The organism is Nioella ostreopsis (assembly GCF_004000255.1).
GTDB classification, from domain to species: Bacteria; Pseudomonadota; Alphaproteobacteria; order Rhodobacterales; family Rhodobacteraceae; genus Nioella; species Nioella ostreopsis.
Map to the genome: position 1 here is coordinate 1 of NZ_RCIQ01000020.1, position 55,235 is coordinate 55,235.

Annotated in this window: 56 protein-coding genes; 19 read left to right on the forward strand and 37 right to left on the reverse strand. The window is 63.4% G+C overall.

The window, feature by feature from the left end; translation table 11 throughout:
* The 4 genes from EP237_RS17640 to EP237_RS17655 form a co-directional block, all read right to left on the reverse strand.
* Positions 1 to 757: Hint domain-containing protein (locus tag EP237_RS17640; protein WP_164744754.1), on the reverse strand; the 757-nt coding region annotated here is incomplete at its 3' end.
* Between the two features lie 135 nt (positions 758 to 892).
* Positions 893 to 2,548 carry a Hint domain-containing protein gene (locus EP237_RS17645; RefSeq protein WP_164744755.1) on the reverse strand — a complete coding sequence of 552 codons (1,656 nt, stop codon included), beginning with the start codon at positions 2,546 to 2,548 and terminating at the stop codon, positions 893 to 895.
* 174 nt (positions 2,549 to 2,722) lie between these two features.
* On the reverse strand, positions 2,723 to 3,607 hold the full coding sequence (locus EP237_RS17650; RefSeq protein ID WP_127562218.1) for a Hint domain-containing protein: 885 nt from the start codon (positions 3,605 to 3,607) through the stop codon (positions 2,723 to 2,725).
* Positions 3,608 to 3,850: 243 nt separating this feature from the next.
* On the reverse strand, positions 3,851 to 4,552 hold the full coding sequence (locus EP237_RS17655; RefSeq protein ID WP_127562219.1) for a corrinoid protein: 702 nt from the start codon (positions 4,550 to 4,552) through the stop codon (positions 3,851 to 3,853).
* Between the two features lie 160 nt (positions 4,553 to 4,712).
* On the opposite strand from EP237_RS17655, the gene EP237_RS17660 reads away from it, so the two are divergent.
* Entirely contained in the window at positions 4,713 to 5,795 is a 1,083-nt protein-coding gene (locus EP237_RS17660) for a PA0069 family radical SAM protein (protein WP_127562220.1), read from the forward strand.
* Between the two features lie 2 nt (positions 5,796 to 5,797).
* Here the strand turns inward: EP237_RS17660 and EP237_RS17665 are convergent, their stop codons facing one another.
* The 3 genes from EP237_RS17665 to EP237_RS17675 form a co-directional block, all read right to left on the reverse strand.
* Complete coding sequence (locus EP237_RS17665; protein ID WP_127562221.1) at positions 5,798 to 6,061, reverse strand: methionine synthase; 264 nt, start codon at positions 6,059 to 6,061, stop codon at positions 5,798 to 5,800.
* Between the two features lie 8 nt (positions 6,062 to 6,069).
* Positions 6,070 to 7,083 carry a betaine--homocysteine S-methyltransferase gene (gene bmt, locus EP237_RS17670; RefSeq protein ID WP_127562222.1) on the reverse strand — a complete coding sequence of 338 codons (1,014 nt, stop codon included), beginning with the start codon at positions 7,081 to 7,083 and terminating at the stop codon, positions 6,070 to 6,072.
* Positions 7,084 to 7,245: 162 nt separating this feature from the next.
* Entirely contained in the window at positions 7,246 to 7,560 is a 315-nt protein-coding gene (locus EP237_RS17675; protein ID WP_071691625.1) for a DUF1476 domain-containing protein, read from the reverse strand.
* A 199-nt stretch (positions 7,561 to 7,759) separates the two neighbouring features.
* Between EP237_RS17675 and EP237_RS17680 the strand changes: the two genes are divergently transcribed.
* The 8 genes from EP237_RS17680 (at position 7,760) to EP237_RS17715 (ending at position 17,960) form a co-directional block, all read left to right on the forward strand.
* Positions 7,760 to 8,374, forward strand: a complete 615-nt coding sequence (locus tag EP237_RS17680; protein WP_127562223.1) for a hypothetical protein — start codon at positions 7,760 to 7,762, stop codon at positions 8,372 to 8,374.
* A gap of 88 nt (positions 8,375 to 8,462) precedes the next feature.
* Complete coding sequence (gene purC, locus EP237_RS17685; RefSeq protein WP_127562224.1) at positions 8,463 to 9,224, forward strand: phosphoribosylaminoimidazolesuccinocarboxamide synthase; 762 nt, start codon at positions 8,463 to 8,465, stop codon at positions 9,222 to 9,224.
* 69 nt (positions 9,225 to 9,293) lie between these two features.
* On the forward strand, positions 9,294 to 9,524 hold the full coding sequence (purS, locus tag EP237_RS17690) for a phosphoribosylformylglycinamidine synthase subunit PurS (RefSeq protein WP_127562225.1): 231 nt from the start codon (positions 9,294 to 9,296) through the stop codon (positions 9,522 to 9,524).
* Positions 9,525 to 9,528: 4 nt separating this feature from the next.
* The gene (locus tag EP237_RS17695; RefSeq protein WP_127562226.1) at positions 9,529 to 10,572 is read left to right on the forward strand and encodes an alcohol dehydrogenase catalytic domain-containing protein; all 1,044 of its coding nucleotides are present in this window, start codon (positions 9,529 to 9,531) and stop codon (positions 10,570 to 10,572) included.
* A gap of 70 nt (positions 10,573 to 10,642) precedes the next feature.
* A complete protein-coding gene (purQ, locus tag EP237_RS17700; protein ID WP_127562227.1) occupies positions 10,643 to 11,311 on the forward strand; it encodes a phosphoribosylformylglycinamidine synthase subunit PurQ in 669 nt (222 codons plus the stop codon).
* Between the two features lie 40 nt (positions 11,312 to 11,351).
* Positions 11,352 to 13,118: a sensor histidine kinase gene (locus tag EP237_RS17705; protein WP_127562228.1), complete on the forward strand. Its 1,767-nt coding sequence runs from the start codon at positions 11,352 to 11,354 to the stop codon at positions 13,116 to 13,118.
* A 19-nt stretch (positions 13,119 to 13,137) separates the two neighbouring features.
* On the forward strand, positions 13,138 to 14,457 hold the full coding sequence (locus EP237_RS17710; protein WP_127562229.1) for a sigma-54-dependent transcriptional regulator: 1,320 nt from the start codon (positions 13,138 to 13,140) through the stop codon (positions 14,455 to 14,457).
* 614 nt (positions 14,458 to 15,071) lie between these two features.
* Positions 15,072 to 17,960 carry an Rne/Rng family ribonuclease gene (locus EP237_RS17715; RefSeq protein WP_127562230.1) on the forward strand — a complete coding sequence of 963 codons (2,889 nt, stop codon included), beginning with the start codon at positions 15,072 to 15,074 and terminating at the stop codon, positions 17,958 to 17,960.
* 72 nt (positions 17,961 to 18,032) lie between these two features.
* Here the strand turns inward: EP237_RS17715 and EP237_RS17720 are convergent, their stop codons facing one another.
* Positions 18,033 to 18,791: a DsbA family protein gene (locus tag EP237_RS17720; protein WP_127562231.1), complete on the reverse strand. Its 759-nt coding sequence runs from the start codon at positions 18,789 to 18,791 to the stop codon at positions 18,033 to 18,035.
* A gap of 2 nt (positions 18,792 to 18,793) precedes the next feature.
* The gene (locus EP237_RS17725; RefSeq protein WP_127562232.1) at positions 18,794 to 20,116 is read right to left on the reverse strand and encodes a M48 family metalloprotease; all 1,323 of its coding nucleotides are present in this window, start codon (positions 20,114 to 20,116) and stop codon (positions 18,794 to 18,796) included.
* A 52-nt stretch (positions 20,117 to 20,168) separates the two neighbouring features.
* Between EP237_RS17725 and EP237_RS17730 the strand changes: the two genes are divergently transcribed.
* Complete coding sequence (locus tag EP237_RS17730) at positions 20,169 to 21,320, forward strand: pyridoxal phosphate-dependent aminotransferase (RefSeq protein WP_127562233.1); 1,152 nt, start codon at positions 20,169 to 20,171, stop codon at positions 21,318 to 21,320.
* On the opposite strand, the gene EP237_RS17735 is transcribed toward EP237_RS17730, so the two are convergent.
* Positions 21,298 to 22,236, reverse strand: coding sequence for a hypothetical protein (locus tag EP237_RS17735; protein ID WP_127562234.1), 939 nt, complete (start codon positions 22,234 to 22,236; stop codon positions 21,298 to 21,300). The genes EP237_RS17730 and EP237_RS17735 overlap by 23 nt on opposite strands.
* Before the next feature lie 204 nt (positions 22,237 to 22,440).
* Between EP237_RS17735 and EP237_RS17740 the strand changes: the two genes are divergently transcribed.
* On the forward strand, positions 22,441 to 23,619 hold the full coding sequence (locus tag EP237_RS17740; protein WP_240661681.1) for an N-acetylmuramoyl-L-alanine amidase: 1,179 nt from the start codon (positions 22,441 to 22,443) through the stop codon (positions 23,617 to 23,619).
* Between the two features lie 46 nt (positions 23,620 to 23,665).
* Here EP237_RS17740 and tyrS read toward each other — a convergent pair whose 3' ends face one another.
* Entirely contained in the window at positions 23,666 to 24,919 is a 1,254-nt protein-coding gene (tyrS, locus tag EP237_RS17745; RefSeq protein ID WP_127562236.1) for a tyrosine--tRNA ligase, read from the reverse strand.
* A gap of 51 nt (positions 24,920 to 24,970) precedes the next feature.
* Here tyrS and EP237_RS17750 point away from each other — a divergent pair, with 51 nt between their 5' ends.
* Entirely contained in the window at positions 24,971 to 26,068 is a 1,098-nt protein-coding gene (locus EP237_RS17750; protein ID WP_127562237.1) for an anhydro-N-acetylmuramic acid kinase, read from the forward strand.
* Positions 26,069 to 26,227: 159 nt separating this feature from the next.
* Complete coding sequence (locus EP237_RS17755; RefSeq protein ID WP_127562238.1) at positions 26,228 to 26,653, forward strand: ester cyclase; 426 nt, start codon at positions 26,228 to 26,230, stop codon at positions 26,651 to 26,653.
* A gap of 68 nt (positions 26,654 to 26,721) precedes the next feature.
* Here EP237_RS17755 and EP237_RS17760 read toward each other — a convergent pair whose 3' ends face one another.
* The 9 genes from EP237_RS17760 to EP237_RS17800 all read right to left on the reverse strand — a co-directional run bounded on the left by EP237_RS17760 (position 26,722) and on the right by EP237_RS17800 (position 34,969).
* Entirely contained in the window at positions 26,722 to 27,618 is an 897-nt protein-coding gene (locus tag EP237_RS17760; RefSeq protein WP_127562239.1) for a fatty acid desaturase, read from the reverse strand.
* A 1-nt stretch (position 27,619) separates the two neighbouring features.
* Positions 27,620 to 28,039 carry a cupin domain-containing protein gene (locus EP237_RS17765; RefSeq protein ID WP_127562240.1) on the reverse strand — a complete coding sequence of 140 codons (420 nt, stop codon included), beginning with the start codon at positions 28,037 to 28,039 and terminating at the stop codon, positions 27,620 to 27,622.
* A gap of 100 nt (positions 28,040 to 28,139) precedes the next feature.
* Positions 28,140 to 29,069: a sterol desaturase family protein gene (locus EP237_RS17770; protein ID WP_127562241.1), complete on the reverse strand. Its 930-nt coding sequence runs from the start codon at positions 29,067 to 29,069 to the stop codon at positions 28,140 to 28,142.
* Positions 29,066 to 29,458 (reverse strand): hypothetical protein, encoded by a 393-nt coding sequence (locus EP237_RS17775; RefSeq protein ID WP_127562242.1) that lies wholly within the window; start codon positions 29,456 to 29,458, stop codon positions 29,066 to 29,068. The genes EP237_RS17770 and EP237_RS17775 overlap by 4 nt, the downstream gene beginning before the upstream one ends.
* A 65-nt stretch (positions 29,459 to 29,523) precedes the next feature.
* Entirely contained in the window at positions 29,524 to 30,522 is a 999-nt protein-coding gene (locus EP237_RS17780; RefSeq protein WP_127562243.1) for an alpha/beta fold hydrolase, read from the reverse strand.
* Between the two features lie 3 nt (positions 30,523 to 30,525).
* Positions 30,526 to 31,800: a phosphopyruvate hydratase gene (gene eno, locus EP237_RS17785; protein WP_127562244.1), complete on the reverse strand. Its 1,275-nt coding sequence runs from the start codon at positions 31,798 to 31,800 to the stop codon at positions 30,526 to 30,528.
* Positions 31,801 to 31,981: 181 nt separating this feature from the next.
* Positions 31,982 to 32,380: a hypothetical protein gene (locus EP237_RS17790; protein WP_127562245.1), complete on the reverse strand. Its 399-nt coding sequence runs from the start codon at positions 32,378 to 32,380 to the stop codon at positions 31,982 to 31,984.
* A 199-nt stretch (positions 32,381 to 32,579) separates the two neighbouring features.
* On the reverse strand, positions 32,580 to 34,010 hold the full coding sequence (locus EP237_RS17795) for a glycosyltransferase family 4 protein (RefSeq protein ID WP_127562246.1): 1,431 nt from the start codon (positions 34,008 to 34,010) through the stop codon (positions 32,580 to 32,582).
* Positions 34,011 to 34,090: 80 nt separating this feature from the next.
* Positions 34,091 to 34,969, reverse strand: a complete 879-nt coding sequence (locus EP237_RS17800) for a DMT family transporter (RefSeq protein ID WP_127562247.1) — start codon at positions 34,967 to 34,969, stop codon at positions 34,091 to 34,093.
* Positions 34,970 to 35,130: 161 nt separating this feature from the next.
* Between EP237_RS17800 and EP237_RS17805 the strand changes: the two genes are divergently transcribed.
* Entirely contained in the window at positions 35,131 to 36,309 is a 1,179-nt protein-coding gene (locus tag EP237_RS17805; protein WP_127562248.1) for a hypothetical protein, read from the forward strand.
* Here the strand turns inward: EP237_RS17805 and EP237_RS17810 are convergent.
* From EP237_RS17810 to EP237_RS17825, 4 genes are all read right to left on the reverse strand, one after another.
* Positions 36,306 to 37,181, reverse strand: coding sequence for a DMT family transporter (locus EP237_RS17810; RefSeq protein ID WP_127562249.1), 876 nt, complete (start codon positions 37,179 to 37,181; stop codon positions 36,306 to 36,308). The two genes, EP237_RS17805 and EP237_RS17810, sit on opposite strands and share 4 nt — an antisense overlap.
* Before the next feature lie 71 nt (positions 37,182 to 37,252).
* Complete coding sequence (locus EP237_RS17815; RefSeq protein WP_127562250.1) at positions 37,253 to 37,603, reverse strand: hypothetical protein; 351 nt, start codon at positions 37,601 to 37,603, stop codon at positions 37,253 to 37,255.
* Positions 37,604 to 37,623: 20 nt separating this feature from the next.
* On the reverse strand, positions 37,624 to 38,037 hold the full coding sequence (locus EP237_RS17820) for a Fur family transcriptional regulator (protein ID WP_127562251.1): 414 nt from the start codon (positions 38,035 to 38,037) through the stop codon (positions 37,624 to 37,626).
* Positions 38,038 to 38,118: 81 nt separating this feature from the next.
* Complete coding sequence (locus tag EP237_RS17825) at positions 38,119 to 39,177, reverse strand: ankyrin repeat domain-containing protein (RefSeq protein WP_127562252.1); 1,059 nt, start codon at positions 39,175 to 39,177, stop codon at positions 38,119 to 38,121.
* A 226-nt stretch (positions 39,178 to 39,403) separates the two neighbouring features.
* Here EP237_RS17825 and EP237_RS17830 point away from each other — a divergent pair, with 226 nt between their 5' ends.
* Positions 39,404 to 40,300, forward strand: a complete 897-nt coding sequence (locus EP237_RS17830) for a DMT family transporter (RefSeq protein WP_127562253.1) — start codon at positions 39,404 to 39,406, stop codon at positions 40,298 to 40,300.
* On the opposite strand, the gene EP237_RS17835 is transcribed toward EP237_RS17830, so the two are convergent.
* Complete coding sequence (locus tag EP237_RS17835) at positions 40,269 to 40,991, reverse strand: endonuclease/exonuclease/phosphatase family protein (protein WP_127562254.1); 723 nt, start codon at positions 40,989 to 40,991, stop codon at positions 40,269 to 40,271. The two genes, EP237_RS17830 and EP237_RS17835, sit on opposite strands and share 32 nt — an antisense overlap.
* Before the next feature lie 96 nt (positions 40,992 to 41,087).
* Between EP237_RS17835 and EP237_RS17840 the strand changes: the two genes are divergently transcribed.
* Positions 41,088 to 41,735 (forward strand): DUF2238 domain-containing protein, encoded by a 648-nt coding sequence (locus EP237_RS17840; RefSeq protein ID WP_127562255.1) that lies wholly within the window; start codon positions 41,088 to 41,090, stop codon positions 41,733 to 41,735.
* On the opposite strand, the gene EP237_RS17845 is transcribed toward EP237_RS17840, so the two are convergent.
* The 11 genes from EP237_RS17845 to pyrC form a co-directional block, all read right to left on the reverse strand.
* Complete coding sequence (locus EP237_RS17845; RefSeq protein WP_127562256.1) at positions 41,732 to 43,159, reverse strand: protein adenylyltransferase SelO; 1,428 nt, start codon at positions 43,157 to 43,159, stop codon at positions 41,732 to 41,734. The two genes, EP237_RS17840 and EP237_RS17845, sit on opposite strands and share 4 nt — an antisense overlap.
* A gap of 26 nt (positions 43,160 to 43,185) precedes the next feature.
* On the reverse strand, positions 43,186 to 43,659 hold the full coding sequence (locus tag EP237_RS17850) for a GNAT family N-acetyltransferase (RefSeq protein ID WP_127562257.1): 474 nt from the start codon (positions 43,657 to 43,659) through the stop codon (positions 43,186 to 43,188).
* Positions 43,656 to 44,594 carry a nucleoside hydrolase gene (locus EP237_RS17855; RefSeq protein WP_127562258.1) on the reverse strand — a complete coding sequence of 313 codons (939 nt, stop codon included), beginning with the start codon at positions 44,592 to 44,594 and terminating at the stop codon, positions 43,656 to 43,658. Before EP237_RS17855 ends, EP237_RS17850 begins: the two co-directional genes overlap by 4 nt.
* A 140-nt stretch (positions 44,595 to 44,734) precedes the next feature.
* Positions 44,735 to 45,106, reverse strand: coding sequence for a hypothetical protein (locus EP237_RS17860; RefSeq protein ID WP_127562259.1), 372 nt, complete (start codon positions 45,104 to 45,106; stop codon positions 44,735 to 44,737).
* 63 nt (positions 45,107 to 45,169) lie between these two features.
* Positions 45,170 to 45,916 carry an ABC transporter ATP-binding protein gene (locus EP237_RS17865; RefSeq protein WP_127562260.1) on the reverse strand — a complete coding sequence of 249 codons (747 nt, stop codon included), beginning with the start codon at positions 45,914 to 45,916 and terminating at the stop codon, positions 45,170 to 45,172.
* Entirely contained in the window at positions 45,913 to 46,695 is a 783-nt protein-coding gene (locus EP237_RS17870; RefSeq protein ID WP_127562261.1) for an MlaE family ABC transporter permease, read from the reverse strand. The genes EP237_RS17865 and EP237_RS17870 overlap by 4 nt, the downstream gene beginning before the upstream one ends.
* Positions 46,692 to 47,735 (reverse strand): alanine racemase, encoded by a 1,044-nt coding sequence (gene alr / locus EP237_RS17875; RefSeq protein ID WP_127562262.1) that lies wholly within the window; start codon positions 47,733 to 47,735, stop codon positions 46,692 to 46,694. The genes EP237_RS17870 and alr overlap by 4 nt, the downstream gene beginning before the upstream one ends.
* Positions 47,736 to 47,765: 30 nt before the next feature.
* Positions 47,766 to 48,719, reverse strand: coding sequence for an isopenicillin N synthase family dioxygenase (locus tag EP237_RS17880; protein WP_127562263.1), 954 nt, complete (start codon positions 48,717 to 48,719; stop codon positions 47,766 to 47,768).
* Between the two features lie 10 nt (positions 48,720 to 48,729).
* Entirely contained in the window at positions 48,730 to 50,226 is a 1,497-nt protein-coding gene (locus EP237_RS17885; RefSeq protein WP_127562264.1) for a replicative DNA helicase, read from the reverse strand.
* A 211-nt stretch (positions 50,227 to 50,437) separates the two neighbouring features.
* Entirely contained in the window at positions 50,438 to 51,112 is a 675-nt protein-coding gene (locus tag EP237_RS17890; protein WP_127562265.1) for an orotate phosphoribosyltransferase, read from the reverse strand.
* A gap of 64 nt (positions 51,113 to 51,176) precedes the next feature.
* The gene (pyrC, locus tag EP237_RS17895) at positions 51,177 to 52,217 is read right to left on the reverse strand and encodes a dihydroorotase (protein ID WP_127562266.1); all 1,041 of its coding nucleotides are present in this window, start codon (positions 52,215 to 52,217) and stop codon (positions 51,177 to 51,179) included.
* 51 nt (positions 52,218 to 52,268) lie between these two features.
* On the opposite strand from pyrC, the gene EP237_RS17900 reads away from it, so the two are divergent.
* The 3 genes from EP237_RS17900 to EP237_RS17910 all read left to right on the forward strand — a co-directional run bounded on the left by EP237_RS17900 (position 52,269) and on the right by EP237_RS17910 (position 54,135).
* The gene (locus EP237_RS17900) at positions 52,269 to 52,811 is read left to right on the forward strand and encodes a hypothetical protein (protein ID WP_127562267.1); all 543 of its coding nucleotides are present in this window, start codon (positions 52,269 to 52,271) and stop codon (positions 52,809 to 52,811) included.
* Positions 52,812 to 52,896: 85 nt separating this feature from the next.
* Positions 52,897 to 53,193 carry a hypothetical protein gene (locus EP237_RS17905; RefSeq protein ID WP_127562268.1) on the forward strand — a complete coding sequence of 99 codons (297 nt, stop codon included), beginning with the start codon at positions 52,897 to 52,899 and terminating at the stop codon, positions 53,191 to 53,193.
* Positions 53,194 to 53,433: 240 nt separating this feature from the next.
* The gene (locus EP237_RS17910) at positions 53,434 to 54,135 is read left to right on the forward strand and encodes a fimbrial protein (protein WP_127562269.1); all 702 of its coding nucleotides are present in this window, start codon (positions 53,434 to 53,436) and stop codon (positions 54,133 to 54,135) included.
* Positions 54,136 to 54,192: 57 nt separating this feature from the next.
* Here the strand turns inward: EP237_RS17910 and EP237_RS17915 are convergent, their stop codons facing one another.
* The gene (locus tag EP237_RS17915; RefSeq protein WP_127562270.1) at positions 54,193 to 55,128 is read right to left on the reverse strand and encodes a phosphoadenosine phosphosulfate reductase; all 936 of its coding nucleotides are present in this window, start codon (positions 55,126 to 55,128) and stop codon (positions 54,193 to 54,195) included.
* Between the last annotated feature and the right edge of the window lie 107 nt (positions 55,129 to 55,235).

Here is a 55,235-nt window from a genome sequence, read left to right on the forward strand (position 1 = left end):
CAGGCGCGCCGTTGGCGAGGATGATTTCGTGCTCTTCCGTCTCGACGTGGTAGACCATGTATGTCGCGCCCATTTCGGCCAAAGGCACGCGCGTGATTGTCGTCCCATTCACAAGTGCACCCGCGTGGCAGATCACACCCGAAACCAGCATCCCGTGATCGGCGGTCACCGTCAGGTCATCCGTCGGCAGACCGTCGCCCAGAGACCCGGCCGCGAAGCGCACCGGCATCAGCCGTTCAGCCGGGCCAAAGCCGGTGGACACGGTCTGACGACCGATCCATTTGACGGGGACATGTGTGCCTTCTTTGGTGCAGAGCAAATCGCCGATTTGCAGGGCCTCGACACAGGTGTCGCCGGTGGGAGTGGTGATTTGAGTGCCAGCGGTGAAGCAAAGATAAGCGTTGCCTTCAGGGGAGTTGTAAGCGTTGGACGCCCCGGAACTGGCGATCAGGGTTTGCGCGGTGCCATCTACGGGTAGTGGGACGTAGAAGAAAGTACCATTTTGGAATATACCGTAAAAGTTGCCGTCACTGCCTTCAATCGTATAGCCGGTAAATAAATAGGAACTGCTAATGAAGTAATCTGTTCCATCTGCCAGATTTCCGTCGGCATTCACGTCGGTCACATTAAAATTAGAGTCTGCGGGGTTCGTGCCCGTCCAGGTTATGGTTGATCCTGCTGTGCCGTCGCCGCTCCCAGTATGGTTGACCCCTGTTAGTAGAACATAGCCTTGTGTCGCATAAACTTGATCTGGCATTCCTGCATCCTCTGTTCTTACTGTTTTCTAAACGCCCGCCGTAGGGCTAACCGGCCTGTTAAAGTGGTTTTTGAATGCTGAAGACCGAGAACACCACCATAAAAGCGCGGCGGTTTGCGCGTGGCAACTCTTTCTTCATCTCGTAAGGTGGATGCGAAGAGGGCTGCTTTCGCGATGCTTTTCGGTTTGAGATGTGGGCGGGAATGTTAAGGCAACCAACCGCGATTTCAGTCGTTCTGCAATATTCTGCGGCACCTGCCGGGCACTCATGGCGCGGGGGAAGGGCAGTTCTTCCATCTCGGGCACATCACCGTAGAGCGCTTCGAACTCGGCGAAGTTGTCGAAGGCGCGGCGGGAGACATTGTCGATGAAGGTCTCGGCGGGGGCACCATTCGCGAGGATGATCTCGTGGTCCTCGGTTTCGACGTGATAGACCGTGTAGGTCTCGCCCATCTCTGAGAGCGGCACGCGGGTGATCGTCGTCCCGTTCACCAAAGCGCCCGCATGGCAGATCACGCCATCCACCAGCATCCCATGATCGGCGGTGACTGTCAGGTCAGTGTGGGGAAGGCCATCGCCAAGCGACCCGGCAGCAAAGCGCACCAGCCCCAGCCGGTCTGCGGGGCGGAAGCGGGTCGAGACGGTCTGGCGACCGATCCATTTGACCGGCACCGCGCGCCCCTCTGCCGTCAGGACGGTATCGCCGATTTCCAGCGTCTCGACGGCCCGCGCGCCATCGGGGGTGGCGATCCGGGTGCCTGCGGCGAAGCAGAGCTCATAGGCACCGGCATCGGTGAAATCGCTGCCGTCATTGCCGGTGCTGGCGATGTCCGTATAGGGCTGACCGTTCGCCCCCGCCGTCAGCCCGGATTGCGCGACGCCTACATCCAGCGCGGGGTTGGTGAGGCTGTTGATCAGCGCAATCGTCTGCACCGGGCCGCCATTATCGGCCAGCACGTTGGACCCGAAGATCAGCGCCGGGTCCGCGTCGATGACATTGCCGCCGCCATCGGTGATCGCATCGGGCCCGCCCAGATTGGCGCCATCCGTGCTGGTGTTTCCGCTGACGATCGTATTGATCAGCGTGACGGGGCCAAAGGAGGTACCGTAATAGATGCCGCCGCCATCTCCATCAGTAAAGGCGCCATCACCGGTCGTGTTGCCCGTGATCGTGCTGTTTATGACGGTCAAATCCGGATTGGGGTTTCCTAGCGCATTTATTCCGCCGCCTTGCCCTCCGAAGGTGCCATTCCCGGATGCGGTGTTGCCCGCTATCGTCGAGTTGACGATTGTCATGGAGCCTTGGGTTTGGATCGCGCCTCCGTGAATAGCGGTATTCCCAGAAAAGGTGCTGTTTGTGATCGTGGTGGTGCCATTGCTGTGAATGGCGCCGCCTCTGATACTTGCATGATTGCCCGTAAAGGTGGAGGCGGTGACATCCAAAACCCCGCCGGACTCAACCTCGATCGCGCCGCCACGTTGTCCTCCACCATCCGTGACGGTCAGCGCGTTCAGGGACAGAGCACCGCCCGACTGCACATAGAAGATCTGCGCCGCATTGCCGTCGATGGTGATATCGGCCGCGCCATCGCTGTCGACATCCCCGGTGATGGTGATCGTGTCGGAGATCGTCATCACGCCCTGGCTCAGCGACACCGTGCCGCCCGACAGGCTTGCGTCGAACACGATGGTATCGCCGGAAGAGGCCACGTCGACCGCTTCGCGCAGCGTCAGAACCCCGTCGCTGCCATCCGTGACGTCGCCAAGCGACGTGACCGTCCAAATTGTCATGACCAATCCCCAGCTTCTGATCAAAGTGCTCAATAGCCAGGAGGGTGCGCCGAGCTTGTCGCCCAAATCAAGCTAAAGTTGTGCGGATCATCCCAATTCGCGGCACCCAGTGGCAACCCCGCGTGAAGGCCGCCACGACAAGCATCGGGCAATCGGATTGCACCACGCTCTGGCTCAGGCCGCGGCAGTCCCCGCCAGCCTCGCGCGGATCGCCTGCGGCACCTGCCGGGCACTCATCGCGCGGGGGTAAGGCAGTTCTTCCATCTCCGGCACGTCGCCATAGAGCGCCTCGAATTCGGCGAAGTTGTCGAAGACCCTGCGGCTGACGTTGTCGATGAAAGTCTCGGCGGGGGCACCGTTGGCGAGGATGATCTCGTGGGATTCGGTCTCGATGTGGTAGACGGTATATGTCTCGCCCATTTCCAAGAGCGGCACACGCGTGATCGTCGTGCCATTCACCAAAGCGCCTGCGTGGCAGATGACGCCCTCGACCAGCATCCCATGATCGGCGGTGACGGTGAGGTCGGCGTGGGGCAGGCCTTTGCCCAAAGACCTTGCGGCAAAGCGCACCGGCATAAGGCGCTCGGCGGGGCCGAAGCGGGTCGACACCGACTGGCGGCCGATCCATTTGACAGGCGTTGTTTGGCCCTGCGCAGTCAGGATAAGATCGCCGGCGCACAGGGTCTCTACGGCTTGTTCACCCTCCGGAGTCGCTATCCCGGTTCCAGCCGCGAAACAGTAGAGATAGGTTCCAGTGTTCGATGATGAGATGCTCCCGCTAAGTCCTCCATCGTTGGAGAACACGTAGTAGGTATCTGGTCCGGTGGTCACCAGTACGATAGGGTCACCCGTGGCCGTGAAACCGGCAAGCGTTCGCTGAGACCCGAACGCCAGTATCGCATTCTCGACTTCCGTTTGTCCGTTGATGCCGTCGCTGTCTGCCGTGGTTTCGACCAGATCAGTTCCGCCCACAGGGTTATTGACGGCCCCAAGCGTAATGGTGCCGCCCGGTACACCAGATGCGATCAAGTAGTAGTGGTTAAATGTTTCTGACGCCATAACTTCCCCCAAAAGAGCATCCGTTGACCGTCGGGTTAACGAAGGTTAGCGGCCATGTTAGGCGCGCCGATCACGAAAGGTCAATTAAAACGAGGTGGGCGACTGTCGGAACTGGTGCTGCCGGGTTGCAGTAGCGTCAAACAGGAACTGAACGCGAAGCAGGCCACTTTAGAACTCTACAAGCGAAAAAGGCCCCGACAGATCGTCTGCCGAGGCCCCTGATTTCTTTCTGTACGCTAAGGATCAGCCAGCCGCCGCCTGGTTGTGCTTGCGCGCCATGAATTCCTTGGCGGTTTCCACGGCCACGGCTGCATCGCGGCAATAGGCGTCTGCGCCGATCGCTTTGCCAAATTCCTCGTTCAGGGGCGCGCCGCCGACCAGAACCACATAGTCGTCGCGGATACCCTGTTCGACCATCGTGTCGATGACGACCTTCATATAGGGCATCGTGGTGGTCAGCAGGGCCGACATGCCGAGGATGTCGGGCTGTTCGGATTCCAGCGCCTCGAGATAGCTTTCCACGGCGTTGTTGATGCCCAGATCGACCACTTCGAAGCCCGCGCCTTCCATCATCATGCCGACGAGGTTCTTGCCGATGTCGTGGATGTCGCCCTTGACGGTGCCGATCACCATCTTGCCCACGCGGGGCGCGCCGGTTTCGGCCAGCAGCGGCTTCAGGATGGCCATGCCGCCCTTCATCGCGTTGGCGGCCAGCAGAACCTCGGGCACGAAGAGAATGCCGTCCCGGAAGTCCTTGCCGACGATGGTCATGCCGCCGACGAGCGCCTCGGTCAGAATGCGATAGGGCGCCCATTCTCGTTCCAGCAGGATATTGACGCCTTCTTCGATCTCTTCCTTGAGACCGTCGTAGAGGTCATCGAACATCTGCTGCACAAGCTCTTCATCGTCGAGCTCGGACAGGATGATTTCGTCTTCATCGGACATTTTATTGGCTCCCTGACGGAACGGGGGTTTCATGGACTGTCCCGACTTTTGGCCGGGACGTGCGAATCTGACGCGCTGAATTGCGACACGCGTGGCGTCGTGACCGACCTTGATGCGGGTCGTGATTGCGGATGTTCCGTTTTTGTTCCATATTGGTGCCATGGAACTCGATCAGATCATCGAAAAGGCACGCCGCAAGGGCAGGGGCGCGGGGTTCAATCCGGCCAACCGGTTCGACCGCCTGGAAACCCGGTTTGAGCCGGATGGCTGGGACCGTGAAGACGATCTGCCGCCACTGCGCACCGTTGTGACCGATGAACGCCCGCGCAGGGTGATCACCCGCAATGCCTCGCCCGATCTGAGCTTTGATCGCTCGATCAATCCCTACAGGGGCTGTGAACACGGCTGCATCTACTGCTTCGCCCGCCCGAGCCACGCCTATCTGGGCCTGTCGCCGGGGCTGGATTTCGAAACTCGGCTGATTGCCCGGCCCGATGCGCCCGCCGTGCTGAGGAAAGAGCTGTCGCGTCGGGGATACGATGTTCAGCCGATGGCCATCGGCACCAATACCGACCCCTATCAACCGGTTGAGAAGGATAGGCAAATCATGCGCGGTCTGTTGCAGGTACTGCGCAACTTTCGCCACCCCGTCGGGATCGTGACCAAGGGCACGCTGATCGAACGCGATATCGATCTGATCGCGGATCTGGCGGGGCAGGGGCTGGCCAAGGTTGGTATTTCGGTGACAACGCTCGATTCCGGTCTGGCGCGCGCGATGGAGCCGCGGGTTCCGTCGCCCGCAAGGCGGCTGAAGACCATCGAGCGTCTGGCGGCAGCGGGCATTCCGGTGCGGCTGATGGCGTCGCCCATTGTGCCGGGGCTGACCGACCACGAGATCGAGCGGATCGTGAAGGCCGGTGCCGATGCCGGGGCCATCGGTGCCAGCATGATCGCCCTGCGCCTGCCGCTGGAGGTCGCTCCGCTGTTTCGGACCTGGCTGGAGGAACATGTGCCGCTGCGCGCCGCACGTGTAATGGCGCGGGTGCGCGAGATGCACGGGGGGGAGGATTACAGCGCCGAATGGGGCACGCGGCTGACCGGCACCGGCATCTATGCCGATCTGTTGCAGCAGCGTTTCGCGCGCGCGGTCAGGGCGGCAGGCCTCAGCCACCGCATGCCCGCCTTGCGGACAGATCTCTTCCGGGTGCCGCCGCGCCCCGGCGATCAGTTGAGTCTGTTTTGACATCACTCTGACCCGTCCCCACCACCGGTCTTGATCCGCCGATGTGAAAGCCAGGCAAGGAACAGAAATATCAGAACGATTGCGGCAGGAAGGATGACAAGCAGCACCATGTCATCGCCGGTCAGGCGCCACGGCATGCGTATGCGGCAGGGGCTGATGTTGCCAAAGGCGCAGGCCAGTCGGTTGATATACAGATAGCCGCCGATCCATACGAGGCTTGCCAGGGCCGCAAGCCCCAGGAATATCGCCCGGATCGCACGTGCCATCGTATCGGTCAGCCGCGTGCGCGGCGGCGGGGGCGGCGGGCGGCAGGGGCGTCATCGCCGGTGCCATCGCTGTCGGATGAAAACCCGCCGATCTGCGACGCGATCTGATCGAGCGTCGGGGCGGGACCGCGCGGCGTCTCTTCCAGCGCCGCTTTCATCGCGCGCAGGTGGTCGGTCTGGGTGCCGCAGCAGCCGCCGATGATCTTGGCCCCGGCGTCGCGCGCCAGCACGGCATATTTCGCCATCAGCTCCGGCGTGCCGTCATAGTGGATATGGCCGTCGTGATACTTTGGAATGCCCGCATTGCCCTTGGCGATGAAGGGAATCTCGGTGCCCGAGGCGCGGAAGCCCAGAACCGTGCGCAGCAGGTCCGACGCGCCGACACCGCAATTGGCGCCGAAGGCCAGAGGCTGCGGGTCGAGCTTTTCGGCCATCGCCGCCATGTCCGCAGAGGTGAAGCCCATCATCGTGCGACCCGCCGTGTCAAAGCTCATGGTGCCGCACCATGGCATGTCGGCCAGTTTGGCGGCCTCTGCGAAGGCCTTGAATTCCTCGGCGGCGGAAATGGTTTCGACCCACAGCACATCGACGCCGCCCGCCTTCAGGCCCTCGGCCTGTTCATGGAACATCTCGACCGCGCTTTCATGGGTCAGCGACCCCATGGGTACCATGATCTCGCCGGTCGGCCCGACGGAGCCCGCCACCACGACCGGGCGGCCGGCCTTGTCGGCAACCTCGCGGCCGATCTCGGCGGCCAGTTTCGAGAGCTCGAAGGCCCGGTCCTGTGCGCCGTGCAGTTTCAGGCGCGCGCGGGTGCCGCCGAAGGAATTGGTCAGGAAGATATCGGACCCCGCATCGACCGCGCCCTGATAAAGCTTGGCGATCCGGTCGGGGTGGTCGACATTCCACAGCTCTGGCGCGTCGCCCGAGGACAGCCCCATGTTGAAAAGGGTTGTCCCGGTGGCGCCATCGGCCATCAGCCAGTCGCGGTCCGCCAAGAGCTTGGACAGGAGATTGGTCATGTGAGTCTTCTTTCAGATATCTGCGCGCGCCCTGAATGCGCCGCGCTGGTCTAGTGAAGCAACCGCATAATCTGCATAAAGATTATGAATTGTCTTGCGTTCAAATAGAAAGGACCGCCCGCAACACGCGCGGACGGTCCCTTGTTGTCTTGGCGTGTGCGATCAGGCTTCGTTGATCAGCTGGCCCTTGGCCACGATCAGCAGTTCGGCCATCTTGGCGCGGATTTCGTCGGCACTGGCCTTGCCGTCCAGATCTGCGGCCACCTTGCGCACCACATCTTCATGCCCGGCTTCTTCGAAATCGGACTTCACAACCTCGATCGCATAGGCATCGGCGTCGGACCCGGTCTTGCCGAGCAGTTCGGCGGCCCAAAGGCCAACCAGCTTGTTGCGGCGGGCTTCGGCGCGGAACACCATTTCGGCGTCATGCGCGAACTTGTTCTCGAAAGCGGACTCGCGGTCATCGAAGGTTGTCATCTCGGGCTCTCCTGACTCAGATGCATTCGTCGCTGTTCAAATAGGCCGGTCCGGGCGGGTCGCACAAGGGCGGATTGTGCGGCTGGAGGACGCTGTCAGCAGGATTTACCGGGAATTCTGGACCGAATCGGGCCGACTGCCACATAGTGGACCAATTGAACGACCCGATTTCAAAAATGAACAGACAGGAGCATATCGCATGTTCAGAACCGCCTTCGCTGCCCTTTCGACCGCAGTCCTGCTATCGGCATCGCCCATTCTTGCCCAGGAAACGGTAGAACCTGTCCTTGGCGAATACCTTCAGCCGCTCGGACTTGGACCGTTTCAGGATGCCACCTGGACCGGATTTGAACAGGAGGGCTGGTTCGTGCTGCAAAACACGACGCAGCCAACAGCAATCCGCTATTATGAAATGCCGCTGATGAATGCCGATGGCACCCTGACCCTGCGGGCCAATGTCTATGCCCGCAATGATGACGGCGAGGGCGTTGCAGCCACCGGCCTGCTCTATGATTTCGGGGATGAGCACAGCACCTATATCGCCTTCCTGCTTAACGCCGATAACCAGTTGATGGCGATCAACCGCGATGTCGAAGGCATGGACGTGATCTATGGTGACGAGGATGACCCGGTGGGGCGAGGCGACGGATCGGACGTGCTGGAGGTGCGGATTTCCGGCACGCAGGCGCGGATGTATCTCAACGATCAGCTCTTCCGTAACTATGACCTGACGCATCGACCGTTCCGTGACCGTGCCGGGATCATCGCGGTTGGAACCGGGCGGCTTGGCTTCTGGGGTCTGAGCGCCCAGTAACGCCGCTTCCCTTTCGCGGTCCTTGGGCGTATACGCGCCCCAAACGGTGCCCCCGGCGCCGCGTGACGGATTCGGAGAACACAAGCATATGGCACGGCGCAAGAAGGTCTACGAAGGCAAGGCGAAGATCCTGTATGAAGGCCCCGAACCGGGAACCCTCGTGCAGTATTTCAAGGATGACGCGACCGCCTTCAACGCCGAGAAGAAGGCGACGATCGAAGGCAAGGGCGTTCTGAACAATCGCCTGTCGGAATTCTTCATGACCGGGCTGAACAATATCGGCGTGCCCACCCATTTCATCCGCCGCATCAACATGCGCGAACAGCTGATCCGACAGGTCGAGATCATCCCGCTGGAAGTGATCGTGCGCAACTTCGCCGCCGGGTCGATGGCCAAGCGCTTGGGGATGGAAGAGGGCACGCAATTGCCCCGTCCGATCATCGAGTTTTCCTACAAGAACGACGAACTTGGCGACCCCCTGGTGCCCGAGGAATACATCATCGCGTTCGGATGGGCCTCGCAGCAGGACCTTGACGATATCGTCGCGCTGGCCCTCCGTGTGAACGATTTCATGTCCGGCATGATGATGGGCGTCGGCATTCGGCTGGTGGATTTCAAGATCGAGATCGGCCGGGTCTGGGACGGTGATTTCATGCGCCTGATCGTGGCAGATGAAATCAGCCCCGACAGCTGCCGGCTATGGGATATCGAGACCGGCCAGAAACTGGACAAGGACGTGTTCCGCCGTGACCTGGGCAACCTGACCGACGCCTATACGGAAGTGGCCCGCCGCCTTGGCGTGATGCCCACGAATTCCGGTTTCGGCGGCAAGCCGACGCTGGTGAACTGAACCGGTTCGCGCGGCGATACGCGCGGATTGCAGCTGAGTATTTGGACCAAGAAGAAGAGGGCAGGGGCGATGCGCGCAACCGTGACCGTGATGCTGAAACAGGGCGTTCTGGACCCGCAGGGCGAGGCTGTGCGCCACGCGCTTGGGGCTTTGGGCTTCGACGGGGTCGAGGGCGTCCGGCAGGGCAAGGTGATCGAGCTTGATCTGGCCGATGGCACCTCCGAGGACACGGTCAAGGCAATGTGCGACAAGCTGCTCGCCAATACGGTGATCGAGAGCTACTCGATTTCCATGGGCTGACCGCATGAAGGCCGCGCTGCTGATCCAGCCCCGCACGGCCCTGCAGATCGCCGATCTGCCCGATCCCGATTGCCCGCCCGACGGGGTGGTGCTGGAGGTGCTGGCCTGCGGCATCTGCCGCTCGGACTGGCACCTGTGGGGCGGCAACGAACCCGATGTGCCGCTGCCGCAGATCCCCGGACATGAATATTGCGGCGTGGTGCGCGAGGTGGGCCACGAGGTCCGCCAGTGGCGTGTGGGTGACCGGGTGATCGCGCCATTCATCCTGGCCTGCGGAGCCTGCCCGGATTGCCGAGCGGGCAACCAAACCATCTGCGACACCCAGATCGTTCCGGGCTTCACCGCGCCCGGCGCCTTTGCCGAACGGCTGGCGGTGCCGCGCGCTGACGCCAATCTGACGCGCCTGCCCGACGGGATGGACCCGGCCCTTGCGGCGGCCCTTGGCTGCCGCGTCACGACCGCCTGGCACGCGCTGACGGGACGTGCGGCCTTGCGTCCCGGCGAATGGCTGGCGATCTGGGGTGGAGGCGGCATCGGCCTTGCGGCTGCCCTGATCGGCAAGGCGCTTGGGGCACGCGTGGTGATGGCGGACGTGGTGCAGGAAAAGCTGGATTTTGCGAAGTCCCTTGGCATCGACGCGGTTGTGAACGCGCGCGGCGATGACCCTGTGGGCCAGATCAAAGACATCACCGGAGGTGGGGCCGATCTGGCTGTCGAGGCGCTCGGCTTCGAGGTGACCACGATCAACGCCATGAAATCCTTGCGAAAACTGGGCCGGATGGTTCAGGTTGGCATGCCCGCGGGTGAACATGTGACGATGAACCTGCCCTGGGATGTGGTCTATTCCGGTCAGTTGGCGATCTATGGCACACGCGGTATGCCGTCCTGGCGCTACCCGTCGCTGCTGTCGCTGATCGAGGGCGGCTCGCTGGACCTCAACCCCATGATTGCCCGCCGCGTTGCCCTGTCGGATGCCAGTGCGGAACTGGCCGCTTTTGATGGTCCGACCCCGCCCGGTGTCGCCGTGATCACCGATTTCACCCGCTAGGCCCCTTTGCCCCCGGTCGCAATTGCGCTAAGGGGCTGGCCAAGATCGTCACCCAAGGAAAGGTGCCCCCATGAAAGCCGCTGTCATCGTCTTCCCCGGCTCCAACTGCGACCGTGATCTGGCCGTGGCCTTTCGAAAGGCGGGCTTCTCGGTCGATATGGTCTGGCACAAGGACCCGACCCTGCCCGAGGGTGTCGATATCGTGGGCATTCCCGGCGGTTTTTCCTTTGGCGACTACCTGCGCTGCGGGGCCATTGCGGGGCAATCGCCAGTCATGCAGGCGGTTGCGGCGCATGTGAACCGGGGCGGCTATGCGCTTGGCATCTGCAACGGGTTCCAGGTCCTGTGCGAAACCGGTCTGCTGCCCGGCGCGCTGATGCGCAATGCGGGGCTGAAATTCATCTGCCGGATGCAGACATTGCGCGTTGAGACCACGAACAGCGTCTTTACCCAATCCTACGCCGAGGGCCAGCAGATCGAGATCCCGCTGGCGCATCACGATGGCAACTACGTGACGGATGCCGAGGGGCTGGCCGCGTTGAAGGCCGAGGACCGCGTGGCGTTCCGCTATGTGGGCAACCCGAACGGGGCCACCGATGACATTGCCGGGGTCCTGTCCGACAACCGCCGCGTGCTCGGCATGATGCCGCATCCCGAGCGGGTGATCGACGCAAGCCATGGCGGCACCGACGGGTGGGCGATGTTCACCGGGCTGACTCAGGCGCTTGTGGCGGCCTGACAGGCTTGAGGCGCTGCCGCCAAACCCCTAGAATTGTTTCATGAACAGGCCCACGCGCTCTGATGTGGCCCTGCGAGGACCGGCAGGGCGCCGTGCATGGATTTTGCGCGGTCTTCTGGTCGTGTTCTTGGCCGCGGCGGGCGTGGTCGTCTGGGTGTCCAACATCTGGCTGACCGACCGCTTTACCGAGACCACCCGCAACCGGGCGGAACTGCGGCTGGCGCTCTATTCCGGGTCGATCATATCGGAGCTTCAGCGCAATTCGGTCGTGCCGCTATTGCTGTCGCGCGACCCGACGCTTGTCAGGGCGCTGTCGGTCGGCGATTTCTCGACCACGTCGCAACGGCTGATTTCCTATCGCGAGGAAATCGGCGCGGCCTCGATCGTGCTGCTGAACCGGGATGGTCGGATCGTGGCGGCCACGGATCGGCAGGCCATTGGCGAACAGCACGCAAACAGGCCTTATTTTGTTGAGGCGCAGAGGTCGAACGATACCGTATTCACCACCACCGAACTGGATACCGGGGCCTTCGATTTTACCTTTTCGCGCCGGGTCGAGGATGACTCTCTGCTGCTTGGGGTGATCCTTGTGCGCGTCGATCTAGGGCGTCTGGCGGATCGCTGGCGGGGCACGTCAGAGGCGGTGTTCGTGGCCAATTCGGAAGGCAGGATCATCCTGTCGACCGAACCGCGCTGGCGGGGCCGCAACGAAGCGGATGCCGTCGCGGTGCAATCCCCCGACAGCGCCATTGAACGCGCCATCGAGGCGGCAGGCGATTGGGCTTTCGCAAATCCCGGGCCCTATTTCGGCGGGTCTTCCACCCTGCGGCTGGAATCGCGCATCCCGTTCCGGGGCTGGATGCTGGTCTCGTTCACCGCCTATGATTCCGTGCGCGAAAGGGTGAACGGCGTTCTGGCGCTGGAGATCATGGGATTCGCGCTGTTTCTAGCGGCGGCCTTCTATCTTCTCAGCCGCAGGGCCAGGCTGCAATCGGTTGTCTTTCAAAGGGAATCGGCGGAGCTTCGCCGGTTGAACGACAGGCTGCAGCGGGAAATCGCCGAGCGTCAGAAGGTCGAAAGGAACCTTGAAGAGGCGGAACAAAGCCTTGCCCAGAGTTCCAAACTGGCGGCCCTGGGCGAAATGTCGGCAGCGGTCAGCCACGAGCTGAACCAGCCCCTTGCGGCGATGAAGACCTACCTTGCCGGGGCCAAGCTGCTGTTGCAGCGGCGCAGGCCCGAAGAGGCGCTGTCCTCTTTCCAGCGGATCGACGACCTGATCGACCGGATGGGGGCGATCACGCGGCAGCTGAAATCCTATGCCAGAAAGGGTGGAGAGGCGTTTCAGGAGGTCGATGTCCGCGAAGCGCTGAGCTCGGCCCTGACCATGATGGAGCCGCAATTGCGGCAGATGACAGTCGAGATCGCGCAGAGCATCCCGCGCCAGCCGGTTCTGGTCATGGCCGACCGGCTGCGGCTGGAACAGGTGATCATCAACCTGCTGCGCAACGCGCTCGACGCGATGAAGGGCGAGGATCTGCGAGAGCTGGACCTGATCATTGCCGAAGGTGACGAGGTGGTGCTGACCGTGCGTGACAACGGACGGGGGATTGACGATCTCGACGCTTTGTTCGAGCCATTCTACACAACAAAGAAACCCGGTGACGGGGTGGGCCTCGGGCTCGCGATTTCGTCGGGCATCGTCAAGGATCTCGGCGGGCGGCTGACCGCGCGCAACGGGGACCAGGGCGGTGCCGTGTTCGAGGTGCGCCTGCCACGGGCCGATCGGGGCAGCGCTGCCGCCGAGTGATTGAAACAGAGGAAGAGCCATGCGGATTGCAATCGTCGATGACGAACAGGACATGCGCCAGTCGATCAGCCAATGGCTGGCGCTGTCGGGCTTTCAGACCGAGACCTATGCCAGCGCCGAAGAGGCGCTGAAGAACATCGGCCCGGATTTTTCCGGCGTGGTGGTGACCGACATCAAGATGCCGGGTATGGATGGCATGGCTTTCCTCAAACGCCTGATGGGCATGGACAGCAGCCTGCCGGTGATCATGATCACTGGCCACGGTGACGTGCCCATGGCGGTCGAGGCGATGCGGCTTGGCGCCTATGATTTCCTTGAAAAGCCGTTCAACCCCGACCGCATGACCGAGCTGGCCAAGCGGGCAGGGCAAACGCGCCGCCTGACGCTCGACAACCGGGCGCTGCGCAAGGAGCTGTCGGACGGCACCGTTCTGATGCGCAAGCTGATCGGCTCCTCCCCGGTCATGGAACGGCTGCGCGAGGATATCCTCGATCTGGGCCAGGCCGACGGACATGTGCTGATCACCGGAGAGACCGGCACCGGCAAGACGCTGGTGGCCCATGCCTTGCACGCGGTCGGGCCGCGCGCGGGCAAATCCCTGGTGTCGGTCGCCTGTGCGGCCCATGACGAGGGTGCGCTTGGCGCGATGCTCTTCGGCCCCGTGGGTGAAGGGCAGGACCTGCCGCTCATTGAACAGGCACGCGGCGGCTCGCTGCTGCTGGAAGGGGTTGAGGCGTTGCCGCAGGCGTTGCAGGCGCGGCTTCTGAAAACCATCGAGGATATGGGCGCGCCCGCGGAAACCCGGATCGTGGCGATCTGCAATGCGTCCGATCCGGACACCGGTTGTGAACAGGCGCTGCGCCCGGATCTGTTCTACCGGCTGGCCGCCATGCGCATCGACCTGCCGCCGCTGCGCGCGCGGGGCGAGGATATCCTGACGCTGTTCAACCGGTTTGGCGAGCAGTTCGCGGAAGAATACGGCACCGACGCGCCGCAGGTCACGGCCCAGGAAGCGGCACAGCTGTTGCAGGCGCCGTGGCCGGGCAATGTGCGCCAGCTGATCAACATCTCGGAACGCGCCATCCTGCAGCAACGGCGCGGCTCCGGCTCCATCGCCTCGCTTCTGATGAGCGAGGGCGAGGAAACCGGGTCGCAGATGAGCAGCGAGGGCAAGCCGCTGAAGGAATATGTGGAAGCGTTCGAGCGGATGCTGATCGACAACACCATGCGCCGCCATCGCGGATCCATCGCCAGCGTCATGGAAGAGCTCTGCCTGCCGCGCCGGACCCTGAACGAGAAGATGGCCAAATACGGTCTGAGCCGGTCGGATTACCTTTAACGGATCCGCCGGGTGGACCGGCGGACCGGGGGAGCGCCGGTCTCGACCGCCCCACAAGGGGGCGGCTTCGCCCGGCGCTTGGGTGCCTGGGCGCGCCGGGTGCGCCCATGACCAGACCGGTGGCACAAGCGGAAAGCGCGGTGGCCTCCGGCGCGCGTAGTTCGGCCAGGAAAGGGCGGCAAGGGGCAGGGCCGCACCCGCAAATTGCGCGGATCGTGCAACCGTCAGATGACGAATTGCCATTGTAATCCCCCCGGAAGTGCCCTTAATGTCACAATTGCAGGCCCGCATATTCGGGGCTTTGCAAAAAGTTTCTCTGACCGAACTCCGGCGCGCGGAAAAGCGGCGCGGTTTTCGGAAAGATCACCGGGGCCGGACAGGCCCTGATACAGGAATTGCCCGGTTTTTGGGTGACAGAACGGGTGGCTGGCGATGACCGGCCATCGGAGATAAACCGCGATGCAACGCGTGCGCAGAGTTGAGGGACGGCAAGGCAGGGCAGATGCCCGCGCCCCGTCCGGGTGCGCCGCCGCCTTCGCCCTTTCAGGACAGCTTGAATTCACGGGAAGCGCGCCGCCTGGTGCGCCTGTCCGGGGTTCATGTGCAAGGAACTCATGGCAAAGAAAATGCTTATCGATGCCACGCACGCGGAAGAAACCCGCGTCGTCGTGGCTGACGGAAACAAGGTCGAGGAATTCGATTTCGAGTCGCTGAACAAGCGGCAACTGGCAGGAAACATATATCTGGCAAAGGTCACGCGGGTCGAACCCTCGCTCCAGGCCGCGTTTGTCGATTACGGCGGCAACCGCCACGGCTTCCTCGCCTTTTCGGAAATTCACCCCGATTACTACCAGATTCCGACCGCCGACCGCGAAGCGCTGCTCGCCGAGGAACAGGAATATGCCCGCGCCCAGGCCGAAGCCGAGGCGGATGCGGAAAACAAGCCCAAGCGCTCTCGTCGCCGTCGCCGGAAGCCCACCAACGGCAATGACACCCAGGCCGCCGACAGCCGCAATGACGCGGTGATCTCGGGCGAGGTCGAGGGCGAAAAGCGCAGCGCGCCCTCGGGCATGGATGTGGTCGACCTGTCGTCTGATGACGAAGAGGCGGGACTTGTGACCACTGTTCCGGGCGAGTCGATTGACGGCACGGACGCGCCTGAGACGGCGGCACAGGATGTGTCGGACGAGACCGCGTCCGATACCCCGGCTCCAGCCCCGGCGGTTGCCGATCAACTGCCGGAAGACAGTGCAGATGACAGCGCCGATGATCTGGATGACGAGGATGACGCAGGCGATGACACCATCGCCGATGCCGCCGATGTCGACCCGAATATCTCGACCGTCGCCGACGATGACGACCACGAAGACATTCGTCCGGTGCGCAAACCGCGCCCGCGCCGCTACAAGATTCAGGAAGTGGTCAAGGTGCGCCAGATCCTGCTGGTGCAGGTCGTCAAGGAAGAACGCGGCAACAAGGGCGCCGCGCTGACCACCTATCTGTCGCTGGCCGGTCGCTACTGCGTTCTGATGCCCAACACTGCCCGTGGTGGCGGCATTTCCCGCAAGATCACCAACGCTGTGGACCGCAAGAAGCTCAAGGAAATCGCGGTTTCGCTCGATGTGCCGCAAGGCGCCGGGCTGATCGTGCGGACCGCCGGGGCCAAGCGCACCAAATCCGAGATCAAGCGCGACTATGAATATCTGCAACGCCAGTGGGAACAGATCCGCGATCTGACCCTGCGCTCCACCGCGCCTGCGCCGATCTATCAGGAAGGTGACCTGATTCACCGGTCGATCCGCGATCTCTATAACCGCGACATCGACGAAGTTCTGGTCGAGGGCGAGCGTGGCTACCGCCATGCCAAGGACTTCATGAAGATGATCATGCCGTCCCATGCCAAGAACGTGAAGCATTACAACGAGCCTATGCCGCTCTTTGCCCGTTTCCAGGTCGAGGGTTATCTGGCTGACATGTTCAACCCGGTGGTGCAGCTGCGCTCGGGCGGCTACATCGTCATCGGCGTGACCGAGGCGCTGGTGGCCATCGACGTGAACTCCGGCCGCGCCACCAAGGAAGGCTCGATCGAGGAAACCGCGACCAAGACCAACCTTGAAGCCGCCGAAGAGGTCGCCCGCCAATTGCGCCTGCGCGATCTGGCCGGTCTGATCGTGATCGACTTCATCGACATGGACGAACGGCGCAACAACGCCGCCGTGGAAAAGCGCCTGAAGGACAAGCTCAAGACCGACCGGGCGCGCATTCAGGTGGGGCGGATTTCGGGCTTTGGTCTGATGGAAATGTCGCGTCAGCGCCTGCGCCCCGGCATGTTGGAGGCGACGACGCAACCTTGCCACGCCTGCCACGGCACCGGGCTGGTGCGCTCGGATGACAGCCTTGCGCTGTCGATCCTGCGTCAGCTGGAGGAAGAGGGCACCCGCAGGCGGAGCCGCGAGGTTCTGGTCACCGCGCCCGTGGGCATCGTCAACTTCATCATGAACGCCAAGCGCGAATACCTGGCCGAGATCGAGGCGCGCTATGGCATGTCGATCCGGATCGAGGCCGATCCAATGCTGGTCTCGCCCGGTTTCAAGGTCGAGAAGTTCAAGACCGCGACCCGTCGGGTGGCGGCTGTGACGCCGGTGATCTCGATGGACAGCGCGCTGATGGACAGCATTATCGAGGAAGCCGAGGCCGAGGAAGCCGCCGAGAGCGCGGTCGAGGTTGAAGCGCCCGAAGCAACCGATGAGCAGCCGAAGAAAAAGCGTCGCCGCCGTCGGGGCGGGCGTGGCCGCCGCAAGTCGGAGAACGGCGAAAACGGTGAAAACGGGGAGTATGGCGAGAACGGGGATAACGGCGACGCACAGCAGGCCGACTCTGATACCGACGCGGCCAAGTCCGAAGAGGCTCCGGTAACGGAGCAATCGGCGGACGCTGCAACGGAAACACCCCCCGATGCGCCTGCGGCGGAGACTGCCCCCGAGGCAGAGGAAAAGCCCAAGCGCAAGCCGCGGACCCGTCGCAAGAAGAAGGTAGAGGACCCGGCTGAAGCCGAGACTCCTGTCGCTGAAGCCGAACCCGCACAACCCGCCGCGGAAGAGACCCCGGCAGCGACAGAGGCCGTGACCGCGGACGCAGAAACCCCGGCGGTGCCTGAGCAGGCGAATGAGGCCCCGGCACAGCCGGAGACAGCCGCTGCAGAGGAACCGACCCCGGTAGAGCCGGAGGCTGCCGAGGCCGCGCCCGTCGTGGAACCAAGTGCATCGCCAGAGCCCGAAGCCGCGTCGGCAGAAACGCCTGACGCCGCTGAAGAGCCCGAAGCCGCTGAAGAGCCCGAGGCCACCCCGGCCGAGGAACCCGCTACAGAGGCAGAGCCCGAGCCTGCCCAAGTGGAGCAGGCAGCTGAGGCACCCGCGCCAGAGCCGGAACCTGCTACGGCCGTGGCGGAGGACGCCCCTGCCGACGACCGCCCGAAGAAACGTGGTTGGTGGTCGATGGGGTAATCCCGCCAGACGGCAGTGAATGAAAAAGCCCCGGGTGTGACCCGGGGCTTTCTCGTTTCCGACAGAGGGAAATCAGTTGGTCTGCGACCGGATTTCCGCCGCCAGCGCTGCCATGCCCTCATAGGGCAGGTAGCCGCGCAGCAGCTGGTCATTCATCACGAATGTGGGCGTGCCCGAGATCTGAAGGACCCCGGCCAGCGCATGGTTCGCGGCGATGACCTGATCCACTTCCGGTGTGTTCATGCCTGCAAGGATCACGTCTGCATCAAGCTCCAGCCCTTCGGCCAGACGGCGCAGGCTGTCTTCGGTGACATCCCCGCGCATCTGCATCAGGGCCACATGCACCAGCTCATAGGCATCGTCGCCGATATTCTGACGGGTCGAGATGGCAAAACGCGAGGCCATCACGGATTCGTCTCCGAGAATGGGGAATTCCTTGACGATGTAGCGGATATTGCCATCCGACGAGATCAGCCGCTCCACATCGGGCTGCGCGCGGCGGCAATAGCCGCAGCGGTAGTCCATGAACTCGACCAGCACGATGTCGCCATCGGGGTTGCCGCCTTCCCAGTCGAACTGGCTGTCGAAAAGCGCCTCGGCATTGGCCAGCACCATGGCCTGATCCTGCACGGTCTCGGCCTGCGCCTGACGTTCTTCCAGAACGGCGATGGCTTCCAGCAGCACCTCGGGGTGTTCCAGCAGGTAATCGCGGATCTCGGCGCGGAAGGTGGCGCGTTCGGCATCGCTCATGTCGGCGATCCCGTCGGCAGCCAGCGGCGCGGTCGTCAGTGCCGCAGCAAAAGCCAGTGCGGCGGGGGCAAATCTCTTCATGTCTATCTCCGGTTCAAGACGGTTTGGGCAACACCTAGCACATCCTGCGCGCGCAGCCACCCCGGGCTGCCCTGCGGCAGAAGGCCCGAGGCGCGGTTGGCGTGGATCTGGGCATCTTCGAAACGCCCCTGAAGGGCATAGCGTTCGGCAGTGGCGACCGAGGCCATGCCGTTCTGGCCAAGACGGGCATGGGCAAGGCCAAGGTCGCGCAAGAGGCGCGGGTTGAACGGGTCGCGGGCGCGGGCGCGGTTCAGCACCTCCAGCGCCTGCCGGTTGCCCGATGCGGTATCGGCGGCCAGCAGCGCCCGGCCATAGCCCGCAAGTATCAGCGGTTCGCGCGGGGCCAGTTCCACCGCGCGGGCATAGGCACTGACCGCATGGGCATAGAGCCGCGATTCATACAGGATCTGACCCCGAAGCTCGTGGTAATAGGCGTCATCGGGGCGCATGGCGACCAGCGCATCCACCTCGGTCATCGCCCGGTCGGTATCGGGCTGGCGGTGATAGGCGATGGCCCGACGCAGGCGGGCGATCTCGGACGTGTCACTGCGCCCCACCCGGCGCAGGGTCCAGCTTGGCGCGCGCAGGAAGGCGGTGAGCTTGCCCTGCAGTCGTTGATACCAATAAAGGGTACTGTTGTCGGGGTCGATGGCGTCGAGCCCGGCCACAAGCGCCCTGACGGATCGCAGGCGTTCCCGCGTCAGCGGGTGGGTCAGAAGGTAGGGGTCCTGACGACCGACCGACAGCGCCTCTTGCCCGCGAAAGATGTCCAGAACGTCCAGCATCGCCGTGGCATCGACCCCGGCCGAGATCATGTAGCGGATACCTGCCGTGTCGGCGCTGGCCTCCTCGGCGCGGGTATGGGCGAACAGCACCCGTTGAGCAGAGGAGGCCGTACCAGCCAGAATCCCGAACCCGGCCGAGCTGTCGCCCGACGCGACCCCTGCCGCCACGCCTAGCAGCAACCCGATCCGTGCCACCGTGTTGGCATGACCCACATTGGCGGCGCGGCGGGTGAAATGGCCGCCGGCGATATGGGCCGCCTCATGGGCGATGACCGCCTGCACCTGGGCGGGCTCATCCAGCCGCATCAGAAGGCCCGAGTGGATGAAGATGTGATTGGTATCCACGACGAAGGCATTCAGGGAACTGTCATCGACCACGATGATCCGCACCGAACTGGGCAACCCGGCGGCGCGCAGGATCGGGGCGGCCAGCGCTTGCAAGCCGCGTTCGATCTCGGCGTCGCGAATGATTGTTTGCGCCTGCGCCGCAAATGAGGACAGGAGCAGGACAAGCGCCGTCAGGCGGGCGAGAAGTGACATTGACCTTCCTGTCTTTGACTGCTTCAACCGGGCACAGCTTAAGGAGAGGTCAATGCGATATTCAAGGCGCTCCGGGGTCGATCCCTTTATCGTGATGGATGTAATGGAACAAGCGCGCGCCGCGGAAGAGGCCGGGCGCCATGTTATCCATATGGAAGTGGGCCAGCCGGGCAGCGGCGCCCCCGCCGCCGCCCGTGCGCGCCTTTCCGCCGAGATGGAGGCGGGGCCGCTTGGCTACACGGTGGCGCTTGGGCGGCCCGACCTGCGCGCGGGAATCGCGGCGCTTTACGACGAATGGTATGGCGTCGACCTGGACCCGGCGCGGGTTGTGCTGACGGCGGGCGCCTCGGGGGCCTTCATCCTTGCCTTCACGGCGCTTTTCGATGCGGGCGAGAAGGTGGGCCTGGGCGAGCCGGGCTATCCCAGCTACCGCCAGATCCTCAAGGCGCTGAGCCTGGAGCCGGTCGGGTTCCAGACCACGCCCGAGAACCGCTATCAGCCGGTGCCGGGCGATCTGACCGATGACATGGCCGGGCTGATCGTGGCCTCGCCCGCCAACCCCTCGGGCACGATGCTGGACAAGCCCGCGCTTGGCGCGCTGGTCGAAGCCTGCGCGGATCGGGGCATGGCGTTGATTTCCGACGAGATCTACCACGGGCTGCAATACGAGGGCCGGGCGGTGTCGGCGCTGGAATGTTCCGATGACCTCTATGTGGTCAATTCCTTTTCCAAGTATTTCTCGATGACCGGCTGGCGGCTTGGCTGGCTGGTGGTGCCCGAAGATCACGTGCGCATCGTCGAACGGCTGGCGCAGAACATGTTCATCTGCCCGCCCCATGCTGCGCAGGTGGCGGCCCTTGGTGCGCTCTCGCCCGAGGGCCGGGCGGAGCTTGACGCGCATCGCGATGTCTACACGGTCAATCGGCGGCTGATGCTGGAGGGGCTGGCGAAAGCGGGCTTCGACAAGGTCGCGCCCGCTGACGGGGCGTTTTACGTCTATGCGGATGTGTCCGATCATACGGATGACTCGCTGGCCTTCTGTGCTGAGATCCTGCGCGAGGCGGGGGTCGCGGTCACGCCGGGGCTGGATTTCGACCCGGTGCGCGGCGCGACGACCCTGCGCTTTTCCTACGCACGCTCGACCGCAGATATTGAAGAAGGCATCGCTCGGCTTCAGGCCTTCATGGCGTCCCGGTCGTCTTGAATAGGCGCGACAGGATCGACAGGGGGCTGCGTTGCCGCTGATTGTAGATCGCCAGTGACGGATGCCCCTCGGCGGCATCCAGATAGGCCAGTGCGTGATCGGCGCCGAAATCGTTGATCCAGAAGCCGATCGCGGTCAGCAGGTTGAAATGGTCGTGCATCTCGACAAGGGTGTATAGCGTTCCGCCCTCAACCGGTTCGAGCCTTTCGAAGATTTCCGACCGGCTCTTGTGGTCTTCCAACCAGACCACGGCCTCCGACTGGCGGGTCAGGCGGTCTTCATGCAGGATGCGATAGCGATAGCTGTGGGCCTGCCGAGCGATGGCAAAGCTTTCGCCACTGGGGGCATCTGCCTCGTACCGAACCGGGAAGAACCCGTCCGCCTCCTCGGGCCCGCAAACCCGACCGGCGACCGAAGTGCCGGGAAGCGGGCACAGCGCCCGGCGCACCCGGTCAGGCGTGGCGGGGCAGAATACGCGCGTGTGGTGGGTGCGTTTGCCCATCGGCAGGTTCTGGCCCGCATAGACGAACACGGCCATCACCAGCAGCCAGACCATGAACCATGCCAGCGACATCAGCAGGATCGCCATGTGGTCGCTGATACCGCCCGCGACGACGGACGCGCCCGTTACGGCAAGTTGCAGATAGGGCGTTGCCAACAATAGCAATGCGAATGCAATCGACGCGGTCAGCGTGTCGATCCAGCCGCCGGGAAAGGCCACTGCCGCGCTGGACACGATTCCCCCCCAGACCAGCATCAGCAGGAACAGGTTCAGCGGATCCCGAAACAGGTTGTCCGCCGGAGAGACCACCAGAGACAGGCAGGCCCCCGCCACAACCACCAGAACTGACAGGGAAATCAGACGGCGCAACCGGTAGATCCGGTAGGCGGCATGGTGCAGAAGTGTCGGTTTCATGAGGCTCTCGACAGTGGTGGGTTGAGGTTGAGACAAGCCTGCCGCCGCTTTGCGGGAAGAATATGGCAGGTCCCGCGCGATTTCATGAAACTTGCGGTCTTGCGTGGCTTGGGGCAGGCGCAGGGACCTGTTATCCTGCCCAGAACAATAACCTTCAGCAGGCCGCAGATGATCCGGTTAGTCCTTGTATTCATGTCGTTTTTAATGGTTTCCCTGCCCGCTGTGGCACAGGATCTGTGGGCGCTTGCGCGGGTTCTTGCCGAAGGCAGCCGCTTGGAAGATGACGGACGCGAGGTGGTGCTTGACCTCGCGCTGACCCAGGCCGTGCCGTACCGGGTTTTCGTGCTGGATGACCCCGCCCGCGTCGTGCTGGATTTCCGGGAGGTCAATTGGGCCGCTCTTGGCCCCGAGCTTGACGCCTCCAGCCATGTCACCGGCCTTGCCATGGGCCGCGGCGACGCGGGCTGGTCGCGTATGGTCCTGACGCTCGTTCGCCCGATGGAAATCGCCCAGGCCGGGATGCAGACCGATGACACCGACGGCACGGCGCAGGTGCAGTTGCGGCTTTCGCCGGTATCGCAGGCCGTGTTCACTGACCTTGCCGCCCACACCCCGCCGGGTGTCCGCCTGCCGCCGGTTCCGGTGGCCGACAGCGCCTTGCCGGTCCGTGTCGAGGGCGGACCGATCATGATCGCGCTCGATCCCGGCCATGGCGGGGTCGATCCCGGCGCACAGCGGCGCGGGCAGGACGAGGCGGATCTGATGCTGATCTTCGCCATAGAGCTGCGCGAAGTGCTGTTGCGGTCCGGGCTCTTTGACGTGGTGCTGACGCGCGAGGGCGACTGGTTTGTGTCGCTGCCCGAGCGGGTCACAATCGCGCGCAGCGCCGGTGCGCAGGCCTTCCTGTCGCTGCATGCCGATGCGCTGGAAGCGGGCAGGGCGCGTGGGGCGACTGTCTATACCCTATCCGAAACCGCCTCCGACGCCGCGTCGGAAGCATTGGCCGAGGCCCATGACCGCGCCGACCTGCTGGCAGGGGTCGACCTTGCAGGCAGCGATGACGAGGTGGCGGGCGTGCTGCTGGACCTTGCAAGGCTGGAAACCGCCCCCCGGTCCGCGGCTTTGGCCGATCACATCGTTGCCGGGCTGGACCGGGCGGGCGCGAACCTGCACCGCCATCCTCGGCTGGAGGCAGGGTTTTCGGTGCTCAAGGCTGCCGATATCCCTTCGGTTCTGGTCGAGCTCGGGTTCATTTCCGACCCCGAGGATCTGGCGAATCTTCTGGATGCCGATTGGCGCGCACGGGTGCAGGAGGCGATCCGCGATGCGCTGGTGGCCTGGGCCGCGGAAGATCAGGCCCAGAACGCCCTGCTGCGCCAGTAGCACCGCCCCGAAGGCCGGTGTTACGAGGGCGCAGATGCTTTCGCGATCAGTCTTTCAGGACCACCAGAGCGTGACGCTTCTTGCCCGCTGACAGCTTGATCGGCTGGCCAAGATCGGCTGCGGTGACAATCAGGCTGGTGTCGGTGATCAGTTGGTCATTGAGCCGCGCGCCATTGTCGGTGATCAGCCGCCGCGCCTCCTTGCCCGACTTGGTGAGGCCCGAGCGGGTGATCAATTGCACCATCGGCAACCCGTCGCCCAGATCCTCGGCCGTCAGGGTCAGGGTGGGCAGGTCGTCGCCCATGCCGCCCCTCTCGAACACCTCGCGAGCGGTGGCTTCCGCCGCCGCAGCGGCCTCGGCCCCGTGCAGAAGGGTCGTCACCTCATTGGCCAGTGCGATCTTGGCTTCGTTGATTTCGGAGCCTTCCAGCGCGCCAAGGCGGTCGCAGTCTTCGATTGGCAGCTCTGTGTAGAGCTTCAGGAACCGGCCTACATCCGCATCGGTCGTGTTGCGCCAGAACTGCCAGAACTCGTAAGGGCTGCGCATTTCCGCGTTGAGCCACACCGCACCATCGGCGGTCTTGCCCATCTTCTTGCCGTCCGAGGTGGTCAGCAGAGGCGAGGTGAGGCCATAGATCTCATGATCCAGCACCCGGCGCGTCAGGTCGATCCCGTTGACGATATTGCCCCACTGGTCTGACCCGCCCATCTGCAACAGGCAGCCATAGCGGCGGTTGAGTTCCAGGAAGTCGTAGGCCTGCAGGATCATGTAGTTGAATTCGAGGAAGGACAGCGACTGTTCCCGGTCCAGCCGCGATTTCACGGATTCAAACGACAGCATCCGGTTCACGGAAAAATGTCGCCCGATATCGCGAAGGAAATCGAGGTAGTTGAGATCGGCCAGCCATTCGTCGTTGTTCAGCATCAGCGCATCACTCGGCCCGTCACCGTAAGTGACGTATTGCGCGAAGACCTGCTTGATCCCGGCGATGTTGTCGTCGATCTGTTCGGGGCTGAGCAGCGGGCGTTCATCGGCGCGGAAGCTGGGATCACCCACCTTGGTCGTGCCGCCGCCCATCAGGGTGATCGGCTTGTGCCCGGTCTTCTGCAGCCAGCGCAGCATCATGATCTGGATGAGAGACCCGACATGCAGCGACTTCGCCGTCGCGTCAAAGCCGATATAGGCCGGCACCACGCCCTTGATCAGCGCTTCGTCAAGGCCCTGATAATCGGTGCAGTCGGCCAGGAAGCCGCGCTCGATCATCACGCGCATGAAGTCGGATTTGGGGTGGTAGGTCATGTCTCGTCCGTCCAATGATAGGAATGGCGGCGTGATAGCGGGAAGGAAGCCATGATGGAAGGGCCGATATGGGTTGCGGGCGCGATGTCGGGCACGTCTCTGGACGGGGTCGACGCGGCTTTGCTGAAAACCGACGGGCGGCGCATCTTCGATTTCGGCGAAACCCGCTATCGGGCTTACCGGGACGAGGAACGCGAGGTGATCCGCGCGGCGCTAGGCTGCTGGCCCGGGGATCAAGGCGTTGAGGCCGCATCGGAGGTGGTGGAAACTGCCCATGCCGCCGTGCTGTCGCGGCTTCCCGGTGCCGAGATGATCGGCTTTCACGGCCAGACCCTGGCACATGACCCACGCGGGCGCGGCACCCATCAGGCGGGCGACGGGCAGGTGCTGGCCGATGTGCTGGGGCTGCCGGTAGTCTGGGATTTCCGGTCGTCGGACGTTCAGTTGGGCGGCGAGGGCGCGCCGCTGGCGCCCTATTTTCACTTCGCCTGTGCGCAATGGATCGGGGCGAAGGAGCCATTGGTGTTTCTCAATCTCGGGGGTGTGGGCAACCTGACCTGGGTCGATCCGCGGTGCAAGGGGCCGGAGACAGACGGCGCGGTGTTGGCATTTGACACCGGGCCGGGGAATGCGCCGCTGGACGACCTCTTGCACGCCCGGCGTGGTGTGATGCGGGACGAGGGCGGCGCGCTGGCACTGTCCGGCGTGGCGGATGAAGGGGTTGTGGAGGCGGCGTTGAAACGTCCGTTCCTGTCAAGAATGCCACCCAAGTCGCTCGACCGGAACGATTTTTCTGATCTGGCTGAGCGCGTGTCGGGCCTCAGCGACGCCGATGCCGCCGCAACCCTTGTGGCCGTGACCGTGGCTTGTGTCGCCGACGGGATCACACTTTGCCCGACGCCGCCTGCGCGCGTTCTGGTCTGCGGCGGCGGGCGGCATAACGTGGCGATGATGCAGGGGCTGGCAGAGGCGCTGCCTTGCCCCGTGGTGCCGGTCGAAGAGGTTGGCCTCGATGTCGACATGCTGGAAGCGCAGGCCTTCGCCTTCCTCGCCGTGCGGGTGGTGCGCAAGCTGTCGACCTCGGGGCCGATGACCACGGGCGTCGCGGCGCAGGTGGGGGGCGGGCGGATCAGCCGACCGCGCGGCTAGGGGATGCTAAGAGACGGATGAGGCGTCAACCTGACGGGCCCGTTGAACCCGGCGAGACCGTCCGGATTTCGGCTATGGGCGCAGAGGGAGTTTGCAATAGAGGGGCCAAGGGCTACAGATAGCCTATCTAAAAAAATATTTAAGAACTGGACCAATGCCATGCATCCGACCGAAAAGATTGTTCGACAGTTTCACGAGTCATGGGATCTGCGAGATCCTGATCGTGGGGCCGAGGTGATCGCAGACGACTGCGACTTCGAGGATATCGCCCGCTGCGAGAAGCTTCCCGGCAAAGCGGCTTACAAGGCCGACTACGACCGCTGGCGCGAGGCTTTCCCGGATGGGCTTTGCAAGGTCGAAAACGTGATCGTCAGCGAGGATGGGCAATGGGCGACTGTTGAGTTCCGCAATACCGGCACTCACACAGGTGTGCTGCGATCAAGTCTTGGGGATTTTCCACCGACCGGGCGCAAAGCCGAGGTTCGGTACTGCTCTGTCATGCGGGTCGAAAACGGGATGGTCGTTGAGGGCCGAGACTACTACGACAGCGCGACAATCGCGAGGCAGCTGGGGCTGGTGGACTAAGAACAGGGGCTGTCAACCTCCCCGTGGTCAACTCGGATGCGCAAGTGGGAGGTTCGCAAAGGCCGCCTCTACGCCTGAGGACGAAGCCCCTTTGCGTAGTCCTTCGCGAAGGCCGGGTAGCTGGGCGAGGTGCTTTTCAGGAGCGGCGCGAGATCGCGGTTGAGCTCCGGCAGCTTGTGGAAGGGCACATTCGGGAAACTGTGATGTTCCGCGTGGAAGGGCATGTTCCACGCAATGAAGCGCACGGGCCAGCCCGCATAGGTGGTGCGGGAGTTTTCCAGCATGTTGGCCACCGGCGGACAGCGGCCATGTTCGGCCAGAAGGTAGAGCCGCAGGAAAGGCTGGCCGATCAGCACCGGCATGATCCAGAGCCAAAGGGCTATGGGCGACCAGATGAGGCTGAGAAGGATCAGCGCATAGAGCACCAGCAACACCCGCGCCTCGCGCCGGATCGCGCCATGCTGGCGGGCGGGCAGGTAGGGGGCGTCGCTCCTGCCAAAGGCATTCCGCAAGAGCGTCCCCGCCATACCGCGCCAATAGCCCCAGCCACTGAGGTAGATCAGGAATTGCGGCCATGTCTCCGGCCTCGGCCCGTGTTCCAGTTCCGGGTCGCGCGTGGGGTCATTGGTGAACTTGTGATGGGCGAGGTGGAAATAGCGGAACCATGTGAAAGGCAGCATCAGGGGCAGGCTGGTGGCATGGCCCACGGCATCGTTCAACCATCGCGTCCTGAACGGCGTGTAATGGGTGCATTCATGGCTGAGGGTGAAGAGGAACACCGTCAGAATGCCAAGTGGCAGCAGCGCCAGCCACCAGCCGGGCCAGCCCATGAGGATTGGCAGCGCGCAAGCACCCAAGGCCGCAACATGCCCGGCAAGATGCAGCAGCCCCCGCAGGTCGGATCGTTCCTGCAACGCCTCTTTCCGGTCGGCGGGCAGGGCGGCGAGGGCGGCTTTGTGATCCATCTCAGCCCCGCGGGATGTCGAAACCGGGGGCGGCCAGCTCGAACCCCTCGAACCGGAAGCCGGGGCTGACCGTGCAGCTGACCAGCGTGTATTCCCCCGTCGTGCGCGCCGCCTGCCAGTGATGTGGCGGCACGAGGATCTGCGGGCGGCCCTGGGTCAGATCGGGCGTCAGCAGGTGATCCATCGCCGGGCCGTCTTCCGTTTCGCTGATCGAAAGGACCAGAGGCGCGCCCGAATGGTAGAGCCAGATCTCGGCGGCATCGACCCGGTGCCAGTGGCTCGCCTCGCCCGCTTTCAGCAGGAAATAGATGCATGTGCCAGAGGGGCGGCCCTCATTCTCGGCCACCCAGGTTTGCCGGTAATGCCCGCCCTCTGGGTGGGGTTCCAGCGAAAGCGTGGCGATGATCTCATCTGCGGTCATGGACTCTCCCCTGGTTCGGGGTGAGCCTATTCGAACGCCGCAAAGAGGCAAGGGGCAGGGGCGGAGGTGGGCAAACTGCCCACCCTACGCAGGCGCTGGCTCAGTCGAAGCCCGGCGTGCCCCGATCCTCGGGGTGACGCTGCAGGTGGCTCGCCTTGATCCCTTCGGAGGTCTGGCGGCTGCCGTCATGGCTCCAGCCCGGGGGCGCGACGGCATACATCAGCCGTTCGCGCAGCGTGAGGCCGCGCTGCGTCATGTCCTTGAAGATGCCCACCCATTCATGGAAGGCCACGCGCAGCGGGTTGAAGGTGCCGAGGTTATGGACGAGCCCGTAATCCACGCGCTCCTCCTCCAACTCCGGCACGAAGGTGCCGAAGAGCTTGTCCCAGATGATGAAGACGCCCGCGTAGTTGCAATCGAGATAGCGCGCGTTGCGGCCATGGTGGACGCGGTGATGGGAGGGCGTGTTCATGATGGCCTCGATCCACCGGGGCAGTTTGCCGATCGCCTCGGTATGGATCCAGAACTGGTAGATGAGGTTCAGACCACCGACGAAGAGCACCATCGCGGGATGAAAGCCCAGAAGGATCAAGGGCGCGCGGACGACCATCATGAAGGTGAATGTATAGGTCCAGGTTTGGCGCAGCGCCGTGGTCAGGTTGTAATGCTGGCTGGAATGGTGGTTCACGTGGCTGGCCCAGACCCACCGGATGCGATGCCCGAACCGGTGCACCCAGTAGTAGCGTAGATCATCCAGCACGAAGCACAGCGCCACGACCCACCACGCATTGCCCAGGTCCAGCGGCGTGATCTCCCACAACACCATGAAAAAGCCCCAGGCGATGAAGCCAAGCGCGATGCCGCTGGCCACATTGCCCGCGCCCATGATGAGCGAGGTCACCGCGTCGCGGGTTTCATATCGGCCGCCCTTGCCCTTGAGGACAATCCACAGAAGCTCCACCAGAATGGCGGCGATGAAGAAGGGGACGGCGTATTGCACGACATCGGGATAGGTCAGTTGGTCGGTCATGGTCTCTCCGACAGGATCTGTTGCCAGCGGGCGCGGGCGGCAGGGTCGAGCGCCACATCGAGGCGCGGCGCGGCGAAATCGTGAAACAGGATGCGCAGGCCGCCGGGGGTGTCCCGGATCTCGGCCCCCTCCAACCGGTGCGCGCAGCTATCGGCGCCAAGGGCGAAGACGATGCCGGGGCCGGTCGCTGTTTCGATCAGGGCGGCGGATTTGTCGGGCGCGATGTGGATGGCGGAGACCTCATACTCCGGGAACTGGCGCAGCCAGGCGGCGCGGACGACAGCGTCAGAGTCGAAGCGCAGTGGTTTCGACAGGCCGAACATATAGGTCAGCAGCGCGATCAGGCCGATGCCGCCCACCACGAGAATGATCAAGATGTGAAGGGGCATGGCCCGTCTCCTCCCGGCCCATATCAAACCGGGCCGGGATGGGGGCTGTCAAACATGGCGTGGCGTCAATTTCCGGCGCTGAGGAAATCGCGGATTTCGGTCAGGGTCGCCTCGGGCGCGTCATCGACACTGTCATGGCCAGCATCGGGGATCACGACAAGCCGCGCGTCCGAATAAAGCGGCAGATGCCCGCGCTGGTGGTCTTCGCCGATCCAGGTGGAGCAGGCCCCCGCGATCAGCAGGACGGGTCCGGGGAAGCGATGCGCCTCAAGCCCAAGCGCGTCAAATCCCGCAGGCCCTGCACGGCTGGACACCGCCTGACCCGCAACCCCGCCCGCGCGCCAGGACGGGCTGTCATAGCTTTCGCCGGGGCAGGTATAGCCGGTCAGCGGGTCGGAGGCGAAATATCCCATCATCCGGCCAATCAGATAGTCCTGCGCGGCGGCCTCGTCCGGGCCTTCCACATGCGCCGATTCAAACCCGGTGCGCAGCCCGCGCCAGAGCAAGGCGGGTTGGCGGATGATCTCTTGCGACCGTGCGCCCCAGGCGGCGGCGGCCTCTGCCGACAGGAAGCCCGGCTCGATCAGAACCGCTGCTGACACCCGGTCGGGGTGCGCGCCAAGGAAGGCGCTGGCCAGCATCGCGCCCCAGCTGTGGCCGATGAGGATCGCGGGCGCGTCGGGGCTGACGTGGTCCAGCACGCCGACCAGTTCATCGAGATGGGTCTGAAGCGTCAGCGCCTCTGCGGGCACCCGTTCCGACAAGCCCGCGCCGCGTTGGTCGTAGAAGGTAACGTGATAGCGGTCAGACAGTGCCTGCAAGGGCAGGAGAGACCGGTAATCCGCACCCGGCCCGCCGTGCAGAACGACTATCGCCGGATTGGCGGGGTCACCGAAGCTTTCCGCGTGGAGCGTGACCCCGCCCACCTCGATCCGGGGCAGGGCGGGGTCATCGGTGACGGTGGCGGGCACGGGGTACTCCCCCATGGTCCCGACATAGAGCGCCCCCACTGCGAAAAGCAGGAGCGCGATCAGAAAGCCTATGCCGCGAAGAACCCGCCGCATCGCTTAGCGCAGGATGGAGCGGCCCGCATATTCGGCCGTTTCACCCAGCATTTCCTCGATACGGATCAGCTGGTTGTATTTCGCCAGCCGGTCGGAGCGCGCCAGCGACCCGGTCTTGATCTGCCCGCAATTGGTGGCGACGGCGAGATCGGCGATGGTCGCGTCCTCGGTCTCGCCCGACCGGTGGCTCATCACGTTGGTCATGCGGTTGCGATGCGCCAGATCGACGGCCTTCAGCGTTTCGGACAGGGTGCCGATCTGGTTGACCTTCACCAGCATGGAATTGGCGCAGCCACGCTCGATGCCCATGGCCAGACGCTTGGGGTTGGTGACGAAGAGGTCATCGCCCACGAGTTGAACGCTGTCACCAAGCCGGTCGGTCAGCAGCTTCCAGCCTTCCCAGTCATCTTCGGAACAGCCGTCTTCGATGGAGAGGATCGGGTAATCGGCACAGAGCGCGGCGAGGTAGTCGACATTTTCCGCAGGGGTCAGGCTGATGCCTTCGCCCGCCATCTCGTATTTACCATCCTTGAAGTATTCGGTCGCGGCGCAATCGAGCGCCAGCATGATGTCGTCCCCGGCCTTGTAGCCCGCCTTCTCGATGGATTTCAGGATGAAATCGAGCGCGTCGCGGGTGGAGGACAGGTTGGGGGCAAAACCGCCCTCATCGCCTACGCCCGTTGCCAGCCCCGCTGCGGACAGCTCTTTCTTCAGCGTGTGGAACACTTCCGATCCCATGCGCACCGCGTCGCGGATGTTGCCCGCGCTCACTGGCATGATCATGAATTCCTGAATGTCGATCGGGTTGTCGGCATGTTCGCCGCCATTGATGATGTTCATCATCGGCACCGGCAGCACGCGGGCCGAGGTGCCGCCCACGTAGCGGAAAAGCGGCTGGCCGGTATACTCGGCGGCAGCCTTCGCGACAGCCAAAGACACGCCCAGAATGGCGTTGGCGCCGAGGCGGCCCTTGTTCTCGGTCCCGTCAATCTCGATCATCGCGGCGTCAATGGCGGCCTGTTCGGTGGCGTCGAAACCCAACAGGTTTTCTGCTAGTTCACCATTCACGGCGGCCACGGCCTCCAGCACGCCCTTGCCCATGTAGCGGGACTTGTCGCCATCGCGCTTCTCCACGGCCTCATGCACGCCGGTCGAGGCACCCGAGGGCACGGCGGCGCGGCCCATGGTGCCGTCTTCCAGGGTCACGTCGACCTCAACGGTCGGGTTTCCGCGGCTATCGAGGATTTCGCGGGCGTGGATGTCGATGATGGTGCTCATGGGGATCTATCCTCAAACGAACAGGAACGGGTCGCGCTGACCTATAGCAGGGGCGCGGCGAAAGTAAACCGTTTATGATAGCGCTAACGGTCCTTGTTTTTATGAGCTTGCCGAGTGTTTGCGCCAACATGGCAAAAAAAACTATCATAGACACTGTGTGAACAGAAGATGCACTGCTTGATCAGCTTTCATTGTTCTGGTTTTTGCAGATTTGCGCCTGCCTGTCATTGTCCGCCAGCAATTGCCAGATCGGCAGATACGGGTTGTCGCGCCCACCGAGCGGGGTCAGGTCCGGCTCCAGGATGGCATGAAACGCCCTTGCATTCTTGGTGCCAAAGCGCTCGTCGTCCAGTAGAATGATCCGGCGGCGGACTCTTCCGCAGCCGGGATAAAGCTCCCACATCTTGAGACCGATCTTGGCGCCATGGGCATCGAGCAAATAGCCCGCAAGCACACCGGAATGGGTTGTGTTGTTTTTACTTATCCCGAGCCCTTCTCCACCGTCCCAACGGTCGCTCGGGCGACCATCGCGATGCATGAAACTGGCCACGGGCGTTCCCGGCGGCAAGGTGACGGACATGGCATTGTGGCCGCGGCGCCAATTTCCCACCGTTCGCATTGCGTTTACCGCCACCTTGGGCAGCACTACGCATTCATAGCATTTCCAATACGCAACATGCGCATCCAGCCAAGCCTGCAGTTCCGGGTCGAACCATCTGACAGGAGAGCCAGGCTTGGCCAATGGCGGACGGGGCGGGAAAGGATGATCGCTCATCGTTTTAGCGCTGCTGATCAGTTCCGCCTATAAGCAGCGAAAGCTGTCGGACCTGATGCTCAAGCACGCTCATGCCCAGGCCCTTAAGATGTGGATTTGCTGCCATATAGGCCTTGGAATCGATGCCTGGGGCCGGTTCTCTGCCCTCAAACGCACCATAGCGCAGGTAGTGGTCCAGCGGGTCCATCCGGGTTTGGCCGACATCGGGGTAGGTCGCCACATACCAATCCGGGTCGAAAAGCCCGGACTGGCGAATGGTCTCGCGCAGGTTCTCGGGTGACGGATTTTCAGCAAGCCCTTCGGTCAGCCCGCTTTTGCGCAAGAGGAGTTCCGACAGTTCACGAACGCGACGTTCATTTGCGGCGGCTTCATGGTGCAGTCGGGCGTTTTCCTTGCGTAACCGTTCCAGTTCGGCGCTGTCTTCGTTCGACTGATGCCACATGGCGTCGACATCCACCGCGAGGCCTTCAAGATAGCGATCAAGGCCGCAATCTGCCGAGGATGCCTGCGCTGCGGCATCGGCATAGGTGCGAAGAAATGCGTCGATGGCGCGTGGCAGATCGAATTCCCTGCGAACCTGATCTGTGACAGAGGTGATGTCTTCTTGGGACCACGCCTTCAGCTCGGACGCGAGCCATTCGCGATCGAACCGGTCACTTGACGTGAAATATCTTGGACTGAAATTGGCCGCGCCCCAGTCTTTCAGGTTGCGCTTGGTGATAAGATGACCGGCCAGCTGAGGGACGATCGGGATCACGGCGCACCCGGCGGCCATTGCCTCTAGGGCCGACCGCCCGACGGCAAACGCGATATCGTAGTCGGGCAGGAAGTATTCTGGCCGCGGTCGCGGGTTGTTGAACGCATAGCCAACCTTGGCAAGACTGAGCCCGTTCGCGTCGCAGGCATCTTCCAGCGTTTTCAACTCTTCCGGGTAGAATCCGCCCTGTCCATAAAGCACGGCCCGCATCGGCCGACTGCTTACTTTACGGACAAACGAGAAACGCTCACAGTCAACGAAGTTGGGAATGACCACGACCCGTTCTACGGGGATGTCGCGTTCGCTTGCCAGACGCGGTGCCAGTCGCTGCGAGGTGACAACATAAGTCCGGATGCGATCATGCAGTGGAACCTGTTCCACCCAGGGGCGCGCGCCGTGCCAGCAATAGACCATCGGAACGCCGCTGAATTTGGCGAGAGCCGCCATTGCAGGCAGATGATGCTGGCCATGAATGACGTCAGGCCGCCACGGCAGATCGTCAAGCTTATCCTTGACCGGAATACCGCTCGGCGTGATCAGTTTTGCAATGCGGCCCGGACGCGGACAATAGACCGCGACCTCGTGCCCGCGGCTGGCAAGAGACCGGGCAAGCTCTGCCGTGAAGAGTTCCGAGCCTCCGAAGCGTTCCAAGGCGCGTTGTGTAATGAGTATCTTCATAAAAATTTCCCCACTTCCGAATGAGACTGGAAGCCGGTGAAAATGTAAACAAATTTGTGGTTTGATGCGTCCGTGGCCGCTCAGGCCAAGCGCGCGGCCCTGCCTATTTGCCGTTCGCGCAGGAAGGTATATATCCCCGTCGCAATCACCAAAGCTGCGCCGGTCAGCGTCAGCGCGTCGGGCTGTTCGCCGAAAACCAGAACGCCCGCCAGGATTGAAAACACCAGCCGTGTATAGCGAAAGGGCTGCACGGCAGAGGCATCTGCGACCCGCATCGCCTGCACGATGGCATAGTAGCCGGTGACCGAGAACACGAGTGTCGCGGCGATTAACGCGTAGTGGCGCGGTTCCGGCAGGGCCATGCTGTCGCCTTGCAGCCAAAGCAGAAGCGCGCCGGAAAAGATGACCGAGGCGAAGCCCTGGAAGGACACGACGAGAGAGCTGACCTGAGGCGAGATGAACCGGGTCGACAAATCCCGTACCGCGATGGCGGCCACGGCGACCAGAACGAAGAGCGTGGCAGGCTCGAACCCGTCGAGGCCGGGCCGGATGATCAGCAGCACCCCGCAGAAGCCGACCAGAATGGCGCTCCAGCGTCGCCAGCCGACCTTTTCACCCAGAAACAGTGCCGCCCCCATGGTGATGGCCAGCGGCGTGGCCTGAAACACGGCGGCCACGGTCGAAATGTCGATCAGCGCCAGCGCGGTGACAAAGGTCGTTGCGGCCACGGCCTCGGACAGGGCACGGAGGATGGCCGGGCCGCCCCAGGCCTCCCGCGCGAAGAGCGACTGGCGGCGGGCGGTGGCGAGCGCCGCAAAAACGAGGCTCGCCCCGATCCCGAGCGCAACAAGGATCTGCCCGGTGGGAAACCAGGTGGACAGGTGCTTGATCAGCGCGTCTTCCGCCGTGAAAGCGGCCATCGCCCCGATGATCAGCAAGATGCCTTGCAGGTTGTTCATGATATCTCCGCGCGTGCTGGCCCTGCAAAGACCATCCGACCAGCAAGCGCAAGGTGAAACGGCCAGCGGTGCGGATCATCCGGTGATGATCTGGATCAATGGGATTTCTTCGACGGCAGGGCATTATCCGCGTGAGCAAAGGATCTACAGGAGGTCTGGGGATGATCGGCCGACGCGGGTTTTCAGTGCTTTTCCTGGTGCTTGGATTTTGGCTGTCAGCGCTGCCCGTCAGGGCAGAGGTTGCTGTGCATCTTTTCTGGCAGCAGGGCTGCCCCTTCTGCGCCCTCGCCACGCAGGAGCTGACCCGGATCGCCGATGAAGACCCGGAGCTGACGCTCAACCGGATCGAAGTGGGCGGCGTGGAGGAGAACGACGCGCTTTTTCTGTCGGTGGTGGAGCATTTTGGCATCGACAGCCCCGGCGTGCCGCTGGTGGTGATCGGCGGGCGCTACGAGATCGGCTATGCGGGGAACCGGACGCTCGATCAATATGCAACGATGATCAGCGCCTGCCGCGACGCGCCTTGCGTGGATGTGATCGCCGAACTCCGGGCCGGGGCCGAACTGGCCCCATCCGAGACCCAGCCAGAGGACATCACCGGCATCGTCACCCTGCCGCTGGTGGGGGACGTGGATCTGTCGGTACTCTCCCTGCCGGTGCTGACCGTTGTTCTGGCCGCTGTGGACGGGTTCAACCCCTGCGCCATGTGGGTGCTGGCACTGCTGATCGGGCTGCTTCTGGGTGTTGCCGACCATCGCCGGATGTGGCTGCTTGGGGCGGTGTTCCTGCTGGCTACGGCGGCGATGTATTTCGCCGTCATGGCGGCCTGGCTGAACGTGGTGCTCTGGATCGGGGCTGTGGCCTGGATCCGGGTGGCGATCGGGGGGCTCGCCATTGCGGCGGGCGGGTATTACCTGCGTGAATACTGGACCAACCCCGAAGGCGTCTGCCGCATCACGCCCTCGACCCGGCGCAAGACGATCAGCGAAGCCTTCCAGTCGATGATCGAACAGCCGAGCCTTCTGGTTGCCGCGCTCGGCGTCGCGGCGCTGGCGGTTGGAGTCAACCTGGTGGAACTTGTGTGCTCTGCCGGGATTCCGGCGATCTACACGCAGGCGCTGGCCATGCATGACCTGCCGGGGCCGAGCTATTACGGCTACCTGATGCTCTACCTTTCGGTATTCCTGCTCGATGACACGGTGCTGTTTGTCGTGGCAATGGTGACGCTGCGCCGGGCGGTGGCCACGGGGCGCTATGCCCGGCTGTCCCATCTGATCGGCGGTGTGGTGCTGCTGGCCCTGGGCGCGGTGATGGTGCTGCGACCCGATCTTTTGGGTTAGCGGCGGGAATGCAGCCGTTCGCGCCATGCGGAATAAAGCCCCGCCGCAAAGATCAATGCGGTCCCGACATAGGACAGGGCGTCGGGCCGTTCGTGAAAGATGATCAGGCCAAGCACCAGCCCGAAGACCAGCCGCGAATAGCGAAACGGGGTAACGGCGGAGATTTCCCCCACCCGCATGGCCGCAGTTATGGCGTAATAACCCGCGATGGTGGCAAAGATGGCAAGCCCGAGTGTGGCCCAGTCACCAATTGTGGGCCAGAGCGGCGGGGTTCCGAAAGCAATCAGCAAGGCGCCGGTGGGGACAAGTGCGAAAAAGCCGATTGTCGCCACTTGCAGATTGTCCAGTGAGGCCGGGGCCGCCCGTGTCGCCAGATCACGGATCGACAGCCCCATAAGCGCCACGATGATCCACAGCGCCTGCGGCGAGAAGCCCTCGAACCCAGGCCGCAGGATGACCAGAACGCCAAACAGCCCGACGAAGATCGACAGCCAGCGGCGCGGGCCCACCTGCTCACCAAAGACATAGGCCGCGCCCATGGTCACCACCAGCGGCCCGGCCTGCAGGATCGCGGTGACCAGTGACAGAGGATTGAGCGTCAGGGACAGGACCATACCGACACCGGCCATGATCTCGGCCACAAAGCGCAGGGCGATGGCGGGATGCCAGATGGCACGAGGCAGAAGCGGCAATCCACGCGCCCGCGTCCAGATCGCAAAGACGATTGTTCCCACAATCCCCATCGTGCCCATGATCTGCCCCGGCGGCACTGCGCCAGACAGCAGTTTGATCCCGACATCGCCAAGGGCAAAGGTGGCCATGGCCAGCAGCATCAAGGCGATGCCGCGCAGGTTGTCGGAGGCAAGGGGCATGGATGCAGTTCCGTTGTGATCTCTCACTGGTTACGCGCCCTGCCGGGCGGGCACCAGCCGAAAGACGCGACTTACGAGGGATCGTTGGGTCCGGGGCGCGAGTCGTCTTGCAGGACGCCGATCAACAGCGCCAAGGCCAGGAACCAGCCTATCACCGTCAAAACCAGCCACCAGCCGCCCGCGGTAATTCCTGCGAACCCGATGAAATAGAGTGCGACCACGGCAACGCCCGCCAGATTCAGCTTGTTATCCTCCGGGTCACGGCGCTCCCGGACAGGAAAGGTCATCGCGATCAGTGCCATGATAGCGAAACCGACCGGTGTCCACGCCAAGAGACCGACCCCGGCGCGCCCCAAGACAAGTGCAACGACCAGGAGCAAGACCGAGAGCCCGAATAGCCGTTTCCAGTTGGGATGGGGCATGGTGGGCTCCTTCCCGGAGATCAGCTGCGGCGGATCGGTACGCCGTAAAGCTCAAGTTTATGGCCCTTCAGCCGATAGCCGAGCTTTTCTGCAATCTTTTCCTGAAGCGCCTCGATCTCGGGATCGACGAATTCGATCACCTCGCCCGAATGCATGTCGATCAGGTGGTCGTGGTGATCACGCTCTGCATCTTCATAGCGCGCGCGGCCATCGCCGAATTCCAGTTTTTCCAGAATGCCCGCCTCTTCGAACAGCTTGACCGTGCGATAGACCGTGGCGATCGAGATGTTCGGATCCTGCCCGCTGGCGCGGTTATAGAGCTCTTCCACGTCGGGATGGTCCGAGGACTCCTCCAGCACCTGCGCGATCACCCGCCTTTGTCCGGTCATGCGCAGGCCTTTGGCCTCGCAGCGCTGTTCGATGGTCTCAGGCATCGGCGGTCCCTCTGGGTCGTCTTGGGGGTGGGGTCTATCCGATCCGGGCATGGATCGGAAAGCCTTTTTGCGTGTGGTGCGTCAGGAAATCCGGTGCCAGCGCATCGTCTTGAGGCTCAAAGCAAAGCGGTCTTGATTGGCGCGAAAGCCCGGCTCGATGCAACCGCCCGAGACGATGATCTGACCGCCCTGCAACTCCGCCCGGTGGCGGTGGATCCAGCCGGGATTGTCGCCCGTTGTGTCGACCGGCGTCACGCGCCACGTTTCGAGGTCGAGGCGCAGGACGGGCGTCACACCTTCCTTCGGCTGAGTTCGGTAGCCAAGGCAGCCAATGATCAGGATGTGATCATCCAGCAACGTCGCACTGTGGAAATCGGTCGGGGGGAAATCCTCAACCGGGTAAAGGAAATAGTCCACACTGCCGTCACCACCTATCACGCAGACATCATTGTAGATGCAGAAATCGCTGTCGTAGGAATCCTCGTGTTCACCCGCGATCAGCACGAAGCGGCCGTCGGGCAGGCGGGTGACGCTGCGCCCGAAGCGATCAAAGCTGAAGATCGGGTGCATGCTGCGCTGGTCGGCAGGATCCCGGCCGGCGATCTTTGCCCCCCAATAGGCGGTGTGAAACGTCCGGATCTGGTCAAGGAAAAAGGGGTTGTCGCAGGGTTGCGGATTGCGGATGCCGCGCTGCGCCGTGAAAAACCTGTCGGGCATGTCGGGGGGCACCGGCGTTTCGGGGATCCGGTCGGTGCCAAGCGCCGCCGGCAGATCGTCGCGGTCGAAGCAGGTGGCGTCTGCGCCATGCTCCATCAGCAAGTGGATCATCTCCGGTTGACCGAAGGCCGCTTCGTAGGCACCGGTATGGCCGGTCAGCGGATCGGTCGGCGCGGCGCCATGGGCCAGCAGCAGTTGGGCGATGTCATAGCGGCGCCAGCCAATGGCACGCTCCAGCAGGCTGCCCGTCGAGCCGTATTCATCGGTGAGGACGCCGTTCACCTCGGCCCCCGCCGCAAGCCTGTCGTGAATCTCATCCCAGGCCAGTTGCAGGATCTCGCGATCCTCCTCGGTGGCGAATTTCTGATCGGTCTCCAGCACCACCAGGAGGGCGCTGGCCAGCATCGGGTCGGGGGCGGTCATGGATCCAACTCAATCTCCGGGTCGCGGCCTGCGTGAAAGGTCAGCGGGTGGCTCTCTGCTCCGACGGACCCGGCCAGCAAGTCAAGAGGGCTGATCTGCAAGGGCGGCATGGCTACGTTTCCTCACGGTACGAATGGTGTCTTTTGAATATCATGGGCAAGCGGTGCTTGACACTGACCATGGGTCGGGTCTTGTGGGCTGATGGTTCACTTGTGAAGGACAAGTTATGGAGCGCAAGACCTCGCTGGACACGTTCGGGATCCTGTCCCTGACCGGGTTCGCGGTGCTGCTGGGCGTCAATCAGGTGGCGATCAAGCTGGGCAATGGCGGGTTTCAACCGGTCTTCATGGCCGGCATCCGCTCGCTGGGGGCGCTTCTCGTCCTGCTGTTGTGGATGCGTCTGCGCGGGGTGGAGTTTCGCATCCGCCCGGGCACCGTGCCATCCGGGATTTTGCTGGGTGTTCTCTTTGCCATCGAGTTTTCATGCATTTTCTTCGCGCTTGACCTGACCACGGTGGCGCGCACCTCGATCCTGTTTTACACCATGCCGGTCTGGCTGGGCTTCGCCGGGCATTTTTTGCTCGAGGGCGAACGCCTGTCCCCGATGAAGCTGGCCGGGCAGGGGTTGGCGGTGCTTGGTGTGGCCATTGCGGTGCTCGACCGGGGCGGACCGGGCGACGCGTCGCTGTTGGGGGACGCATTGGCCCTGTTGGCCGCAATGTGCTGGGCGGGGATTGCGCTGCTGGCCCGTGGGGCGCCGGTCAGCAAGACCCGGCCCGAGATGCAGCTGTTCTGGCAACTGGCAATCTCGGCCCCGCTGCTGCTGATCCTGTCGCTGTGGTTCGGGCCCTTCATCCGCGATTTTGAGATCTATCACCTCGGGCTGCTGATCTTTCAGATCGTCTGCATTGCGTCATTGGGGTTTCTGTTCTGGTTCTGGCTGTTGTCGGTCTATCCGGCCTCCAGTGTTGCCTCGTTCAGCTTTCTGACACCCATTCTGGGGGTGATCCTGGGATGGGCGCTGCTTCGCGAAGATCTGGGGGCAAGCATCATCATTTCCCTGACGCTCGTCTGCCTTGGGCTGATCCTGATCAACCGTCCAGCGAAAGATCGGCCCAGATAGGCAGGTGGTCCGAGGCGCGACCCGCCTCGCCAGACCGGCACACGCCCATTTGCCGGATGCAAAGTCCCGGTCCTGTCGCAATCCGGTCCAGCGCGGCCACCGGGCGGCGGGCGTGAAAGCTGCGGCCGGGATTGTGGACAATGAAATAGGGGTCGAGCGGGGCAAAGCCTTCCTGCGCGGCCCATTCGTTCAGATCGCCAAGCAGCACCGTGGGCACATGATGGCGGAGGTTCAGAGCCGCCATGATCTGCGTCATTTGCCGCTGCCGGTCACGGCGGCGCAGGCCAAGATGGGTCGCCACCACGCGCAGCGGCCCCGATGGCCCGGTCAGATCCGCAATCAGCGCGCCGCGGGGTTCCAGCCCCGGTAGCGGCAGGCGATGCAGATGATCCATCCGCCAGGATGGGGCCAACAACAGCCCGTTGCCATGCCAGCCAAGGCTGACCCTGGTTTCCGCGACCGGGGCGGGAGACAAGCCCGCCGCTCGCGCGATCACCTCGCGGGGGAGGGAGGTGGGGCGCGGCGGCAGGCGCTTGTCGATCTCCTGCACTGCGATCACATCCGCCCCAAGCCCCGCCATCACCCGCGCCACCCGATGCGGATCGCGCCGCCGGTCGAGCCCGACGCATTTATGCAGGTTGTAGCTGGCCACGCGGATCAGGCCCGGGGGCGTCTTGGGCGGGTAGGGCATATCCGTAGTTTGCGCGGCTCAGCGCTCTGCGCAAGCCCTGCCATTGCACCGGCGCAGCAAGCGTCTATCTTGAGAAGCAAGAGGGGTATGCACCCGATGCAGGCGTTCAGGAACCAAAGCCGGCTGACCTACCTGATTTGGGGCGGTCTGGCGCTCGAAATCATCGCGGCGCTGATCACCGGGCGCTGGACGGCGGCCTTTGTGGCCTTCGGAACGCTTGGCCTGTCTATGACGCCGCTTTTTCTCGCTTCGCGTCTGCATATCCATTTGCCGAAAAGCATTGTAGCGTTGGCGGTGGCCTTCGTCTTCGCGACGATTTTCCTGGGCGAGGTCTTCGATTTCTACGAACGGCTCTGGTGGTGGGACATTGCATTGCACGCGCTCTCTGCCGTGGGGTTCGGCATCGCCGGGTTCCTCTTCGTCTTCATCCTGTTCGAGGGCGATCGCTACGCCGCACCGCCCTGGGCCATGGGGCTTCTGGCGGCCTCGATCGGGATCATGATCGGGGTGCTGTGGGAGATCTTCGAATTCGCCATGGACCAGGCGTTCGGTCTCAACATGCAGAAATCCGGCCTGCCCGACACGATGGGGGACCTGATCGTCGACGTGATCGGTGCCAGTCTTGGCGGCACCATGGGCGGGCTATACCTGCGCGGGCAAGCGCTCGGGTCCGTCTCGGCGCTGGTCGATGAATTCGTGGCGCTCAACAGCCGCTTTTTCAGACGCTTCCGCCGCAAGCGCTAGGTGCCGCAGAACGTGGCCTGAACGATTTCCTCCGGGGCGGGGGCGGCCATCAGCTCGGCATGGTCGGGCTGATCGTCATAGGGCCGGGCGAGCACGGTCGTCAGCCGCTCGAACGGGGCGTAATCGCCGGAAACTGCGGCTGTAATGGCCTCTTCCACCCGGTGATTGCGCGGGATGAAAGCGGGGTTCGCGGCCTGCATGCGCGCGACCCGTCCCTCTGCCATGGTGCGGGCCTGCCAGCGCGGCAACCATTCGTCGAACTGGGTGGGGTCGGTGAATTCTGCGCGGGCATCTTCCGGGGACTCACTGGACAACGCCCTGAACACCCGCGTGAAATCGGCATTGCCCTTGGCCATGCGCATCAGCAGGTCATAAGTCAGCGCGACATCTTCTTCCTCTGTCTGCGCCAGCCCGAGCTTGGCGGCAAACTCCGCCTCCCAGGCCGCGCCAAAGAGGTCGGCAAATCCTTCGATCACCCGCGTCGCGACTTCAATCGCCTCCTTATGGGCCATGCCCATGATCGGCAGCAAAGCGGTGGCGAATTGCGCAAGGTTCCACACCGCAATCTCGGGCTGTTTGCGATAGGCGTAGCGCCCCATCCGGTCGATGGAGGAAAAAACCGTATCGGGGTGGTAGGCATCCATGAAGGCACAGGGGCCATAGTCGATGGTCTCGCCTGCGATGGACATATTGTCGGTATTCATCACCCCGTGAATGAACCCCACGCCCATCCATTTCGCAATCAGCCGCGCCTGCGCGGCGACCACCGCCGCCAGCAGATCGAGCGGCGTTTCCGCGTCGGGGTAGTGGCGGGCGATCACGTGATCCGTCAGCGCCTTCAGGGCTTCCTCATCGCCGCGCGCTGCGAAGAACTGGAAGGTGCCGACGCGAATATGGGAACTGGCCACGCGGGTCAGCACCGCGCCGGGCAGTACCCGTTCGCGGTGGACCTGCTCGCCCGTTGCCACCGCCGCCAGCGCCCGCGTGGTGGGGATGCCGAGCGCGTGCATCGCTTCGCTGACCATATATTCGCGCAGAACGGGACCGAGCCAGGCCCGCCCGTCGCCCCGGCGTGAAAACGGCGTGGGGCCAGAGCCTTTGAGCTGGATATCCTTGCGTTGACCCGAGCGGTCGAACACCTCCCCGAGCAAAACCGCCCGCCCGTCGCCAAGCTGCGGCACCCATCCGCCGAACTGGTGACCGGCATAGGCCTGCGCCAATGGTGCGGCACCGTCCGGCACGGTGTTTCCGGCCAGCATGGCGACCCCGTCAGGCGAGGCGAGTGCGGCCGGGTCGAGACCGAGGTCGCGGGCCAGACCCTCATTAACCTTAATGAGAGACGGAGCACGCACTGGCGTCGGTGCAAGCGCCGCGAAAAAGCGGTCGGGCAGGCGGGAATAGCTATTGTCGAAGGCGATCTGCATAGGGGTGTCCTCTTACCCTGCAATAGTTAATGTCCCTCGGGCGCAATGCCAGAGGGCAGAAGGCAGGACATCAGATCATAGCCCATGAAACTTTCGAACCCGAACCGCGCATAGAGCCTGCGGGCGCCGTCATTGTCGGGGGCCACGTCCAGATGAATCGCAACAAGATTTTCGCCCTCTGCCCAGTCCAGAAACGCGGTCAGTGCCTTGGCCCCCAGGCCTTTGCCCCGGTGGTCATGGTTAACGAAGATCTCATCAATCGCCGCCTCCCGGCCACCAAGTTCGATGGAGTAGCCGAAGGCGATGGCCAGATATCCCGCAGGCTGATCGTTGTGCAGGATCAGCCAGATGCGGCCCCGGTCAGGGTGATCCAGCAGCCCGCGCAGCGTATCGGAAAGGGCTGAGGCGGGGCGCGGTGTGATCCCCTCATGGGAATGATAGCTGGCCACCATGTGCAACAGGTCCGGAAGATCGGCGGATGTCGCGGGGCGCAGGCTCACAGCCGGCCAATCCGTTCGGTCAGCAGGGCAAAGAACCCGTCGGCATCGAGATCGCCCATGAACATCGCATTGGGGGCCCGGTCGGTTACCCGCCACCAGTCCGCAACAGTCATGCCTCGGGTCAGGTCCGATTGCGTTTCGATCTCCACATTGACATGCCGTCCAGTGAACAGCTCGGGCCGGATCAGGTAGGCGATGACGGTGGGATCATGCAGCGGCGCCCCGGCGGAGCCGTATTTTTCCTTGTCGAATCGTTCGAAGAAATCGGTCCATTCCGCGACCACGCGGCCTGGGTCGGTCCCGAGCGCGCGAAAGGCGTCGTTGCGGGCGGCGGTGACCAGGGCCTTGTGGGTGACGTCTAGTGGCATCACCACGATGGGAATGCCGGATTTGAACACGATTTCAGCGGCTTCCGGGTCGACGTAAATGTTGAATTCTGCTGCGGGCGTGATGTTTCCCACCTCGAAATAAGCGCCGCCCATCAGGACGATTTCTTGCACCTTTTCGGCGATGTCGGGCGCCTTTTGCAGGGCCGTGGCTATGTTCGTCAGCGGCCCGAGGGGGCAGAGTGTGACGGTGCCAAAGGGCTCCGCTCGCAAGGTGTCGATGATGAAATCCACCCCGTGCTGGTCTTGAAGGGGCATCGCGGGTTCCGGCAGGTCCGGGCCATCCAGACCGGTCTTGCCATGCACATGTTCCGCAGTCACCAGTGTATGGGCAAGCGGCCGGTCACAGCCGGCAAAAACCTTGACATCCGCCCGGCCCGCGACCTCGCAGACCTTGCGGGCGTTCTTGGCGGTCAGGTCCAGCGGCACATTGCCAGCGACGGCGGTGATGCCCAGAAGCTCGATCTCTTCCGGGCTGGCCAGCGCCAGAAGGATGGCGACCGCGTCGTCCTGTCCGGGATCGGTGTCGATGATGATCTTGCGGGGCATGGAACCTCCTGTTTCGCGCGAGGTGCCAGATTATCCACGGACGCGCGCATTGCAACGCCTCCGGCGGGAGTATTTGGGCCAAGAAGAAGGGGGGCGCGGCGTTAAGGTTAACGGCGTGCAGGTCAGGGAGCGTTAACCTTCTAAACGACGCCCAGTTGCCACAGGATAAAAAGTGTCAGCGCTAGAGTGATGGCCCCGCGCAGGGCCAGTTCTCGCCAGTTGGGGCTGTGCAGGTCCGACAGACCCTTGTGAAAACCGAAGGCGAAGCCGCCCGCAATCAGCAGGGTGGCGAGAGGGACGTAGTCGAACAGCCCAAGTGTGCCCCCCGCCACAAGCAGGATCAGGCCGGCCACCGCCGGCGGCACGGCGCGCCTTGCAAGGTTCAGGATCATCCCCTTGCGCCGCGCGGCCATTTTCTCACCCACCAGTCGGCGCAGCCAGGACAAGCCGGTGAGGATCGCATAGAAGCTGAGGAATACAGCAAGCGGCAGGATGAGGGCGAAGAGATCCATGAGCGGAGTCCTTGTGGGTTACCCCGACCTATTCCTGCTCTGCCCAGACCGCCAGATGGCAGGTCAGCGCACCGCCTCGATCGGGCCGTCCGCCGATCCGGTGATGAACTGGCGCAGGTAGGGGTCATCGGCGCTGTCCATCTCACCCACCGGGCCTTCCCACCGGATCACGCCGCCATGCAGCATGGCGACACGGTCGGCGATGGCCCGCACGGAGGACATATCATGGGTGATGGTCATGGCCGTGGCACCCATTTCGACCACGATCTCGCGGATCAGCTCATTAATGACGCCCGCCATGATCGGGTCGAGCCCGGTGGTGGGTTCGTCGAAGAAGATCACCTGCGGCTCGGCGGCGATGGCGCGCGCGAGGCCCACCCGTTTCTGCATGCCACCGGACAGCTCCGCCGGGAACTTGTCGGCCACATCCGGCGTCAGGCCGACGCGGCGGAGTTTTTCCACGGCAATTTCTCGGGCTTCGGTAGCGGGCCGCTTCAGGGAGCCCCGCAACAGGCGGAAGGCGACGTTCTGCCAGACCGGCATGGAATCGAAGAGCGCACCGCCTTGAAAGAGCATCCCGAACTTGGCAAGGAAGGCGTCCCGCTCGGCCCGAGCCACGTCTTCGCCGTCCAGCTTGATCGTGCCGCTATCGGGTTTCACCAGCCCCAGGATGCATTTCAGCAGCACCGATTTGCCCGTGCCAGAGCCGCCGATGATTACGGTCGAGGTGCCGCTTTCCACCGTCAGATCAACGCCTTGAAGGACGTTGTTTACACCGAATGACTTATGAAGGGAGGCGATCTCGATCATGATGTAAAGAACAGCCCCGTCAGCAGGTAGTTGGCGGCAAGGATCAGGATCGAGGCGGAGACAACGGCATTCGTCGTGGCCCGTCCCACGCCCCGTGCGCCGCGGCCCGAGTTCATCCCGTGATAGCAGCCCATCAGCGCCACGATGAAGCCGAAGACCGCACCCTTGATCAGGCCCGAGACCACGTCCCAGGTTTCAAGGAAATCGGCGGTGTTGTGCAGATAGTTGGCTGGGTTGAAGCCAAGCCGCGTGGTGCCCACGAGGTAGCCGCCAAAGATGCCGATGGAATCGCCTACGGCGACCAGAATGGGCAGGGTCAACGTGGCGGCCAGAACGCGCGGTACGGTGAGATATTTCATCGGGTTGGTGGAGAGCGTGACAAGCGCGTCGATCTGCTCGGTCACCTTCATCGTGCCGATCTCGGCGGCAATGGCGGCGGCGACCCGGCCCGCGACCATGAGGCCGCCCAAGACAGGGCCAAGTTCCCGCGCGATGCCGATGGCCACGATCGACGGCACCACGGTTTCGGCGTTGAAGCGCGAGCCGCCCGCGTAGATCTGCAACGCCAGCGCACCACCGGTGAAAAGCGCGGTCAGGCCGACCACGGGCAGCGACAGCCAGCCGATCTGAAGGATCTGCACCATCAGTTCGCGCGGATACCAGGGGGGCGTCAGCATGTGGCGCAGCAGTTGCGCGGCATAGATCGCGACCCGCCCGATGGAGGCCAGAAGCGCGAGGGTGGAGCGGCCGAGCGCCGCGAGGGGGGCGGTCAGGATCACGCCGCGTCTCCGCTGTAGCGGCGCGCGTATCGGGGGCCGAGCGAGGTCAGGATTTCATAGCCGATGGTTGCGGCCTCATCCGCCAGTTGGTCGACGGTCTGATGCGGCCCGAGAATGTCGAGATGGTCGGGCACCTCGTCGAGCGTGGACACATCGACGGTCAGCAGGTCCATCGACACGCGACCGGCCAGCTTGCAGGGCGTATCCCCGGCCCAAAGCAGGGCTTTGTCGCTCATGTATCGGATTAGCCCATCCGCGTAACCCGCTGACAGTGTGGCGATTTTAGATTTTCTTTCGGCCGTCCATCCTGCGCCGTAGCCAACGGTTTCCCCCGCACTGACATCGCGAACCTGGATCACCGGCAGGGACAGTCGCACAACCGGGGTCGCATCGGCAAAGGGGAAGCCGCCATAAAGACCGACGCCCGGACGGCAGAGGTCGAACTGATAGTCTGGGCCAAGCAGCACGCCACCCGTGGCGGCGAGGCTGCGGGGCACAGTGACACCGGCGGTCATCTCGGTGAAACAGGCCAGCTGCGCGGGGTTCATCGGATGGGCAGGCTCATCCGCGCAGGCGAGGTGGCTCATGACCAGCGTCAGCGGCCCGGCCTCCAGATCGCTCCGCAGGGTGGCCCAGTCGGCGGGTTCCATGCCGAGCCGGTTCATGCCGCTGTCAAGCTGCACACCATAGGCGGCGCCGGGCAGGGCGACGCGGTGGCGGGTGACCTGTTCGGCGCTGTTCAGCATCGGGATCAGGCCCGCCTCGCGGATCAGGGGCGTGTCGCCGTCCATGTGGCCGGAAAAGACATTGATCTCGAACCCGTGGCCAAGCGCAGCGCGCAGCCGGATGCCTTCCTCGGCGGTGGCGACGAAGAAGCGGCGCACGCCTGCGCGGGTCAGCCTCAGCGCCACCTTGTCCGCACGAAGCCCATAGCCGTCGGCCTTCACCACGGCGGCGGTCTCAACAGAGGTTTTTGCATCCAGCGCGGCCCAGTTGGCGGCGATGGCATCAAGGTCGATATGAAGCGTTCCGGTAGCCATGGCGCCTTGTTCCGCGCGCAGGCCGAACGGTCAAGCCCCCTTGTCGTCCTTGTGGGCGTCATAGCCCGCTTCCAGCTCGCTTCGGAGGAAATCGGCGAAGCGGAGCGGCGGAAACAGCGGCGTGCCGGTGCCGGGCAGGGGGACGATGTCGGTGTTAACGTTTGGATCGTAGAAGAAGGGGCAGGAATAGCGTTCGCGGCCAGAGCGGTTGATGACCCGGTGCGGCGTGGACAGAAGCCGCCCGTTCGACATCCGGTGCAGCATGTCGCCCACATTGACCACGAAAGCGCCCTTAATGGGCGGTGCATCCACCCAGTGGCCCGCAGGCGTCATCACCTGCAACCCGCCCACATCGTCCTGCGCCAGAAGGGTCAGGCAGCCGAAATCCTTGTGCGGGGCAGAGCCGTACAGGTCTTCGGGCGCCTGCGGCGGCATCGGCGGGTAATGCAGCAGCCTGAGCCAGATCGTAGGTTCGTCAAAGGCGCGCAGGATCGTGTCGTCCTCCACCCCGATCGCCTGAAGGGCCAGTCGCATCAGCCGCGCGCCAAGGCCGCTCATCGCGCTTGCATAGGCCTCGCAGGTCGCTCGGAAGCCGGGCAGGTCGGGCCACTGGTTGGGACCCGAGAGGTAGACGGTAGGGTCATGCGCCGCATCCTCGCGCATCATCATGAAGCTGGCGGACTGGTTGGGCTTGGTGACCTCGGCCAACTCGGTCGTCACGTCGGTCGAGGTGTTGATCGCGATATAGCCGCGATGGTTGCGGTTCACTGAGATGGCCTGCTTTTCAGCCATGGGCAGGGCGTGAAACCGGCGGGAGGCCTCGAAGATGCCCTCGCACAGCTCCTCGGGGATGCCGTGATTGACCACGTAGCCGAAGCCCGTTTCGCCATAGGCACGGGCGAAATCGTGGGCCAGATCGGCGGTGTCGCGCCCCTGGGTCAGGGGGGCGAGGTCCAGAACGGGGATATCGGTGAACTCGGCCATCGCCCGCGCCTCAGAAGCCCTGATCGCCACCCTGTTGCCAGGGTTTCACGAGATTGCCAAACCGGGTGAAGCGGCCATCGAAGCTGAGGTCGATGGACCCGACCGGCCCGTGACGCTGCTTGCCGATGATGACCTCGGCCTTGCCGTGCAGCTGTTCCATGTCCTGCTGCCATTGCGCCATGGCTTCCAGGTTCTCTTCGCCCGGTTTTTCCCGTTCCTTGTAGTATTCACCCCGGTACACGAACATCACCACGTCGGCATCCTGTTCGATGGATCCGGATTCGCGCAGGTCGGACAGCTGCGGACGCTTGTCTTCGCGGCTTTCCACCTGGCGGCTGAGCTGCGACAGCGCGATCACGGGGATGTTCAGTTCCTTGGCAATGGCCTTCAGGCCTTGGGTGATCTCGGACACCTCGTTCACCCGGTTGTCGGCTTTGCCCGACCCGCGCAGAAGCTGAAGGTAGTCCACGATGATCAGGTCCAGCCCGAGGCGAGACCGTTTCAGCCGCCGCGACCGGGCGGCCACCTGGCTGATCGGCAAGGCGGGGGTGTCGTCGATATAGAGAGGGCAGCTTTCCAGTTCCTGCGCGGCGCGCAGGTAGCGCTGAAACTCCTGTTCGTTGAGGTCCCCCTTGCGGATCAGTTCCGATGGCACCTCGGCCGCCTCGGACAGGATCCGCTGCGCCAACTGTGCGGCCGACATTTCGAGGCTGAAGAAGCCGACGACCCCGCCGGAAAGCGTGCCTTCCGTTCCATCGGGTTTGGGGCCACGCTTGAACGCCTTGGCGACGTTGAAGGCGATGTTGGTGGCCAGCGACGTCTTGCCCATCGACGGACGCCCGGCGAGGATCAGCAGGTCGGAATGGTGCAGGCCCCCCAGCATCTTGTCCATATCTGCCAGCCCGGTGGACAGGCCCGCCAGCCCGCCACCGCGGTTATAGGCGGCATTGGCGATCTCGACCGCATCGGTCAGCGCCCGCAGGAAGCTCTGGAAGCCCTTGGACGCGGTGCCGCTGGACGCGAGCTGGAAAAGCTGTGCCTCGGCATCGACGATCTGATCGTCGGGAGAGCTTTCGTCGCGCACCGTGGTGGCCTTGTCGGCGATGTTCTTGCCCAGTTGAATGAGCGAGCGGCGCAGGGCGAGGTCATGGATCAGTTGCGCATAGTCCCGGGCGGCCGTGGTGGCGATGGCTGACAATTGCAGCCGCAGCAGGTACTCCACGCCGCCGAGCGCCTTGAGGCCCTGATGATCGGCCATGAAATTCTTGAGCGTCGTGGCATCGGTCTGCATGCCCGAGGTGATGCGTTTCGAGGCAAGCTCGAAGATATCGGCATGGACGGGATCATAGAAATGATCGGGTTTCACCAGGTCTTCGATGCGATCCAGAACGTCGTTGGACGACAGAATCGCCCCCAGAAGCTGTTGCTCCGCCTCGACGTTCTGAGGAAGGTCAGCGGTTTCAGCAGCTTGCGGGAGATTGCCCGCCACATTGCTGATCTCGTTCATCGCTGATCCCCTGTTTTTTGACTGCCCCTGAGGCCCGTGTCATAGCAAATCGGCAGGCCGGGCGGCAATCTGGATATCCTGTGGACAGGCTGTGGAGAAGATCGCCCGCCACAAGAAAACGCGCTATTGAACGGTAGGCCTTCGCGTGACACGGGCGCGGGGAAGGGCCTTGCAAGGCCCTTGTTATAAGGCGTTTGCAAACGCCTTGGCGCTAGCCTCTCGCTTTGCGCCAGGCTTCCGGATCGGTGAGGAAGCGTTCGACCGAGTCGAGGGTCGCGTCATCGAAGTCACCCGCACGGCGCGCCTCTGCCAGCACGTCCCACCATGTACAAAGGTAATGCAGCTCCACCCCATGGGCGCGCAGGGTCGGGATCGTCTCCTCAAAAATGCCGTAGTAGAAAATGACCGCCGTATGCCCGCATTCCGCCCCAGTGTTGCGGATCGCATCGACGAATTTCAGTTTCGACCCGCCATCGGTGGTCAGATCCTCGATCAGCACCACGCGCTGACCCTCGCTCATATCCCCTTCGATCTGGGCGTTGCGGCCATGTCCCTTGGGCTTCTTGCGCACATAGGTCATCGGCAGGGCCATGCGTTCGGCCACGAGGGCAGCAAAGGGGATGCCCGCCGTCTCGCCACCGGCCACGTTATCAAACGCCTCCAGCCCGGCATTGCGCATCAGGGTGCAGGTCAGGAAATCCATCAGCGTCGAGCGGATACGCGGATAGCTGATCAGCTTGCGGCAGTCGACATAGGTGGGGGCCTCTTTGCCATTGGAATGCACAAAGGGTGTGTCCGCGTTGAAATGCACCGCCTTGATGTCGAGCAGCATGCGCGCGGTCAGTTGGGCGATGGTGGCCTGATCGGGGTATGAGCTGGGGATCATCTGTCACCTCTTGTGGTGGGCCGGGGATGCCTCCGGCGGGAGTATTTGGTCCAAGAAGAAAGGGTCACGCCACGCGCCAATAGAGCGGATGGCCCGGGTCGAAGACGGTCACGGGGCCGTCGCCGGTGTCGATCTTGGCGGGGTAGGGGACCGGCTCGGGCTCTTTCACCAGCGTGATCGTCTCTTCGTTCGGGGGCAGGCCGTAGCGGACCGGGCCGAACATGGAGGCAAAGCCCTCCAGCTTGTCGAGCGCGCCTTCCTCTTCGAACACATGGGCCAGGCAGGCCATGGTGTTGGTGGCGGTGAAACAGCCCGCGCAGCCGCAGGCGCTTTCCTTGTTCGCGTCGCTATGGGGTGCGCTGTCGGTGCCGAGGAAGAAGCGTGGATTGCCGGAGGTCGCCGCCTTGCGCAGCGCCTCCATATGCTCGCGCCGCTTGGCGACCGGCAGGCAGTAGTAATGCGGCTTGATACCGCCCACGAGGATGTGGTTGCGGTTGATCATCAGGTGATGGGTGGTGATCGTGCCCGCCATGTCGCCGTCGGCCCCCGACACATAGTCGATCCCGTGCGAGGTGGTGATGTGTTCCAGCGTTACTTTCAGGCCCGGGGTCCGTTCCCGCAGCGGATGCAGGACGGTCTCAAGAAACACCTGCTCGCGGTCGAAGATATCGACGTCGTGGGTCGTCACCTCGCCATGGATGCAGAGCGGCAGGCCGATCTCGGCCATTTTCTCCAGCACACCGCGCACATTGTCGAAATTGGCAACACCCGAGGCCGAATTTGTCGTCGCGCCCGCCGGGTAGAGCTTGACCGCCGTCACCAGCCCGCTGGCATGGGCGGCGGCGACATCCGTCGGGTTGGTGTCTTCCGTCAGATAGAGCGTCATCAGCGGCTGGAAGCTCATGCCTTCAGGGATCGCGGCCAGGATCCGGTCGCGATAGGCGGCGGCCTGAGCGCCGGTCACAACGGGCGGCACAAGGTTCGGCATGATGATCGCGCGGGCGAAATGGCGCGCGGTTTCGGGCAAAACACCGGCCAGCATCGCGCCATCGCGCAGGTGCAGGTGCCAGTCATCGGGGCGGCGGATCGTGAGGCTCTGGGTCATGGGGCTTGCGCTACACCGGATTTTTGTCCCATGCAAAGGGGAAAGCGCCGCATGAGGCTTGAATTGCAGACGCTCAGCTATCGCCCCGGACTGATCCGCGCGCCCGTCTCGCTGGAGATCGGGGAGACCGGGATGCGCCATGCCGGAGGGGCGTTTCATCACTGGACGGATCTGACCGGCGTTCACTACGCGTCCTGGCGCAGCGGGCGTGTTCGGGGGGCCAAGCTGGTTCTGACCTTTCACAGCGAGCAGGAGGTGATCGCCGCAGGGTTTGCCCCCGGTGACCCGGCCATACCGGTGTTGATGAAGACCGTGCTGACAGAACTGGCATCGGCGCGGCCCGGGATGAGTGTGCAGGTCGGGGCGGGAAAGGGCCTGGAATGGGCGATGTTCGTCATTGGCGTCGTCAGCGCCTTGCTTGGCCTCGGCATTCTGGGGGCGGCGCTGGCCTCTGGCGTTTCGACCGCGCGGCTCATGGGGGCGGCCCTGCCAATCCTGTTGCTTGGTCTCGTGGGGTATTTTCTGCTGGTGGCTTACAGGCCCTGGCGGGATGTGCCGCCGGTGCCGGTTGAGCAGCTGATTGCCGATCTGTGATCCCTTGCCACATGCCGCAGTGCACCATATCTGCGGCTCGGGCTATGCTGCCTGTGCAAAGTGATCTCTCTGAATGGACCCTGCCATGTTGCTTTCCTTTCTCCTCGGTCTTCTGGCCGGATATGCCGAACCCTATGCCGAGCCGCATGTGAAGAAAGCGGTGGAGGACGTGTTCGATCTGTCGATCCCGGTGGAGAAATCCGAGTTCGACATGCTCACCTTGCTGCTTTTGCTGGCGGCGGCGGCGCTGATCGCGGCACTTCTGGCGACCGCAATGCTGTGGCCGCTGCTGATCGGGGCCTTTTTTGGCCTCTTTGGCAAACGGCTCTACGGGGCGTTGACCGAGGTGCATATCCGGCCCGGTCCACGCGACGATGCCTGACAATCTGCGATAATCTTTGAACCTTTTCTCCCCTGCGCGCGTCCCATGGAGGCTGGCAGCGGTCGATTTGAAGAAGGTTGCTGGCGATTGTTTCGCAACTGGGGCTGGCCAAGCCGGGTAATGCGGTCAAAGATGGGGGTCGGGCCGGTGATATCCCCCGGCTCCAATTCCCTAGCTCCCGGATCAACGGGGGCAGGTCATTTGATCCGCCCACGACCAGCACTTTCGGAGGTCCACGTCATGATCCAAAAAACCCTTTTCACGCTCGCCCTCGTTTCCGTCGGCACTGCCGCCCTGGCCGATTGCCCGCAATCCATGTCCGATACCGGCGATGGAGTCTTTGTCAGCTTCAATGATTTCTACGTGCGCTACGACCGGCTGGCCGATGGCTCGGTGATCGAGCAGGAGGTCTATCTGGAAGATGGCGGCGGCTTCCGTGTGCACAGTATTTCCGGTGCTTTCGTGCTGCAAAGCTGGGATACGCGCCATGGGGCGCTGATCGGCAATACGTCCGAAGTGACGACATATGCGGTCGGCGTGGACAACCTGCCGACGCTGTTCCCCGGCCAGACATGGCAGGGCAGCACCGTGCGTCGCCACGATGATGGCACCACCAATGTGGAAACCGTTGACGTGCTGATGGAGCCCGAGACCCGGATGTCGCTTGGCAGCTGCAGCTACGCGTCCTGGCCGATCCGGGTGACGACCACCGGCGAGGATGGCGGCGCCTATGTGGACCGCCTGACCTACCTGCCAAGCCTCGGATTCGCGATCTACCATGGTGGATCGGATGCCGGGGACAGCTTCGTTCCCGACATGCCGGTTGCGATCTCGACCGAACCACCGATGGTTAATGGCGATGGCGTGCTGGTCGGCGCGGCTGCGGGCAATCCGACCCCTGCTCCTGCTCCCGCACCGGAACCGCCGCAACTCTCCAAGTAGATCCGACCGATAGGATGTCAGCGCGCCCGCCCAGTGAGGTGGGCGCAGCTGTGTTGATCAGGCTGTGGCGGCCCGGTCCGCCTCGATCGTCATCATTTGGCGTGCAAAATGTGCATCGCCCGTTGCCGCCAGACCGTGCTGCGCCACGATATAGGGCAGTTTCGTGCCGCCGCGTTCTGCCGCCCGGTTCAGCAGTCGCTTGAGGTAGTCGGGATTTGTCTTCCGCAGAGCTCGCGTGATCTGTGAAAAGCGCAGAGGCGACATGCGGCCATTGCCGGTCGCCTTCAGCAGCCGGTCGAGCGTGGAATTCGGCTCCAGCAGCTTCAGCAGATTGCGGCCCGCGCCGCGAAACCTGATGCGGGTGACGGGTTTGCCCCGGAACTGCGCCGCGTGGGCGGCGTCCAGCAGCTCCAGCGGATCGTAGAGGACAAAGGCCTGTTCTGCCGCTTCCAGCATGGCGGGGGCATAGCCGTAGCGGCTGGTGAAATCCTTGCGCCACGCCTTGCGAAACCGCAGCTCGAAGGGGGCGGCGTCCCGATTCAGGCTGGCGGCAGGCGACAGGGCCAGAACCATTGCCCCGGGCGCGGCCACGGAATAGGCGCAGGCCGCGTGGCCGCACATCGGCCCCGCACCCAGGAAAATCACCTGGTCGAAGCTGTCGAAAAAATCCTCGTCGATCAGCCGGTCGAAAAAGCGGTAAAGCGCCTCGTCGCGAAACCAGGTGTCGCCCTCCGCCATGAGGCTCAGATAGGACCATTCGCGCTTGCTGACCGCGTCGAAGCCAACCGGCAGCGCGTCGCGCCCCTCGCTCATGATGCGGCCAACCTCGTCGAACGTGACCAGCAGCGTGTCGCCCTCCTGCACGTAAAGCGCTCGGTGATGGGCGCCGACCCGGTCGAAAAAGCCGTGCATGTTTCCGATCTGGTCCATCCGGGCCAGCCAGTCGGCACGTGTCTGTCGCTCACCTTGCATGGGCATCTGCATGTCGTTCATGGAGGTCTCTCTACATCGGCACTTGTTAACTTAATGCAAATCTGACCGGAGAGTAAGGCACCGCCATGGGCTCGGCGGGAAATTACCGTGGGATTTCTGACGGGATT

Excerpts from the sequence above, each read along its gene's own strand:
- EP237_RS17645 (WP_164744755.1), bottom strand. The coding sequence starts at position 2,548 with ATGACAATTTGGACGGTCACGTCGCTTGGCGACGTCACGGATGGCAGC.
- EP237_RS17650 (WP_127562218.1), bottom strand. The coding sequence starts at position 3,607 with ATGGCGTCAGAAACATTTAACCACTACTACTTGATCGCATCTGGTGTA.
- EP237_RS17655 (WP_127562219.1), bottom strand. The coding sequence starts at position 4,552 with ATGTCCGATGAAGACGAAATCATCCTGTCCGAGCTCGACGATGAAGAG.
- EP237_RS17660 (WP_127562220.1), top strand. The coding sequence starts at position 4,713 with ATGGAACTCGATCAGATCATCGAAAAGGCACGCCGCAAGGGCAGGGGC.
- EP237_RS17665 (WP_127562221.1), bottom strand. The coding sequence starts at position 6,061 with ATGGCACGTGCGATCCGGGCGATATTCCTGGGGCTTGCGGCCCTGGCA.
- bmt (WP_127562222.1), bottom strand. The coding sequence starts at position 7,083 with ATGACCAATCTCCTGTCCAAGCTCTTGGCGGACCGCGACTGGCTGATG.
- EP237_RS17675 (WP_071691625.1), bottom strand. The coding sequence starts at position 7,560 with ATGACAACCTTCGATGACCGCGAGTCCGCTTTCGAGAACAAGTTCGCG.
- EP237_RS17680 (WP_127562223.1), top strand. The coding sequence starts at position 7,760 with ATGTTCAGAACCGCCTTCGCTGCCCTTTCGACCGCAGTCCTGCTATCG.
- purC (WP_127562224.1), top strand. The coding sequence starts at position 8,463 with ATGGCACGGCGCAAGAAGGTCTACGAAGGCAAGGCGAAGATCCTGTAT.
- purS (WP_127562225.1), top strand. The coding sequence starts at position 9,294 with ATGCGCGCAACCGTGACCGTGATGCTGAAACAGGGCGTTCTGGACCCG.
- EP237_RS17695 (WP_127562226.1), top strand. The coding sequence starts at position 9,529 with ATGAAGGCCGCGCTGCTGATCCAGCCCCGCACGGCCCTGCAGATCGCC.
- purQ (WP_127562227.1), top strand. The coding sequence starts at position 10,643 with ATGAAAGCCGCTGTCATCGTCTTCCCCGGCTCCAACTGCGACCGTGAT.
- EP237_RS17705 (WP_127562228.1), top strand. The coding sequence starts at position 11,352 with ATGAACAGGCCCACGCGCTCTGATGTGGCCCTGCGAGGACCGGCAGGG.
- EP237_RS17710 (WP_127562229.1), top strand. The coding sequence starts at position 13,138 with ATGCGGATTGCAATCGTCGATGACGAACAGGACATGCGCCAGTCGATC.
- EP237_RS17715 (WP_127562230.1), top strand. The coding sequence starts at position 15,072 with ATGGCAAAGAAAATGCTTATCGATGCCACGCACGCGGAAGAAACCCGC.
- EP237_RS17720 (WP_127562231.1), bottom strand. The coding sequence starts at position 18,791 with ATGAAGAGATTTGCCCCCGCCGCACTGGCTTTTGCTGCGGCACTGACG.
- EP237_RS17725 (WP_127562232.1), bottom strand. The coding sequence starts at position 20,116 with ATGTCACTTCTCGCCCGCCTGACGGCGCTTGTCCTGCTCCTGTCCTCA.
- EP237_RS17730 (WP_127562233.1), top strand. The coding sequence starts at position 20,169 with ATGCGATATTCAAGGCGCTCCGGGGTCGATCCCTTTATCGTGATGGAT.
- EP237_RS17735 (WP_127562234.1), bottom strand. The coding sequence starts at position 22,236 with ATGAAACCGACACTTCTGCACCATGCCGCCTACCGGATCTACCGGTTG.
- EP237_RS17740 (WP_240661681.1), top strand. The coding sequence starts at position 22,441 with ATGGTTTCCCTGCCCGCTGTGGCACAGGATCTGTGGGCGCTTGCGCGG.
- tyrS (WP_127562236.1), bottom strand. The coding sequence starts at position 24,919 with ATGACCTACCACCCCAAATCCGACTTCATGCGCGTGATGATCGAGCGC.
- EP237_RS17750 (WP_127562237.1), top strand. The coding sequence starts at position 24,971 with ATGATGGAAGGGCCGATATGGGTTGCGGGCGCGATGTCGGGCACGTCT.
- EP237_RS17755 (WP_127562238.1), top strand. The coding sequence starts at position 26,228 with ATGCATCCGACCGAAAAGATTGTTCGACAGTTTCACGAGTCATGGGAT.
- EP237_RS17760 (WP_127562239.1), bottom strand. The coding sequence starts at position 27,618 with ATGGATCACAAAGCCGCCCTCGCCGCCCTGCCCGCCGACCGGAAAGAG.
- EP237_RS17765 (WP_127562240.1), bottom strand. The coding sequence starts at position 28,039 with ATGACCGCAGATGAGATCATCGCCACGCTTTCGCTGGAACCCCACCCA.
- EP237_RS17770 (WP_127562241.1), bottom strand. The coding sequence starts at position 29,069 with ATGACCGACCAACTGACCTATCCCGATGTCGTGCAATACGCCGTCCCC.
- EP237_RS17775 (WP_127562242.1), bottom strand. The coding sequence starts at position 29,458 with ATGCCCCTTCACATCTTGATCATTCTCGTGGTGGGCGGCATCGGCCTG.
- EP237_RS17780 (WP_127562243.1), bottom strand. The coding sequence starts at position 30,522 with ATGCGGCGGGTTCTTCGCGGCATAGGCTTTCTGATCGCGCTCCTGCTT.
- eno (WP_127562244.1), bottom strand. The coding sequence starts at position 31,800 with ATGAGCACCATCATCGACATCCACGCCCGCGAAATCCTCGATAGCCGC.
- EP237_RS17790 (WP_127562245.1), bottom strand. The coding sequence starts at position 32,380 with ATGTCCGTCACCTTGCCGCCGGGAACGCCCGTGGCCAGTTTCATGCAT.
- EP237_RS17795 (WP_127562246.1), bottom strand. The coding sequence starts at position 34,010 with ATGAAGATACTCATTACACAACGCGCCTTGGAACGCTTCGGAGGCTCG.
- EP237_RS17800 (WP_127562247.1), bottom strand. The coding sequence starts at position 34,969 with ATGAACAACCTGCAAGGCATCTTGCTGATCATCGGGGCGATGGCCGCT.
- EP237_RS17805 (WP_127562248.1), top strand. The coding sequence starts at position 35,131 with ATGATCGGCCGACGCGGGTTTTCAGTGCTTTTCCTGGTGCTTGGATTT.
- EP237_RS17810 (WP_127562249.1), bottom strand. The coding sequence starts at position 37,181 with ATGCCCCTTGCCTCCGACAACCTGCGCGGCATCGCCTTGATGCTGCTG.
- EP237_RS17815 (WP_127562250.1), bottom strand. The coding sequence starts at position 37,603 with ATGCCCCATCCCAACTGGAAACGGCTATTCGGGCTCTCGGTCTTGCTC.
- EP237_RS17820 (WP_127562251.1), bottom strand. The coding sequence starts at position 38,037 with ATGCCTGAGACCATCGAACAGCGCTGCGAGGCCAAAGGCCTGCGCATG.
- EP237_RS17825 (WP_127562252.1), bottom strand. The coding sequence starts at position 39,177 with ATGACCGCCCCCGACCCGATGCTGGCCAGCGCCCTCCTGGTGGTGCTG.
- EP237_RS17830 (WP_127562253.1), top strand. The coding sequence starts at position 39,404 with ATGGAGCGCAAGACCTCGCTGGACACGTTCGGGATCCTGTCCCTGACC.
- EP237_RS17835 (WP_127562254.1), bottom strand. The coding sequence starts at position 40,991 with ATGCCCTACCCGCCCAAGACGCCCCCGGGCCTGATCCGCGTGGCCAGC.
- EP237_RS17840 (WP_127562255.1), top strand. The coding sequence starts at position 41,088 with ATGCAGGCGTTCAGGAACCAAAGCCGGCTGACCTACCTGATTTGGGGC.
- EP237_RS17845 (WP_127562256.1), bottom strand. The coding sequence starts at position 43,159 with ATGCAGATCGCCTTCGACAATAGCTATTCCCGCCTGCCCGACCGCTTT.
- EP237_RS17855 (WP_127562258.1), bottom strand. The coding sequence starts at position 44,594 with ATGCCCCGCAAGATCATCATCGACACCGATCCCGGACAGGACGACGCG.
- EP237_RS17860 (WP_127562259.1), bottom strand. The coding sequence starts at position 45,106 with ATGGATCTCTTCGCCCTCATCCTGCCGCTTGCTGTATTCCTCAGCTTC.
- EP237_RS17865 (WP_127562260.1), bottom strand. The coding sequence starts at position 45,916 with ATGATCGAGATCGCCTCCCTTCATAAGTCATTCGGTGTAAACAACGTC.
- alr (WP_127562262.1), bottom strand. The coding sequence starts at position 47,735 with ATGGCTACCGGAACGCTTCATATCGACCTTGATGCCATCGCCGCCAAC.
- EP237_RS17880 (WP_127562263.1), bottom strand. The coding sequence starts at position 48,719 with ATGGCCGAGTTCACCGATATCCCCGTTCTGGACCTCGCCCCCCTGACC.
- EP237_RS17885 (WP_127562264.1), bottom strand. The coding sequence starts at position 50,226 with ATGAACGAGATCAGCAATGTGGCGGGCAATCTCCCGCAAGCTGCTGAA.
- EP237_RS17890 (WP_127562265.1), bottom strand. The coding sequence starts at position 51,112 with ATGATCCCCAGCTCATACCCCGATCAGGCCACCATCGCCCAACTGACC.
- pyrC (WP_127562266.1), bottom strand. The coding sequence starts at position 52,217 with ATGACCCAGAGCCTCACGATCCGCCGCCCCGATGACTGGCACCTGCAC.
- EP237_RS17900 (WP_127562267.1), top strand. The coding sequence starts at position 52,269 with ATGAGGCTTGAATTGCAGACGCTCAGCTATCGCCCCGGACTGATCCGC.
- EP237_RS17905 (WP_127562268.1), top strand. The coding sequence starts at position 52,897 with ATGTTGCTTTCCTTTCTCCTCGGTCTTCTGGCCGGATATGCCGAACCC.
- EP237_RS17910 (WP_127562269.1), top strand. The coding sequence starts at position 53,434 with ATGATCCAAAAAACCCTTTTCACGCTCGCCCTCGTTTCCGTCGGCACT.
- EP237_RS17915 (WP_127562270.1), bottom strand. The coding sequence starts at position 55,128 with ATGAACGACATGCAGATGCCCATGCAAGGTGAGCGACAGACACGTGCC.